The 56608-nt window shown below is 64.7% G+C and carries 56 protein-coding genes and 2 tRNA genes (1 of these 58 cut by a window edge); 29 read left to right on the top strand and 29 right to left on the bottom strand.

Going from position 1 to position 56608, the window contains the following annotated elements:
- From RBH22_RS13990 to RBH22_RS13950, 9 genes are all read right to left on the bottom strand, one after another.
- On the bottom strand, positions 1 to 119 hold the 5' portion of the coding sequence (locus RBH22_RS13990; protein WP_256546260.1) for an HAD-IA family hydrolase. It extends 529 nt beyond the left edge of the window; 119 of the gene's 648 nt are visible here — the first part of the coding sequence; it begins with the start codon at positions 117 to 119; its stop codon lies off the left edge, out of view.
- Between the two features lie 89 nt (positions 120 to 208).
- Positions 209 to 1084 carry a tRNA pseudouridine(38-40) synthase TruA gene (gene truA / locus RBH22_RS13985; RefSeq protein WP_306677928.1) on the bottom strand — a complete coding sequence of 292 codons (876 nt, stop codon included), beginning with the start codon at positions 1082 to 1084 and terminating at the stop codon, positions 209 to 211.
- A 13-nt stretch (positions 1085 to 1097) separates the two neighbouring features.
- Positions 1098 to 1634 carry a universal stress protein gene (locus tag RBH22_RS13980; RefSeq protein ID WP_306677882.1) on the bottom strand — a complete coding sequence of 179 codons (537 nt, stop codon included), beginning with the start codon at positions 1632 to 1634 and terminating at the stop codon, positions 1098 to 1100.
- A gap of 79 nt (positions 1635 to 1713) precedes the next feature.
- Positions 1714 to 3009, bottom strand: a complete 1296-nt coding sequence (gene hisS, locus RBH22_RS13975) for a histidine--tRNA ligase (RefSeq protein ID WP_256546258.1) — start codon at positions 3007 to 3009, stop codon at positions 1714 to 1716.
- A 76-nt stretch (positions 3010 to 3085) separates the two neighbouring features.
- Complete coding sequence (locus tag RBH22_RS13970) at positions 3086 to 3967, bottom strand: DMT family transporter (protein ID WP_306677881.1); 882 nt, start codon at positions 3965 to 3967, stop codon at positions 3086 to 3088.
- Between the two features lie 60 nt (positions 3968 to 4027).
- Complete coding sequence (locus tag RBH22_RS13965; protein ID WP_256290258.1) at positions 4028 to 4627, bottom strand: alpha hydrolase; 600 nt, start codon at positions 4625 to 4627, stop codon at positions 4028 to 4030.
- Positions 4628 to 4634: 7 nt separating this feature from the next.
- On the bottom strand, positions 4635 to 4997 hold the full coding sequence (locus tag RBH22_RS13960; protein ID WP_121569132.1) for a DNA-binding protein: 363 nt from the start codon (positions 4995 to 4997) through the stop codon (positions 4635 to 4637).
- A gap of 67 nt (positions 4998 to 5064) precedes the next feature.
- Positions 5065 to 5520: a 30S ribosomal protein S19e gene (locus RBH22_RS13955; protein WP_256290259.1), complete on the bottom strand. Its 456-nt coding sequence runs from the start codon at positions 5518 to 5520 to the stop codon at positions 5065 to 5067.
- A gap of 326 nt (positions 5521 to 5846) precedes the next feature.
- A complete protein-coding gene (locus tag RBH22_RS13950; RefSeq protein ID WP_256290324.1) occupies positions 5847 to 6893 on the bottom strand; it encodes a lysylphosphatidylglycerol synthase transmembrane domain-containing protein in 1047 nt (348 codons plus the stop codon).
- 141 nt (positions 6894 to 7034) lie between these two features.
- Here RBH22_RS13950 and thiL point away from each other — a divergent pair, with 141 nt between their 5' ends.
- On the top strand, positions 7035 to 7907 hold the full coding sequence (gene thiL / locus RBH22_RS13945) for a thiamine-phosphate kinase (RefSeq protein WP_306677880.1): 873 nt from the start codon (positions 7035 to 7037) through the stop codon (positions 7905 to 7907).
- Positions 7908 to 7962: 55 nt separating this feature from the next.
- On the opposite strand, the gene RBH22_RS13940 is transcribed toward thiL, so the two are convergent.
- The 3 genes from RBH22_RS13940 to RBH22_RS13930 form a co-directional block, all read right to left on the bottom strand.
- Positions 7963 to 9102: a site-2 protease family protein gene (locus RBH22_RS13940; RefSeq protein WP_256546253.1), complete on the bottom strand. Its 1140-nt coding sequence runs from the start codon at positions 9100 to 9102 to the stop codon at positions 7963 to 7965.
- Between the two features lie 179 nt (positions 9103 to 9281).
- Complete coding sequence (locus tag RBH22_RS13935) at positions 9282 to 9551, bottom strand: hypothetical protein (protein ID WP_121569137.1); 270 nt, start codon at positions 9549 to 9551, stop codon at positions 9282 to 9284.
- Positions 9552 to 9854: 303 nt separating this feature from the next.
- Entirely contained in the window at positions 9855 to 10676 is an 822-nt protein-coding gene (locus RBH22_RS13930; RefSeq protein ID WP_256546252.1) for a molybdopterin synthase, read from the bottom strand.
- A gap of 154 nt (positions 10677 to 10830) precedes the next feature.
- Between RBH22_RS13930 and pyrH the strand changes: the two genes are divergently transcribed.
- Both pyrH and lysS read left to right on the top strand, forming a co-directional pair.
- Entirely contained in the window at positions 10831 to 11550 is a 720-nt protein-coding gene (gene pyrH / locus RBH22_RS13925; protein WP_256290263.1) for a UMP kinase, read from the top strand.
- Between the two features lie 3 nt (positions 11551 to 11553).
- Complete coding sequence (lysS, locus tag RBH22_RS13920; protein WP_306677879.1) at positions 11554 to 13200, top strand: lysine--tRNA ligase; 1647 nt, start codon at positions 11554 to 11556, stop codon at positions 13198 to 13200.
- A 155-nt stretch (positions 13201 to 13355) separates the two neighbouring features.
- Here the strand turns inward: lysS and RBH22_RS13915 are convergent, their stop codons facing one another.
- Positions 13356 to 13895, bottom strand: coding sequence for a hypothetical protein (locus tag RBH22_RS13915; RefSeq protein WP_256546250.1), 540 nt, complete (start codon positions 13893 to 13895; stop codon positions 13356 to 13358).
- Between the two features lie 222 nt (positions 13896 to 14117).
- Between RBH22_RS13915 and RBH22_RS13910 the strand changes: the two genes are divergently transcribed.
- Together RBH22_RS13910 and RBH22_RS13905 are read left to right on the top strand one after the other, a co-directional pair.
- Positions 14118 to 15932 (top strand): site-2 protease family protein, encoded by a 1815-nt coding sequence (locus RBH22_RS13910; RefSeq protein WP_306677878.1) that lies wholly within the window; start codon positions 14118 to 14120, stop codon positions 15930 to 15932.
- A 101-nt stretch (positions 15933 to 16033) separates the two neighbouring features.
- A complete protein-coding gene (locus tag RBH22_RS13905; protein ID WP_306677877.1) occupies positions 16034 to 17575 on the top strand; it encodes a heme-binding protein in 1542 nt (513 codons plus the stop codon).
- A 360-nt stretch (positions 17576 to 17935) separates the two neighbouring features.
- Here RBH22_RS13905 and RBH22_RS13900 read toward each other — a convergent pair whose 3' ends face one another.
- The 6 genes from RBH22_RS13900 to RBH22_RS13875 form a co-directional block, all read right to left on the bottom strand.
- On the bottom strand, positions 17936 to 19018 hold the full coding sequence (locus tag RBH22_RS13900; protein WP_256546247.1) for an aldo/keto reductase: 1083 nt from the start codon (positions 19016 to 19018) through the stop codon (positions 17936 to 17938).
- Between the two features lie 53 nt (positions 19019 to 19071).
- Positions 19072 to 20463, bottom strand: a complete 1392-nt coding sequence (locus tag RBH22_RS13895; protein WP_256546246.1) for an FAD-binding oxidoreductase — start codon at positions 20461 to 20463, stop codon at positions 19072 to 19074.
- Positions 20464 to 20525: 62 nt separating this feature from the next.
- Positions 20526 to 22316: an oligoendopeptidase F gene (gene pepF, locus RBH22_RS13890; RefSeq protein ID WP_306677876.1), complete on the bottom strand. Its 1791-nt coding sequence runs from the start codon at positions 22314 to 22316 to the stop codon at positions 20526 to 20528.
- A gap of 90 nt (positions 22317 to 22406) precedes the next feature.
- Positions 22407 to 22835, bottom strand: coding sequence for a hypothetical protein (locus tag RBH22_RS13885; protein ID WP_256546244.1), 429 nt, complete (start codon positions 22833 to 22835; stop codon positions 22407 to 22409).
- 6 nt (positions 22836 to 22841) lie between these two features.
- A complete protein-coding gene (locus RBH22_RS13880) occupies positions 22842 to 23264 on the bottom strand; it encodes a 30S ribosomal protein S6e (protein ID WP_256546243.1) in 423 nt (140 codons plus the stop codon).
- Between the two features lie 114 nt (positions 23265 to 23378).
- Positions 23379 to 24488, bottom strand: a complete 1110-nt coding sequence (locus RBH22_RS13875) for an aminopeptidase (protein ID WP_306677875.1) — start codon at positions 24486 to 24488, stop codon at positions 23379 to 23381.
- A 61-nt stretch (positions 24489 to 24549) separates the two neighbouring features.
- On the opposite strand from RBH22_RS13875, the gene RBH22_RS13870 reads away from it, so the two are divergent.
- From RBH22_RS13870 to RBH22_RS13855, 4 genes are all read left to right on the top strand, one after another.
- Entirely contained in the window at positions 24550 to 25467 is a 918-nt protein-coding gene (locus tag RBH22_RS13870) for a hypothetical protein (protein ID WP_306677874.1), read from the top strand.
- 39 nt (positions 25468 to 25506) lie between these two features.
- Positions 25507 to 26406, top strand: coding sequence for a phosphogluconate dehydrogenase (NAD(+)-dependent, decarboxylating) (gnd, locus tag RBH22_RS13865; protein WP_306677873.1), 900 nt, complete (start codon positions 25507 to 25509; stop codon positions 26404 to 26406).
- Positions 26407 to 26507: 101 nt separating this feature from the next.
- The gene (locus RBH22_RS13860) at positions 26508 to 27095 is read left to right on the top strand and encodes a 2Fe-2S iron-sulfur cluster-binding protein (protein ID WP_306677872.1); all 588 of its coding nucleotides are present in this window, start codon (positions 26508 to 26510) and stop codon (positions 27093 to 27095) included.
- 76 nt (positions 27096 to 27171) lie between these two features.
- Positions 27172 to 27244, top strand: a tRNA-Arg gene (locus tag RBH22_RS13855).
- Positions 27245 to 27683: 439 nt separating this feature from the next.
- Here RBH22_RS13855 and RBH22_RS13850 read toward each other — a convergent pair.
- Together RBH22_RS13850 and RBH22_RS13845 are read right to left on the bottom strand one after the other, a co-directional pair.
- Positions 27684 to 27896: a hypothetical protein gene (locus RBH22_RS13850; protein WP_306677871.1), complete on the bottom strand. Its 213-nt coding sequence runs from the start codon at positions 27894 to 27896 to the stop codon at positions 27684 to 27686.
- Positions 27897 to 28026: 130 nt separating this feature from the next.
- Positions 28027 to 28356, bottom strand: a complete 330-nt coding sequence (locus RBH22_RS13845) for a hypothetical protein (protein WP_306677870.1) — start codon at positions 28354 to 28356, stop codon at positions 28027 to 28029.
- Positions 28357 to 29023: 667 nt separating this feature from the next.
- Between RBH22_RS13845 and RBH22_RS13840 the strand changes: the two genes are divergently transcribed.
- The 10 genes from RBH22_RS13840 (at position 29024) to phnE (RBH22_RS13795) (ending at position 39431) form a co-directional block, all read left to right on the top strand.
- Complete coding sequence (locus tag RBH22_RS13840) at positions 29024 to 29836, top strand: IclR family transcriptional regulator (protein WP_306677869.1); 813 nt, start codon at positions 29024 to 29026, stop codon at positions 29834 to 29836.
- Between the two features lie 246 nt (positions 29837 to 30082).
- Positions 30083 to 31498 carry an ABC transporter substrate-binding protein gene (locus RBH22_RS13835; RefSeq protein WP_256290294.1) on the top strand — a complete coding sequence of 472 codons (1416 nt, stop codon included), beginning with the start codon at positions 30083 to 30085 and terminating at the stop codon, positions 31496 to 31498.
- A 59-nt stretch (positions 31499 to 31557) separates the two neighbouring features.
- Positions 31558 to 32451 (top strand): sugar ABC transporter permease, encoded by an 894-nt coding sequence (locus tag RBH22_RS13830; RefSeq protein ID WP_256290295.1) that lies wholly within the window; start codon positions 31558 to 31560, stop codon positions 32449 to 32451.
- A gap of 52 nt (positions 32452 to 32503) precedes the next feature.
- Positions 32504 to 33379 carry an ABC transporter permease subunit gene (locus RBH22_RS13825; RefSeq protein ID WP_306677868.1) on the top strand — a complete coding sequence of 292 codons (876 nt, stop codon included), beginning with the start codon at positions 32504 to 32506 and terminating at the stop codon, positions 33377 to 33379.
- Positions 33380 to 33385: 6 nt separating this feature from the next.
- Positions 33386 to 34528: a sn-glycerol-3-phosphate ABC transporter ATP-binding protein UgpC gene (gene ugpC / locus RBH22_RS13820; protein ID WP_306677867.1), complete on the top strand. Its 1143-nt coding sequence runs from the start codon at positions 33386 to 33388 to the stop codon at positions 34526 to 34528.
- A 36-nt stretch (positions 34529 to 34564) separates the two neighbouring features.
- Positions 34565 to 35311, top strand: coding sequence for a glycerophosphodiester phosphodiesterase (locus RBH22_RS13815; RefSeq protein ID WP_306677866.1), 747 nt, complete (start codon positions 34565 to 34567; stop codon positions 35309 to 35311).
- A 431-nt stretch (positions 35312 to 35742) separates the two neighbouring features.
- Positions 35743 to 36945 carry a phosphate/phosphite/phosphonate ABC transporter substrate-binding protein gene (gene phnD / locus RBH22_RS13810; protein ID WP_306677865.1) on the top strand — a complete coding sequence of 401 codons (1203 nt, stop codon included), beginning with the start codon at positions 35743 to 35745 and terminating at the stop codon, positions 36943 to 36945.
- 59 nt (positions 36946 to 37004) lie between these two features.
- A complete protein-coding gene (gene phnC, locus RBH22_RS13805; RefSeq protein ID WP_306677864.1) occupies positions 37005 to 37832 on the top strand; it encodes a phosphonate ABC transporter ATP-binding protein in 828 nt (275 codons plus the stop codon).
- A gap of 1 nt (position 37833) precedes the next feature.
- Positions 37834 to 38643: a phosphonate ABC transporter, permease protein PhnE gene (gene phnE, locus RBH22_RS13800; RefSeq protein WP_121569163.1), complete on the top strand. Its 810-nt coding sequence runs from the start codon at positions 37834 to 37836 to the stop codon at positions 38641 to 38643.
- A complete protein-coding gene (gene phnE / locus RBH22_RS13795) occupies positions 38640 to 39431 on the top strand; it encodes a phosphonate ABC transporter, permease protein PhnE (RefSeq protein ID WP_306677863.1) in 792 nt (263 codons plus the stop codon). Before phnE (RBH22_RS13800) ends, phnE (RBH22_RS13795) begins: the two co-directional genes overlap by 4 nt.
- Before the next feature lie 96 nt (positions 39432 to 39527).
- Here the strand turns inward: phnE (RBH22_RS13795) and RBH22_RS13790 are convergent, their stop codons facing one another.
- Positions 39528 to 40793, bottom strand: a complete 1266-nt coding sequence (locus RBH22_RS13790) for an MgtC/SapB family protein (RefSeq protein WP_306677927.1) — start codon at positions 40791 to 40793, stop codon at positions 39528 to 39530.
- Positions 40794 to 41130: 337 nt separating this feature from the next.
- Between RBH22_RS13790 and RBH22_RS13785 the strand changes: the two genes are divergently transcribed.
- The 9 genes from RBH22_RS13785 to RBH22_RS13745 all read left to right on the top strand — a co-directional run bounded on the left by RBH22_RS13785 (position 41131) and on the right by RBH22_RS13745 (position 50673).
- Positions 41131 to 42306, top strand: coding sequence for an ABC transporter substrate-binding protein (locus RBH22_RS13785; protein WP_306677862.1), 1176 nt, complete (start codon positions 41131 to 41133; stop codon positions 42304 to 42306).
- A gap of 2 nt (positions 42307 to 42308) precedes the next feature.
- Positions 42309 to 43232: an NAD(P)/FAD-dependent oxidoreductase gene (locus RBH22_RS13780; protein ID WP_306677861.1), complete on the top strand. Its 924-nt coding sequence runs from the start codon at positions 42309 to 42311 to the stop codon at positions 43230 to 43232.
- A 71-nt stretch (positions 43233 to 43303) separates the two neighbouring features.
- Positions 43304 to 44359, top strand: a complete 1056-nt coding sequence (locus RBH22_RS13775; RefSeq protein WP_306677926.1) for an iron ABC transporter permease — start codon at positions 43304 to 43306, stop codon at positions 44357 to 44359.
- Entirely contained in the window at positions 44359 to 45258 is a 900-nt protein-coding gene (locus RBH22_RS13770; protein ID WP_306677860.1) for an ABC transporter ATP-binding protein, read from the top strand. Before RBH22_RS13775 ends, RBH22_RS13770 begins: the two co-directional genes overlap by 1 nt.
- 197 nt (positions 45259 to 45455) lie before the next feature.
- The gene (locus RBH22_RS13765) at positions 45456 to 45785 is read left to right on the top strand and encodes a hypothetical protein (protein WP_306677859.1); all 330 of its coding nucleotides are present in this window, start codon (positions 45456 to 45458) and stop codon (positions 45783 to 45785) included.
- Positions 45786 to 45883: 98 nt separating this feature from the next.
- Positions 45884 to 46114, top strand: a complete 231-nt coding sequence (locus RBH22_RS13760; protein WP_306677858.1) for a hypothetical protein — start codon at positions 45884 to 45886, stop codon at positions 46112 to 46114.
- Positions 46115 to 46593: 479 nt separating this feature from the next.
- The gene (gene nrdR, locus RBH22_RS13755) at positions 46594 to 47121 is read left to right on the top strand and encodes a transcriptional regulator NrdR (RefSeq protein WP_256546228.1); all 528 of its coding nucleotides are present in this window, start codon (positions 46594 to 46596) and stop codon (positions 47119 to 47121) included.
- 35 nt (positions 47122 to 47156) lie between these two features.
- Positions 47157 to 49670 (top strand): ribonucleoside-diphosphate reductase subunit alpha, encoded by a 2514-nt coding sequence (locus tag RBH22_RS13750; protein WP_306677857.1) that lies wholly within the window; start codon positions 47157 to 47159, stop codon positions 49668 to 49670.
- Positions 49671 to 49680: 10 nt separating this feature from the next.
- A complete protein-coding gene (locus RBH22_RS13745; protein WP_256290313.1) occupies positions 49681 to 50673 on the top strand; it encodes a ribonucleotide-diphosphate reductase subunit beta in 993 nt (330 codons plus the stop codon).
- Between the two features lie 27 nt (positions 50674 to 50700).
- On the opposite strand, the gene RBH22_RS13740 is transcribed toward RBH22_RS13745, so the two are convergent.
- Entirely contained in the window at positions 50701 to 51495 is a 795-nt protein-coding gene (locus RBH22_RS13740) for a hypothetical protein (RefSeq protein ID WP_306677856.1), read from the bottom strand.
- A 195-nt stretch (positions 51496 to 51690) separates the two neighbouring features.
- On the opposite strand from RBH22_RS13740, the gene RBH22_RS13735 reads away from it, so the two are divergent.
- A complete protein-coding gene (locus RBH22_RS13735) occupies positions 51691 to 52728 on the top strand; it encodes a zinc-dependent alcohol dehydrogenase family protein (protein ID WP_256290315.1) in 1038 nt (345 codons plus the stop codon).
- Between the two features lie 23 nt (positions 52729 to 52751).
- On the opposite strand, the gene RBH22_RS13730 is transcribed toward RBH22_RS13735, so the two are convergent.
- The 6 genes from RBH22_RS13730 to RBH22_RS13705 form a co-directional block, all read right to left on the bottom strand.
- Positions 52752 to 53366, bottom strand: a complete 615-nt coding sequence (locus RBH22_RS13730) for a VOC family protein (protein ID WP_256290316.1) — start codon at positions 53364 to 53366, stop codon at positions 52752 to 52754.
- 94 nt (positions 53367 to 53460) lie between these two features.
- Positions 53461 to 53622: an HVO_2142 family zinc finger protein gene (locus tag RBH22_RS13725; protein ID WP_256546224.1), complete on the bottom strand. Its 162-nt coding sequence runs from the start codon at positions 53620 to 53622 to the stop codon at positions 53461 to 53463.
- Positions 53623 to 53765: 143 nt separating this feature from the next.
- On the bottom strand, positions 53766 to 54614 hold the full coding sequence (locus RBH22_RS13720) for a hypothetical protein (protein ID WP_306677855.1): 849 nt from the start codon (positions 54612 to 54614) through the stop codon (positions 53766 to 53768).
- A gap of 116 nt (positions 54615 to 54730) precedes the next feature.
- Complete coding sequence (locus RBH22_RS13715) at positions 54731 to 55372, bottom strand: helix-turn-helix domain-containing protein (RefSeq protein WP_306677925.1); 642 nt, start codon at positions 55370 to 55372, stop codon at positions 54731 to 54733.
- A gap of 71 nt (positions 55373 to 55443) precedes the next feature.
- Positions 55444 to 56346 carry an alpha/beta hydrolase gene (locus tag RBH22_RS13710; RefSeq protein WP_306677854.1) on the bottom strand — a complete coding sequence of 301 codons (903 nt, stop codon included), beginning with the start codon at positions 56344 to 56346 and terminating at the stop codon, positions 55444 to 55446.
- 136 nt (positions 56347 to 56482) lie between these two features.
- A tRNA-Cys gene (locus tag RBH22_RS13705) sits at positions 56483 to 56558 on the bottom strand.
- Positions 56559 to 56608: the final 50 nt, after the last annotated feature.

Here is a 56608-nt window from a genome sequence, read left to right as displayed (position 1 = left end):
GTCGTGGGTTCGACGTCGAACTCGGCGAACGCCGCTCGGACTGCTGCCCGGTGCACGGCTGTCGGGGTCGGACGGGTCAGCACGCCGTCGTTGTCGAAGAGGATCGCGTCGTACGCCATACGTACCGTCCGAACCGGAGTCTTCAAACGCTTGCTATGAGTGCTCATTTCGACTCCCGAGCGCTATCGAGACGGCAAGAGTGGCAGCGCTATCTCGGGCCGTCGCGGCTACCGTCGATGCTGTCGGCGGTGCGGCCGGCGACGCTGTCGTCGAGGCTACCGTCGATGCTGTCGGCGATGCGACCGGCGACGCGGGCGCGAGCGAGACCGTCACGTCGGCGCGCCGCGAACACGTCGGCTGCACTCGCCGCGGCCTGCGGGTCGCGTTCGAAGTCGAGCGCGGGGTAGTCGACGCCCGCGAGCAGCAGCGGCTCGGGGGGTGCCGACGGAACTCCCTCGGGACCGTCGAGTGCGTCGGGGCCGAGGAGTCGTCGCACGTCGTCGAGACTCCGAGTCCCTGCGGCGACGCTCCGGACGACCGACGCCAGCCGGCGGACGAGTTCGCGCGGGAAGCCGCCGGCGCCGACGCGAAGCACCAGGAACTCGCCGTCGCGTTCGACGTGGATAGAGACGTCGCGGACGGTCCCCCGATCGTCGAGCGTGAGATTGTGGAAGTCGTGCTCGCCGTCGAGTTCCGCCGCAGCAGCCGTCGCGCGTTCGTCGTCGAGGTCGGGGGCGTAGAGGTCGTAGACGTACTCGCGGCGGGCGGCGTCGTGCGTCGCGTGAAAGTCCGCGGTTGCGTCCGCGGCCGCCCACGCTCGGACGCCGGCCGGTAGCGCGCTATTCAGCGCTCGCGGCGTACACCACGCGGGACACTCGAACGCGACGGTCTGCGCCAGCGCCGAGACACCGGCGTCCGTGCGGCCGGCCGCCGCGTAGTTCGTCGGTTTGTCCTGTGCGGTCCGATCGAACACGTTCAGGGAATCGAGCGCGTCGAAGATGGCGTCCTCGACCGTCGGAACCGAGGGCTGTCGCTGGAAACCGTGGAACGGACGACCGTCGTAGGCGACTCGGAAAGCACGCACGCGCTCTGCGCGCTCACTCATCCGCAGTGTCGAACTCGTTCGGCGCGTCGGCATCGTCCGCGGGAGTTTCGACGTCGTGACCGGCGGCATCGCGGTGGGCGGCGTCGGGGGCGTGATAGCTGCTGTCGTCGCCGCGAAGCACTAAGACGGGGATCGCCGCGAGTCTGAGCACGCGCTCGGTCGTACTCCCGAGGAGGTAGCGTTGGAGGCCGTGACGGCCGTGGCTGCCCATCACGACGAGGTCCGCGTCGACGGCGTCGATCTGATCGAGGATCGCCTGGTACGGTGAATCGCGGCGAACGACAGTCGCGACGTCGACGTCGGCCTCGCGAGCACGATCGGCGACGGCTTCGACGTGGCGTTCGGCCTCCGCTTCGTATCCGTCGAGCAACGCCTCGGTGTCGAGTCCGGCAGCCGAGAGGCGCGGGACGTCGACGACCGAGAGGACAGAGAGCGTCGCCTCGGTGTCCCGTGCCATCTCAATCGCACGGTCGGCCGCCGCGTCGCTCGGGGCACTCCCGTCGACGGGGACGAGGATCGTGTCGTACATACCACATAGACGCGCCAGGAGAGATAAAATTCCACCGCGTGAGCGGATCGCGTAGTCGAGAGGAAACGCGAAGTAGGTATCAGACGAGGTCGTCGTAGGTCGGCGACGCGCGGTCGCCGGGGAAAGAGTCGACTGGAGCGGTCGTCTGCTCGCCGGAGCCCATATCTTTCACCGTCACCTCGCCGTTCGCGAGGTCCTGTTCGCCGACGATAACGACCGTCTCGGCGTTGATTCCGTCGGCGTAGCCCATCTGCGCGCCGAAACTCCGATCGGAGACGTCGACTTCGACGACGTTGCCCGCCGCGCGGAGGTCGCGGGCGATCCGCGAAGCCACCTCGCGGGTGTCGCCGACGGTCAGGACGTAGTAGTCGGTCGCGAGCGCCTCGTCGGGCCAGACGCCGGCGCGCTGACAGAGCAGCGAGAGCGGGGCGAGTCCGGGGGCGACGCCGACCGCCGGGGTGGGCTGGCCGCCGAAGCTCTCGATGAGGTCGTCGTAGCGACCGCCGCCGAAGACGGATCGGGAAATCTCGCCCGTCGAGTCGAAGCATTCGAAGACGACGCCCGTGTAGTAATCGAGACCGCGGGCCGTCGTCAGCGACACCTCGCAGAACTCCCGCGCGCCGAAGTCCTCGGCGGCCGCGAGGACGTTCCGGAGGTTCTCGACGGCGGCTTCGACGTCGTCGCCGCCGAACGCCGCGATCTCGTCGAGGTCGCCCGTCGCGACCAGGTCGTCGAACTCCTCGGCCTGTTCGTAGGAGAGGCCGGCGTCCGAGAGCAGCCCGAGGTATTCGGTCTCCTCGACTTTCGCGCGCTTGTCGACCGCGCGGATCGCAGCGCGGGTGTCGACGTCGGCGTCGAACGTCTCGAGGAGGCCGCCGAGGATGTCGCGGTGGGAGACGCGGAACTCGAAGTCCTCGCCGGTCAGGCCGAGATCGGTGAGGGCGTCGGCGGCGAACGCTAAGACCTCCGCGTCAGCTTCGGGGGCCGAAGAGCCGAAGATATCGACGTTCGTCTGGTAGAACTCTCTGAACCGCCCCTGCTGGACCTGCTCGAAGCGCCAGAACGGCCGCGTCGAGTACCACTTGATCGGCTTCGAGAGTTCCTGTTGCTTGGCGACGACCATCCGCGCGACCGTCGGCGTCAGCTCCGGCGTCAGCGACACCCCGCGGCCGCCTTTGTCCTCGAAGGCGTACAGTTCCTCGACGATCTCCTCGCCGCTCTTGTCGACGTACATCTGCGTGCGTTCGAGCGCAGGCGTCGAGATCTCGCGGAAGCCGTACCGGGCGGCGGCGTCCTCGAGCGTGTCGACGACCTGCCGCCGGGCGGCCATCTCCTCGGGGTAGAAGTCCCGAAAGCCCTTGAGTCGGTCGTACATACCGCGGGTTTCGGCGGTGTCGCGCTTGAAACTGTTGAAGGCGCGCAGGGAGGCGCCGCCGCCCCACGCCGTCACGTCAGGCCGCGATGAGGCCGACGCCGACCACGGCGAGCGCGGCCGCGGCGAGTCGAGTCCGGAAGGCGTCCTCCCGGAGGAGAACGCCGCCGAGAAGCACCGCGACGACCGCCTGCGTGTTGATGATCGGCGACGCGATCGACGCCGGTACGGTCGAAAGCGCCAGCGACGTGATGTGCTCGCCGAGCGCGACGCCGCCACCCGCGAGCAGGAACTTCGGCAGCGCATCGCGGATCGGGACCCACTCGCGGACCGCAAGCGGGAGCACAGCCACGAGGACGCCGCCGAGCACCGTCGGGACCCACAGTTCCAGCGGCAGGGCGAGTTCCTGAAGCGCCACCCGCTTGCCGACGTCGCTGAGAGCGAAACAGGCCGCACTCAGGAGACCGAACTGGGCCGCCCGCGAGGAGGCCGCTTTCCGAATCGGGTCCAAGAGCGAGCCGGTGCGGTAGTTCGCCACGTACACCGCGAGCGTCGCGACGACGACGCCCGTGACCTGTAGCGGCGTGAGTCGCTGCTGGAGGAAGACCACCTCGATCGGCAGGACGAACACGGGGACGATCTTGCTAATCGGTGCGACGTAGGAGACCTCACCCGCATCGAGCGCCCGCAGGAAGATCAGAAAGGCCGCCGCGGTCGCGAGAATCGTCCCGAGGACGATCGCGCCCTCGTGAAAATTGAACGACGCGATCGAGGGCACAGTAGCGGGGTCGGTGCGGCGAACCGTGAGCGGGAGATACCACGCGACGGCCGCGGCGTTGATACCGACCGTCAGGACCGTGCCGGGGTACTCCCCGAAGTACTGCTTGAGGGCGAAGATGTACGTCCCCCAGACGAGGGCCGCAGCCAGGGAGTAGCCGATGCCGGGAGAGAGCGAGAACACGTCTCGACGTGGCCGTCATCGGGAGAAATGTGTTCGGATTCCGGCCGGGAGCGTCCCGGGCTACCCGTCCTCACGGAGTCCGCGGACGTACGACTGAGTGTGGTCGGGGAAGACCGAGTCGACGGCCGAGTGGCCGTGCTCGGCGGCGATCAGCGCCCGAAGTTCGGCTTCGTAATCGCCCTTCGGGATCGTTTCTGACGGCCCCGTCTCGACGGCCAGCGTCTCCTCGACCACGCGGTCGATAGCGCGCCGTCCCAGTCCGGAGAGCGGCGAGAGGTAGTCGACCCCGTGTCGGTCTTCGAGGCTCTGCGCCTGCGCGCGCGAGATCGTCGGAACGCGGTCGTCGCGACGCGTCCCGTCGGCGACGGCGTCGACGTCGAGTTCGGCGACCCGTTCGAGAGCGTGCTCGTGCACCCGCTGGATACCGTTCCGCGGGTAGCCGTCCTCGAGCATCTGCGCCGTCGCTTCCTCGGCGACCGACCGATCCAGGTCGACGACCTCGAAGGGATAGCCGAGCCGGTCGGCGGCGGCTTCGGCGTGTTCCCAGTCGTCGGTAGCGCCGAAACAGCCGGTGACGAGCGTCACGTCGTAAAAGGAATCGAGAAACAGCGCGGCGAGCGTGGAGTCTTTCCCGCCGCTGTAGAGGAGCGCGAGGTCCACGAGTCCGCTACCGCCGGCGGATGTCGAAGCTCTTCGATTCGGGCTGGAGTTCCCGGAGCAGGTCTCGCATCTGATCCTCGTCGATGCGGTCCTGAATGCGGCCGCTCTGTGCGAGCGCGACGATCTGTTTCTTCACCGACTCGGCGAAGTCGGGTTTCGACATCTCGACGGCGTTCAGACGCTGTCGCGCCCCGTCGGTGAGATACTGCTTCAGCATCGCCTCCTGCTGGGCCTCGGCCCGTTCGCGCGCGGCGTCCTGTGCGGCCTCGTTGGCCTGCCCGCCCTGCTGGCCCTCAGCCTGGTCGCGGAGCTCCTGCATCTTCTTTTCGCGCAGTTCCTCCAGTCGGTCGTCGTCGGGGTTTCCACTCATCGCCTTACGATTCCGTCGCGGCGCTAAAAACGGTTACGTCGTTCGGCCTCGACAGTCGTGGGCGAAATTACGCGTAGCGTTCGAGTTCCGGGCGGTCGAGCTCTTCGAGCACGTCGGAGGCGGCGTTGTCGAGGAAGCTCTGACCCTCGCTGGTGATGCGGCGGCCCTGGCCCTTCGCGGTCTCGACGAGGTCCTCGTCTTCGAGCTGCTGGAGGATTTTCCGGATGATCTTCTTGCTGCCGTTGCCAGAGCTGTTGCCGGAGACGCGGTAGCGGTTCGAGCCGCGCTTGCGGCCGCCGTACTCCGTCGCGAGGCGGTCGACGCCGATCGGACCCTCTTTGGCGACCTTGCGGAGGAGCGACGCGGCGCGGACGTGCCAGAAGTCGTCCTGCTGCGGCGGGAGCTCGCGGGTCTGGCCGGTCTTGGCGTACTCGATCCAGTCAGGCTCCTCGATTCGATCCGAGAGGCGGTCGGCGACGTCCTCGATGAGGGCGTCGGCCGGAACGTCGTAGACACTTACCATAGGGATCAATTCCCGACGGCGTCGTTTAAAGCCATCGTATCGGGTCTACAGCCCGTGAGACGGAACCTCACTGCTGTGAGCCCGCAGACTGTCGGACACGTGTCCGTGGAGTCGTCGTCGCTCCGAGTCGCGGAATCTCTCGAAGCAGTCGCGTCTGTCAGTCTCGTACTGTCGGACAGAAGTCCGTGAATCGTGTTGGCCCCTGCGGGGTGCCGATACGCTTCACATCGTTCTGTCCGACAGTATCATAGGGATTATCGTAACTGTTCGGAGATTCTCGCCGTATCGTCCGGCGAGACATCTATGGAGACGTACGATAATCCCTATCAGCTATCGGCTCCGATGCCGATTCCGCTCCCGATCCAGGCCACGACGACGCCGCCGAGTACGGTCGGGATCCAGTAGACGGCCCCGCGGAAGATGACGACGGCCGCGACCGCGATCGGTTCGGTCACCTGCGGAAGCGGCGCGGCGAGCAGCAGCACTACGAGCACGGTCTCGATGCCGCCAGCACCGCCGGGTAGCGGCGTCACGCCCGCGATTGCCGCGATCGGGACGACGATGAGCGCGATCGAGAGGCGGACGTCGACGCCGATCGCGCCGAACGCCAGCCAGAGGGCGACCATCTGACAGAGCCAGCCAGTCGCCGACGCACCGAGCGCCAGCGCGAGTCCGCGAGGGTTGGAGGCGACGCGCTCGATCGCTCGGAAGAAGCCGTTGATGCGGCGTTCGATGCCCTCGGGCGTCGGCACGGGAACGCGCGGAATCCAGTCTGCGATCGACCGGATGACTGGTGTCAGCGCGTCGACGACGCGGGATTCGAGGCGGTAGCGACGCTTCCAGCCGACGTAGACGAGCGTGGGCACCGCCAGCGCGAGCACGACGACCGCCCCGAACGCCAAGAGGAGGTTCTCGTTGGAACCGAGTGCGACCTCCGTGGCGAAGTAGCCCGCCCCGACGAGCGCGATGGTGATCGACGGGACGAAGTTGAGCGTGTCGACGCTGGCGATGGCGGCGAGGCTCCGTTCGTACTCCGCGTCGGCCGCCTGCGAGATGAGATACGCCGTCACGGGTTCGCCGCCGGCCTGGCCGAACGGCGTGACGTTGTTAGAGAAGGTCGCGCCTGCGAAGACGAGAAACGACGTGAAATACGACAGATCGACGCCGAGGACGTCGAGGACGGTGTTCAGCGCGAGGCTCCAGGCACCGAGCCACGCGAAGATGGCGAGAACGACCAGCGCGACGTAGCCGAGATCGGCCATCCCCAGCGTATTGAGCAGGTCGTCGACGCCGGCGAAGTAAAACAGGAGTGCGAAAACGCCCACGGTTGCGAGGAAGCCGAGAATCGTGGCTCGAACGTTCTCGCGGGCCATACGTTGCTCGTCGGTGCTTCCGGGCATCAAGCCATCGAAACACCCGACGGTGTGGGAATCGTTCACGGACGTGGGTGCCGGGGACACTCGCCACCGACAGCGTGACGTCGGGTTTTTGCCCACCCGGGGCGGACGCCCCCTATGGACGAACGTTCGGCGCTCCGGCGGCTCGCGGCTTCGCTCCCGGCCGCTGGCGACGACGCCGCCGTCGTCGACGGACTCGTCGTGACGACGGATATGCTCCACGAGTCGACGGACTTCCCGGCCGGGACGACCCGCTACACGGCGGGCTGGCGCGCGGTCGGCGCGTCGCTCTCGGACGTGGCCGCGATGGGCGCGTCCGCGACCGCCGCGGTCGCCGCCTACGCCGCGCCGACGCTCGACGAAGCGGAACTCGACGCGTTTCTCGACGGTGCAGTGGACGTCTGTGAGGCCGTCGACGCCGAATACGTCGGCGGCGACCTCGACACCACGAGCGAGTTTACGGTCGCGACGACGGCGCTCGGCGAGACGGACGCTCCGGTACTGCGCTCCGGTGCGGCTCCCGGCGAGGTCGTCTGTGTGACTGGCGCGCTCGGACGGACCGCCGCTGCCCTCCGGGCGTTCGCCGCCGGCGACACTGAACGCGGGAACGAGCTGTTTCAGTTCACACCCCGCGTCGCGGCCGGCGTCGCGCTCGCTCCCCACGTGACGGCGATGATGGACTCCTCGGACGGCCTCGCCCGCTCGCTACACCAACTCGCGGAGGCCTCGGGGGTCGGATTCGAGGTCTCCTCGGAGGAGGTGCCCGTCCACGACGCGGTCGAGGAGTACGCCGTGGACGCGGCTGATAGATGGGATATGACGACGACCGTGGGCGAGGATTTCGAACTCGTCTGTACGTTGCCGTCCGAAGCCGTCGACGCTGCGAAGGCAGGATCGCCCGTACCCCTCACCGTCGTCGGCGACGTCACCGAGGACGGGGTCCTCGTCGACGGCGAACTGCTGGCCGATGAGGGCTACACCCACGGGTGAACGCGTCGGGTTCTCGGCGGAGCCCCGATTCTCGCTCGATCAGACCACGATAAGATCAGACTGCCATCACTTCGATCGGCACGAGGAGGAAACAGAGCGCGCCGAGCGCGAAGGTGGCGATTCCGACGAGCACCCGCGGCGTATCGAGCGGTGAGTCGTCGATCGGATCCGCCGGTCCTTTGAACGCGATCACGGCCGAGAGCAGTCCCCAGAACGCCCACAGTCCGACCGATTCGTTCAGCGCGTAGCCGAGTCCGTAGTGGAGGTACGCGGCGAGCCCGAACAGGACGGCGGGAACGAGCGCTGCGACGCGCTCTTGGGACTCACCGAGCATCGCGCGCAGGACGTGCCCCCCGTCGAGTTGCCCGACCGGAAGTAGATTCAGGACGGTGAAGAACATCCCGACCCAGCCGCCGATGATGACGGGGTTGACCGCGACTGTCGGGTCGGCGTACTCGGTCGGTTCGCCGAGGAGCCCCGCGAGGAGGTTCAAAAGCGGCGGATTGTTGAACACGATGACCTGCCCGCTCCCCTGGAGCGCCCACGGCGGCACCTCGACCGGCGGGAGTGTGAGGCCGACCGCAGTGACGACGATCGTCGCCGCCAGGCCGGCTAGCGGCCCCGCGACGCCGATGTCGAACAGCGTCTTCCGGTCCGGCATCTGCCCGCGCATTCGGATGACTGCGCCGAGCGTCCCGAACGGGAAAATGAAGGGAATCACGTAGGGGAGCGACACGTCGACGCCGTGGTACCGTCCCAGGGCGTAGTGACCGAGTTCGTGGGTCGCGAGCACTCCGAGGACGGCCGCCGTGAAGGGCCAGGCTCGGAGCACGAGGAGCGGATTCGCGAGCACGTCCGAGAGCGGGATGTAGTACCACGTCAGCGCGCCCACCAGAAGCGTCGAAACGATCGTCGCGAGGAAGAGCCCGAGATTCTTCCACGGCACGCCGTCGACGCCGTTCGTCACGGGGCGTGCGACGACGACGTCTTGGCGGTTGTCCCGCGTCGTCGACACCTGTACCTCGTAGCCCGCCTCGCGGAACGGCTCCCACACCTCACGGACCAGCATCTGCTCTGGGACCAGCGACTGGCCGTAAAAGAGCACGCGGTCCCCGTCGCGTCGGGTCTCGTGGAGATGAAACACCGACTGGAGGTCGTCGACCGGCGGCTCCGCCGCCGAATCGGGGGAATCCATCACGACGTGATATGGCGTACAGTCGGATAAACTCCCCGACGGAAGAGAGTCGTGCGCAGAGCGTCGAGACTGCTCGGTGGTCGACGAATGGGGGAAAATGGGGGACGTTTGTCGGGCGGTCTACAGCGTGGCACCACGGAACCTGCGGTCGGACGGGCTCGTGGGAGCGCGATCCGAGGTTACGCCGCGTCCTGTGCGGGTTCGATACGCCACGTGGTCGCGCTCGTGTACGACCACTTTTCGACGGTGAGCTCCGAGGCGGAGTCTTTGAGTTTCACCATCAGCGCGCCGATCTCCTTGGGAGAGAGACCGACTTCGTCGGCGATGAACTTCGATTTGAAGTACATCTCCCCGTCCTGCGCCTTGTCCAGCAGGAAGGACTTCAGGCGCTCTTCTTTGGACAGGTCTTCGCCGGTGGCGTCAGTGGAGGGTGTCGCGGTTGCGCTCATTGAGTGTCACCTCACTCACCCCTTGTCGTCAGGGGAGTATATAAAGGGAGGAACGTTGGTGGAAATTCGGCTCGATTCACCGGTAAATCGTCGTCAGACGGTTGTTTTAAGACGTATTCAGTATCTTTTAGACCTTTTAAAAATTTCTCTGTGTGTTTATTTCAAGATTGTTTATTTGGAAGAAGTTGTAGTCAGAGACCGTCGTTTGACCCCGGTATGGGAGGTGTACGCCGGCAAAAAGGTCCGGTTAGTACGAAAGAGCCGCGCCCGCGACGCGTCGGATGAGTCAGTAATGCGAACGTATCAGGGCCGATCGTGGACCCAGAAGTCCTCCTCGACGGTCGTTTCGCGCTTGAAGATCGGAACTTCGTCTTTGAGACGGTTGATCCCGTCGGAAACTGTCTCGAAGGCCTCCTCGCGGTGTCCGGCGAGGACGACGACGAAGACGATGTCTTCGCCTGTTTCGAGCGCCCCCGTCCGGTGGAAGAGGACGACCTCCTCGACGCCCTCGCGCTCCATCAGTTCCGACTCGATCGTTCGCATCCGCTCTTCGGCGACGCCCTCGTACTTCTCGAAAGTGAGTCGGAGCGTCTCCGGGTCGTCCTCGCCGTCCTTGGCGCGGACCCGACCCGTGAACGTCGCGATGGCCCCCGCACGGCCGGCCCGCGGCGACGCCTTCACCTGTTCGACCAGCGTGTCCAGCGTCACGTGGGGTTCGGCGTCCGCGAGCGCATCGAGGACAGCCTCGACGTCGACGTCGTCGACGGTTTCGGCTTCGATGGCGACGTTTTCTGCTTCCTCGCCACCGAGCGCAACGGTCGGGAACGTCGTGTCGGGAGCACCCGTGAGGAGAGCGTGGTCGTACTGTGGCGCGAGATCGTCGAGCACGTCTTCGAGGCTCCGCCCCTCGCCCGCAGCGGCCCAGACGCCGTCGCCACTGATTTCGTACGCCGCATCCGTCCCGTCCGGGCGCCCTTGAAAGCTCGAGCGGACCGACATATCCGCCTGTGACTGCCCGAATTCGCCCGGCTGCTGCTCGACGAGGGCGACGCGGCCGTCCAGATGCGGTGCAACGCGTTCACAGAGAGCGAGCGCGCCGGGTCCAACGACTCCGAGTACCTGCATACTCCGAATTCGGGGCGGGAAGCGGCTTTATCCTGTCGGCTACGGTGCTGCACGCAGCGGGGCGACCCACAGCAGATGTTACTCGCTCGTGGCGCTGCGGCCCCGCGTACGCGGTTGACAACCCTTAAGCCCGGTTCGCGGCAACGTCGGTGCAATGAGAGTCGTCGTCTCCATCGGTGGGAGCGTGCTCGCTCCGGACCTCGACGCCAGGCGCGTCGAGGGCCACGCAGCGGTCGTCGAGACACTCGCGGAGGAAGGCTGTGAGATCGGCGCCGTCGTCGGCGGCGGCGGCGTCGCGCGCGATTACATCGGCGCGGCCCGCGAGCTGGGAGCCAACGAGGTCCAGTTGGACCAGATCGGCATCGACGTGACCCGAATCAACGCTCGATTGCTCATCGCCGCACTCGGTCCCAGCGTCGACCCGAAAGTCGCCCACGACTACGAGGACGCCGGCGACGCGATCCGGCGCGGCGACGTCTCGGTGATGGGCGGCGTGATGCCCGGGCAGACGACCGACGCTGTCGCGGCGGCCCTCGCCGAGTACGTCGGAGCCGACCTGCTCGTCTACGCGACCAGCGTCGACGGCGTCTACAGCGCCGACCCGAGCACCGACGACGACGCCGAGAAGTACGAACAGTTGACTGGTGGGGAACTGGTCGACGTGATCGCCCCGATGAGTCGCGACGCCGGCGCGTCGGCCCCGGTCGATCTGCTGGCCGCGAAGCTCATCGAGCGCGCGGAGATGCGGACGATCGTGCTCGACGGAACCGACCCCAGTCGGATCGAGGACGCCGTCCTCCGCGGCGAGCACACCGGTACCGACATCGTCCCGACAGGCGTCGACGGCGAACCGAGCTACTGGACGCAGCGATAACCGATGAGCGAAGACAGAGAGACGCAAGACGCAGACGACGCGAGTGCGGAGCCGAAGCGCGCGTTCTGGGCCGACGAGGTCGCAGACGAGATCGAGGCACGCGATCCCGAGGACCCGATCGTGATCAAAGGCGGCGTCTCCCCCTCCGGCGTCGCCCACCTCGGGAACTTCAACGAGATTATGCGTGGCTACTTCGTCGCTGCGGTGCTCCGCGAGCGCGGTCACGAGGTCCGGCAGGTCTTCACCAGCGACGACCGCGACCCGCTCCGGAAACTCCCCCGAAAGCTCGCCGATACGGACGGGAACATCGTCGGTCTCGGCGACGTCGACGCCGGGGCACTCGGCCGGAACCTCGGGCGGCCGTACACGGACATCCCGGACCCGTTCGGGGAGTCTGAATCCTACGCCGCTCACTTCGCGGCGCTCCTGAAAGCCGACGCCGACCGCCTCGGTGTGCCGGTCGAGATGCTCTCGAACACCGAACTCTACGAAGACGGCACCTTCGACGAGGTCGTCGAGCACGTCCTCGAACACGCCGACACGGCGCGGGAGGTGCTCTCGGAGTACCAGGCGAAGGTCGACGCCGACTACGTTCCGTTCAACCCCATCTGCGAGGGGTGCGGGAAAATCACCGAGAGGGTCACGTCGATCAACCTCGAGGCCGGCACTGTCGACTACGTCTGTACCGATATGACCGTCGGCGACGAGACCATCGAAGGCTGCGGCCACGAGGGCACGGCAACGTTCCGGGAAGGGAAACTCCCCTGGCGCTTCGAGTGGCCCGGACAGTGGCAGGTGCTCGGCGTCGACTTCGAGCCGTTCGGCAAGGACCACGCCGAGGGATCGTGGCCGTCCGGTGAGGACATCGCCCGCAACGTCCTCGGCATCGAGCCACCCGTGCCGATGGTCTACGAGTGGTTCACGCTCAACGGCGAGGCGCTGTCGTCCTCGCAGGGCAACATCGTGACCGTCCCGGAGATGCTCGACCTCCTCGAACCCGAGGTACTCCGGTACTTCTTCGCGCTCAATCCCCGGAAGGCCCGGGACCTCGACATCTCCCGACTGGACCAACTCGTCGACGACTTCGACCGCTTCGAGCGGGCGTACTTCGGCGACGTCGACGACGAGACGCTGACCGCGTTCGCCGAGCGCGCGTACCCCTTCGTCGTCGACGAGGTGCGCGAGGACCGCGTGCGGCTTCCCTACACGTTCGCGGCCGTCCTCGGGATGACCGACGACCGCGACCTCCGGATCGAGATGGCCCGCAACGAGGGGTACTTCGACGACGACACGCCCGAGTGGGCGATCGAGGAGGCACTCGAACGCGTCGACAGAGCCCGGGCGTGGGCCGAACGCCTGGACAACGAGTACAACTACCGGATCCAGGAAGACCTCCCGGAGGTCGACGTCGACGACGCGGTCGCGACCGCACTCGACGAGCTCGCGGAGTTCGTCGCGGCGGGGCACGACGGCGAGGAGATCCAAGGGGAGATGTACGAGACGGCGCGCCGGCACGACATCGAGGTCGGCGACTTCTTCGAGGCGGGCTATCTGCTGTTCTTCGATCAGCCGCAGGGGCCGCGCCTCGGAGAGTTCCTCGGCGAACTCGACACCGAGTTCGTCGTCGCGCGGTTGCGGCGCGAGTCGTAGCGGTACAGCGCGGTGCAGTGCGGCGCGGCGCGGAGACGAGCGACCGAACCGCGAGGCGAGCGCAGCGAGCCGAGCGGGTTTTTTGGTCCACCTTTTTTCACCGGGGCCTCGCGCCGCCGAAGGCATCGCGAGGCCCCGGTGAAAAAAGGTGGGTGTTAATTCTCCTCGATCGCGTCGACCACGACCATCCCGACCACGAGCAGCCGGGGGTCGACCTCGTCGCCGTGGAGTTCGATCGAGTACTTATCGCGGAGCGAGAAGTGCTCGTGGGCCTCGCCGACGACGCGCCCGTCCGGCGTGACGACCTCGTAGGAGAACGGAATCAGCGTCGTGAGGAGGCGGCGGGCGATCGCCAGCGGGACGTTGTCCTCGCGGATACTCGCGACGACGGTCCCGTCGGGGGCGAGCAGCGAGTACTCGTGTTTGAAAAACGAGATCGCCTCGCGTTTGACCGCGCCGACGCGCTCGCCCGACTGGGAGTCGACGATGTCGTAGGCGGCCGCGATGTCGAGGATGCTGCTGGCTTTGACTCGAAAGCGCTCGGCACCCGTCTCGGGATCGGTGAAGCGAAAGTCCTCCTTGAGCCGGAACTTCTTCTGGGCTGATTCGAGGATCGGCGTGTCGTCCTCGTAGACGCGATACTTGTTTCCGATGGCGATCTTCTGGCGGACCTCATAAGAGCGGCTGTCGAACATTTACCGTGGATTGCGCGGCATCGGCAAAAGGGGTTCGCACGGGGAGAATCACAGACCAGAGGCTGCGTTTGCGACCGACTCTCGGTCGCAAAGCGTAGACCGCGAGTCTCGCGGTAGTTTTTGAACCAGCGTTTTGCAAGGAGGGTGCGCCTTCGGGACACTCGACGCAGTAAAAAGGTAGAGAGGGAACATCTTTCTGCGCGCGACCCTTGCGTTCCGACGATGAACACGCTTCTGTGGGTGCTCGTCGGGCTCGCCGCGTACTCGGCAGCCGCGCTTTTCCTCTCGCAGCGCGGACTCTTGCCCTCCTCCGTTCGAATCCAGGGACCGTTCACGACCGTCCACACGAAACGCGGCCGGGACTTCATCGACTGGATCGCGACGCCGAAGCGGTTCTGGCGCGCGTGGACCAATCTCGGCGTCGGCGCGACCCTCGTCGTGATGGCGGGGATGTTCTTCTTCCTGCTCGTGCAGGGGATCGCGATCGCGCGCAACCCGCCGCCGCCGTCCTCGGTGAATCAGCCACAGAACTTCCTCGTGATCCCCGGCGTCAACGACTTCCTACCGCTCTCTGTCGCCCCCGAGATCGTCTTCGGCCTGCTGGTCGGCCTCGTGGTGCACGAGGGAGGCCACGGCATCCTCTGTCGCGTCGAGGACATCGACATCGAGTCGATGGGCGTCTTCCTCTTCACCATCATTCCGCTGGGGGCGTTCGTCGAACCCAACGAGGAGAGCCAGCGAAACGCCAGCCGCGGCGGTCGGACCCGGATGTTCGCCGCGGGCGTGACGAACAACTTCTTCGTCACGTTCGTCGCGTTCGTCCTCCTCTTCGGCCCGATCATCGGGAGCATCGGCGTCGCGCCGGGGATGGCCGTTCAGGGCGCCTACGACGGCTCGCCCGCGTCGACCGCGGGGATCGCACAGGGCGATCGGATCACTGCCGTCGGTGGCGTCCCCGTGAGCAACGAGAGCTCACTCGATACGGCTCTGCTCGGCACCGACCAGCGAACAGTGACAGTCGAACTCGACAGCGGCGAGAGCGCGGCTGATCGGGAGGTGCGAACCGTCGACGTCCAGCGGTCGCTCGTCGTCGCGGGGTCGGTGGCTGGAAACCCGGCGAACCTCAGTATCGAGGGCGAACCGATCGCCGTCACCCAGGTGAACGGCTCGGCGGTCTACACGCGGACGGGCTTCGCCGAAGCCGTCGGTGAGAGTCGCTTCGCAGAGCTCACGACCGACCGCGGAACTGTCACGATCCCGGTCGGCGCGTACCTCACGCGAGTCGCTCAGGACGGACCGCTCGCACAGTCCGGCGCGCCGACCGATCCGGGCGTGATCGTGATGGCGATCGACGGCGAGCGCGTCGTCTCCTCGACGGAACTCACCCGCGCGCTCGACGCGACCGAGCCGGGCCAGACGGTCGCTGTCGAACTCTACCACGACGGGACGGTCGAGACCTACGAGGTGACGCTCGGCGAGAACCCCCGGGACGGCACCGGCTTCCTCGGCGTCAACATCTTCCCGGGGACGAGCGGGCTGCTAATAACTGACTTCGGCGTGCAGTCGTACCCGGCAGGGACGTACGTGGAACTCCTCGGCGGCGACGGCGGTCCCGACGCGACCGGGCTCACTGGCCCCGTCGCGGACTCGCCGCTCGCGACCGTCTACGTCGCGCTCGTGCTCCCCCTCGCGTCACTCGTGCTGGGAATCCCGAACTTCCCCGGCTTCACCGGAGCCGTGTTCAACTTCTACGCCATCACCGGACCGCTCGGCTTCCTCGGGACGGGCGTGTTCCTCCTCGCGAACGTCGCCTTCTGGATGGCGTGGATCAACCTCCAGCTCGGGCTGTTCAACTGCATCCCCGGCTACCCGCTCGACGGCGGGCGAATCCTCCGAGCGAGCGTCGAGGCGGTCGTCTCGCGACTGCCGATCTCGGACCGTGATCGGGTCGTGACAACCATCACGACCGGCATCGGACTGACGATGTTGGCGTCGCTGTTGCTGCTCGTGTTCGGCCCGACCGTCCTCGGCGGGTAAGGCAAATTTCGGCTGCGACCCCGCGGCCACGCCGCAGATCGATTCCCGTCGGCCGAGAACGACTCGCAACGCCCATACGGGTGGCGTGCTAACCCCGGCGTATGCCAGAGGCCCCACCGACAGACGAGGGCTGGTTCGTGCTGCACGACTTCCGCACCATCGACTGGGACGCGTGGCGCGACGCGCCCGAGCGCGAGCGAGAGCGCGCAGTCGAGGAGGGGACGGCGTACCTCGACCGTCACGAGGACGTCGCCGACATCGACGCCGACGAGGGGGCGTCGGCCGTCTTCTCCGTCCTCGGACACAAGGCCGACCTGCTCGTCGTCCACTTCCGGCCCACGCTCGACGACCTCTCGCGGGCCGAGCGTCAGTTCGAACAGACCGCACTCGCGGAGTTCACCGAACAGCCGACCTCCTACGTCTCTGTCGTCGAAATCTCGGGGTACACCGCACCCGAGTACTTCGAGGACCCAGAATCCGTCGACCAGGGAATCCGGACGTATATGGAAGACAAACTGACGCCGGAGATCCCCGACGACGAGTACGTCGCGTTCTACCCGATGTCGAAGCGGCGCGGAGAGGAGCACAACTGGTACGACCTCTCGATGGAGGACCGAGCGGAGATGATGGCGACGCACGCCGAGACCGGCAAGGAGTACGCCGGCAAAATAAAGCAGGTCATCGCCTCCTCGGTCGGCTTCGACGACTACGAGTGGGGCGTCACTCTCTTTGCCGGTGATCCGACCGACATCAAAGACATCGTCTACGATATGCGCTTCGACGAAGTCTCCTCGAAGTACGGGGAATTCGGCCAGTTCTACGTCGGCCGCCGCTTCCCGCCCGCAGACCTCGGCGCGTATCTCGACGGCGCGGCCGTCCCGACGAGCGAACACGAAGACGAGGGGCACGCCCACGGCGAGGGCGGCCACGGACACGCTCACGGCGAAGGTCACGAACACGGCCACGGCGAATCTGCCCACGGTGACGGGCACGGACACGGCGGCGAAGACGGCGACGGCCACCACGGCGGCGCTCACGCGACCGACTCCGAGAGCGACGACAGCGACATCCGCGCGGAACTCGCCGATCTGGACATCTACGCCGGTCAGCCGCACGGCGAAGACGTCTACGCGACGGTTCTCTACTCCGAGGCCGACACCGACGAACTGTTCGACGAAGTCGAGGGCCTGCGGGGGAACTTCGAGCACTACGGCACGCACGTCAAGACTGCGGTCTACGAGGCCCGCGGGCGCGACCGCAGCGCCGTCGTGAGCATCTGGGACACCCAATCTGCTGCCGAGACGGCCGCGGGCTTCCTCTCGGAACTCCCCGAGATCGTCTCCCGCGCCGGCGAGGAGTCCGGCTTCGGAACGATGGGGATGTTCTACACGGTCAAGCCCGAGCATCAGGAAGACTTCGTCGACACGTTCGACACCGTCGGAGAACTCCTCGAAGAGATGGAGGGTCACCAGGACACCGACCTGATGGTGAACGTCGAAGACGAGAACGATATGTTCATCTCCAGCCAGTGGGACGCCCGCGAGGACGCGATGGCGTTCTTCCGCTCCGACGAGTTCAGCGAGACGGTCCAGTGGGGTCGCGACATCCTCGCTGACCGGCCGCGACACGTCTTCTTGGCGTAACAGAACGTTCCGACCACTCACAGAGGGTCGCTTCCACTCCACGCCTTCCTGCGACTGCAGCGTATGACACACCGCAGTCATCCGGTTTCGAAGCGAAACGAGGGGGTTCGATTTTATTTCGCCCGCTCGTCGACGACAGACGGTCGCGAGCGGTGAATCCGGCGAGACGGTCAGTCAGCGCCGCCGCCGGTATCCGAGGACGCCGACGGCGCCCGTCAGGAGCGTCAGGGTATCCCACGGCGACGGGTCGACGTCGCGTTCGCGCGCATCACGCCGGACCCAGAGGGTCAATACGACGTGTGCGACCGCGGTCAGCACGAAAAACGCTGTTTTTCGATCGGTCACGGCGAGAGGTGAGGATCAGTCCGAGGACGCGGAGTTTCGCGGTCCGCTCGTCGCGCGCTTGTCGATCCCGGCGGCACGGATGTCCTCGCCGCCGACCGACGAGCGGAGTTCGTCCATCCCGTCGTCGCGGTCGACGCCGAAGTTGTCCGCATAGAGGTCGGCGACGCGCGCCATCTCCTCGTCGGAGAGTTTCGGCACCTCGGAGGCGGCGGCCCACTCGGTGATGTCTTCTTTCGTGTGGAACGTCGGCGTCACCGACGCGACCTCGTCGTAGGTGAGGAGGTAGGCGATGGCGGCCTGTCCCATCGTGCGCTCGCCGTCGCGTTCGAGGAAGCGCAGCGCGTCGACTTTCTCCCAGCCCGTCTCGTACCACGCGTCGGGGCGGAAGCCGCGGTGGTCGTCGAGGTCGTGACCGGTCTCGGGCGTCACCTGCTCGTTCAGGAGGCCCGAGGAGTGCGGCACGCGCGGGATGAGGCTGGTCGAGGAGCCGGTCTTCTCGATCGTGTCGAGGAAGTGGTTGCCGACCTCCTGCTCGAAGAGGTTCCAGACGAGTTGCAGGGAGTCGAACTCCTCTTCGATCGCCATATCGCCCTCGGCGAGCCAGCCGATCGAGGGGCCGAGCGCCCAGCCGATCGAGCGGACGAGCCCCTCTTCGCGGAGTTCATCGAGCGCTTCGAGAACGTCGGCGTCGACTTCCTCGACGTTCGCGTTGTGGAGCTGGAGAACGTCGACGTACTCCATATCGAGCCGATCGAGGCTCTTTTCGGTCGCCGAGCGGACCCACTCGCCGGACATCTCCTTCGGGAGTTCGCCGTGTCCAGCCTGGGGGTTGTTGTAGAAGTCGTAGCCGACTTTCGTGGCGACGGTGACCTCCTCGCGGTAGTCGGCGAGCGCCTCGCCGAGGACTTCTTCGCTTTCGCCGTGACCGTACACGTCGCCGGTGTCGAAGTACGTGATGCCCTCGTCGATGGCGTGGTGGATCATCTCGATCGCGTCCGATCGCGTCCGGTCGCCCCACCAGTCGGTGCCGACGACCCACGCGCCGAAGCCGACTTCGCTCACTTCGACGTCGGAATCGCCCAGTGTCCGATGGTTCATATCCCACGGTTAGGGGTCGATTCACTTATACTGTCTGCTACCGCGCTACAGAGTCACTCGCGCTCGTATCGGAAGACACCCGCAGGGTCGTATCGCTCGCGCACCCGGCGGAGTCGGTCTGCGTGCGTCGCGTACACGTCGTCGGCGTCGGGGGCGCTCCCGCCGGCGAAGTTCGGGAGCGTGCCCGGCGTGGAGTCGAGAGCGCGGAACTCTCGACAGGTCTCGCGCACCCACTGGACGTTCTCCGGCGTCGCCATCGGGTCGTCCCAGGCGGCTTCGACGTTCACGACGACCGCCGCGTCTCGGCCGACCACCGGACTCGTCTCGTCGGAGACGCGTTCGACCGCGCCGTGCATCGGCCAGACGACAACCGTCGAGAGTTCCGAGGGGGCGCTCGTCGCCGTGTCGGCGAGGAGATCGATCGCGTCGTCGCCGAGTTCCGGGAGCGGCACCGACTTCCAGAAGTAGTGACGGCCGTCGGGGAAGTCGTGGTCCATCATCGTCTGGAGGTCGGTGTACGCCATCGTGTCGGTCGACGCCGCGAAGGCGTCCGCCCGGTCGATGAACGGTGCACATTCGTCGCGCCCGGCCACAGGATCGCCCGCGTAGACCCCCGAGAGAACGAAAGCGAACTCGCCGTGCCGGTCGGCCGGAAACTCCGCCGTCGCCGGGACAGCAGCGAAGTACGGCGAGACACAGGACTCGTCGGGTGCGTCGCCTTGGTACTCGCGGTACGCTCGGAGCGCGTCGGGGGCGGCATCGATCGGCAGCCACGACTCGAAGTAGAGCACGTCGTGATCCAGCGGGTGGAGGTCGAACTCGAACGCGGTGACGATGCCGACGGTGCCACCGCCGCGGGCCGCCCAGAACAAGTCTGTGCGTTGGTCCGGACCCGCCGTTACGCGCTCGCCCTCGCCGGTGACGACGTCGATCGACCGGAGGTTGTCGGCCGTGAAACCGTGTTTCGGCGAGAGATAGCCCGTTCCGCCGCCGAGCGTGAGGCCGGCGACGCCAGTGTCCGAGAAGACCCCGCCGGGCGTCGCGAGGCCGAACGACTGAGTCGCGCGGTCGACTGTGCCCCAGGTCGCTCCCGGGCCGACGCGTGCCGTCCGGTCGTCGGGATCGACGCGCACCCACTCCATTCGGGAGCAGTCGACGACGAGCGCTCCGGACGCGACCGACGCACCCGAGACGCTGTGGCCGCCGCTTCGGACCGTGAGGTCGACGTCGTGCTCGCGAGCGAACGCGACGCTCGCTCGCACGTCGGCAGTGCTCTCGCAGTACGCGATGGCCGCGGGGTATTCGTTCACCATCCCGTTCCAGACGCGGCGCGCCGCCGCGTAGGAATCGTCCGTCGGCGTGACGAGCGACCCGTCGAGTCCCGACGAAAACTGATCGAACGGGAGCGAGGCGGCGATCGCTCGCGCCTCTCGATTCGCGTCCATATCGGGTCGAAGACGTGGTGTGGCTTACCGCTTGGGGCTGACGCCGCCTCCGAAACCGCGGCTTAGAGCAGGTCGGCCATCTGATCGAGGTAGTCGTCGTACACCGAGAGCGCGGATTCGATCGGTTCCGGCGAGGTCATATCGACCCCGGCGGTGTCGAGGACGTCCATCGGGTATTCGGCGCCGCCGAGCGCTAGCGCCTCGCGGTACGCCGCGGCGGCGTCCTCGCCCTCTTCGAGGATGCGCTCGACGATCGCGACGGCGGCCGAGATGCCGGTCGCGTACTGGTAGACGTAGTAGTTGTAGTAGAAGTGCGGAATGCGCATCCACTCGCGGGCGATCCGGTCGTCGAGTTCGGCCGGTTCGTAGAACTCCGCTTTGAGGTCGCGGTACGTCTCGTCGAAGCGGTCGGGCGTGAGCGCGCCCTCGGCCTCGGCGACCTCGTGGATCTGGAGTTCGAAATCTGCGAACATCGTCTGGCGGTACAGCGTCGAGCGGAAGCGTTCGAGGTACTCGTCGAGGACGTGCATCCGGAGTTCGTCGTCGTCGACAGTCTCGAGGAGGTGCTGCGTCAGAAGCGTCTCGTTGACCGTCGAGGCGACCTCCGCGACGAAGATCGTGTAGTCGGCGTACTGCCAAGGTTGCTGGTCTTTCGCGAGTTCGGAGTGCAGTGAGTGGCCGAGTTCGTGTGCCAGCGTGAACATCGAGGCGATGTCGTCCTGGTAGTTCATCAGGATGAACGGCTGGGTGTCGTAGGTGCCGGCCGAGAAGGCGCCCGAGCGCTTGCCGCGGTTCTCGTAGACGTCGACCCAGCGCGACTCCAGGCCTTCTTCGACCCGTTCTTGATACTCCTCGCCGAGCGGTTCGAGCGCGTCGACGATGTACTCGGTCGCCTGCTCGTAGGGAATCTCGGGCCCTTCGTCACCCGTCATCGACATATACAGGTCCCACATCCGGAGGTCGTCGACGCCCAGCGCCTCGCGCTTCAGTTCGCCGTGGCGGTGGAGACTGTCGAGGTTCTCCCGGACGGTCTCGACGAGGTTGTCGTACACCTCGACCGGGACGTTGGGGCCGTCGAGCGCGGCCTCGCGCGCGGTCTCGTAGTTGCGTGCGCGGGCGTACTTCACGTCTTTCTTGACGCTGTTCTTCAGCGAGGTGCCGACGGCGTTGCGGACGTCGGCCCACTCGTCGTAGAACTGTTCGTAGACCTCCCGGCGGAACGCACGGTCGGGGTGTTTCTGGAGTTTCGTGAAGTTCCCCTGCGTGATCTCGACGTCCTCGCCGTCGGGGCGCTCGACGGTCGGGAACGTCATATCGGCGTTCGAGAGCATCCCGTAGATGTCCGAGGAGGCGCCCGCGACTTCGCCCAGCTCGGCGAGCAGCTCTTCGACCTCCGCCGACCGGGTGTGCGGCTTCATTCGCAGGACGTCGTCGAAGTAATGCTCGTACTCCGCGAGCTCGGGCTCGGCGTCGACGAAGGACTCGACGTCGCTCTCGTCGAGTTCCTGTAGTTCGGGTTCGAGGAAACTCGTCGCCGACTGCGCCGACGACGAGAGGGACTCCGCTTTCGCCTGGAGCGCCTGGTACTCCTGATTTCGGGTGTCTTCGGCGCTCCGGAGGCTCGCGTAGCTGCTCACTTTCGAGACCTCTCGGAGGATCTCCTCGCGGAGTTCCAGCAGTTCGAGCAGCGTTTCGGGACTCTCTGTCGCGCGGCCCTCGTACGCCCGGAGGTCGTCGACGCGGTCGCTGACGGACTCGTAGGCGGCCTGCCAGGCCTCGTCGTCCTCGTAGATGCTCGCGAGGTCCCACTTGTCCTCGGTGTCGATTTCGCTCCGTTCGGGAACCTGACTCATACCTGGAGAAACAGCGGAGTGGTGGTAAGGCTTACTCACGCGGGGAAATTGGGGGACAGAGAAGAAGCGAGACGAGAGAACCCGAACGCGTTACTCGCGGAGCGAAGAGGCGATGTCCTGAAGCGACTCGTTCGGGCGCGCAGGGACGTCGTAGACGAGTCGGTCACCGGGTTCGCGGAGCCCATAGCAGAATCCCGGATCGAGTTCGTCGAGTTCGACCGCGTCGTCGGGGTCGCGGTCGTGTTCGTCACACCACTCGACGAGTCGGTTCTCGCCCTCGCGTGGCTCGCGGACCAGCCGTTCGTTGTCGTAGGACCCGCGAACGAGCAGCCCGGTCGAGTCAGAAACGACCCGCGCGTACGTCGTGATACCGTCGAGTAGCAGTCGGACGACGTCGCCCTCCTCGGCGGCGACGCCGTCGGGGAGGCGAAGACAGGGGCGTCTGGTGCCGCCGCTGCGGGCGAGCGTCGCGTGAAGGCTCGTCACCGAGGGGTGGTCGCTCGGGACGCGCTCGGACACGGTCGCTTACTCTTCGTCGGCTTCGTCGTCGGCTTCGTCGCCGGCTTCTTCGTCTTCCTCGTCGCCGCCGAGGACGTCTTCGATTGCGCCGTCGACGACGGAGGCGTTGACCTGCGCCGTCTCTTCGGAGACCTGCCGACCGCGGACGGTGATGCGCTTGCGCTCGCCGTCGCGGGAGGGCTTGTAACCGACGCCGCCCTCCAGGAGCAGTTCCTTCAGGTTCGATCCGGCGACGTTTTCGCGCATCGGGCGGCCAGCCTCGTCGGAGCCACCGGTGAGTTCGAGGGTGAGTCCGTCGAGACCGACGGCACCGCCGTCGACCTCGTCGCCGAGTTCGCGACCGAGGAATCGGTTCGCGTCCTGTCCGTCGACCTCGAACTGCTGGGTGTGTCCGGTCTCGTCGGAGACGACGACCTTGAATTCAGCCATAGGGGAGACGAGACGGCCGCCGATAAAAAGTACGTCGAAAGCGACTCTCGGGCGAACGCCGTACGGGGCGGCTCACGCCCCTGTGCTGGTCGGTGTTCTGTCGGCGCTGACAGTCTACGTCTCGGAGTCGGTCTCGAAGCCGTCCTCCCAGTAGAATCGCCCGTTCCGCTGGATCACGTCGCCGTCGACCTCCAGCCGGGAGTTTTCGCTAACGTCGGTGATGAGGTCGGTATGGATGGCCGAGTCGTTGCCGGATTCGCCCGCGGGCACGCAGGCGTCGTACGCGCGCCCGAGCGCGAGGTGGACGGTATCGCCCATCTTCTCGTCGAAGAGGATGTTGTCGGTGACGCGGTCGATGCCGCGGTTCATCCCGATGCCGAGTTCGCCGAGTCGACGCGCACCGGCGTCGGTATCGATGAGGTCGGCGAGAGTGTCTTCTCCAGCGGCGGCGGTGAAGTCGACGACCTCGCCGTCTTCGAATCGGAGCCAGACGTCGCGGACGCGTGCCCCGGAGATGGTCATCGGGACGTCGAATCGAACCTCGCCTTCGGTGTCGTAGGGAGCCGTGAAGACCTCTCCGGAGGGGAGATTGTGCGAGTCGTAAGCGACAGAGGCCGCAGAGTTCACCGCGTTCCGACCCTCGATCGACATCGTCAGGTCGGTGTCGCCGGACACCAGCCGCACTTCGCTGCCGGCGTCGAGAACGTCCTTCACGCGGCTCATCTCCTCGGCCAGGGACTCCCAATCGCGGAGGATCGCCTCGTAGACGAAGTCCTGGTAGGCCTCATACGACATCCCGGCCTGCTGGGCGAGCGAGCGGGTCGGGTGGACCGTCGAGACCCAGTCGGTCGCGAGGCGGGCCTCCCGAACTCGCTGGTTCGCGCGGGCGGCAGCCTGTCGGGTCTCGCCGTCGACGTCGGCCGTCGCGAACGTGTTGCGACCGCCGCCGAGAGCGAGGACCGAGTCGGCGTTCTCGTAGAGTGCGAGTTCGTGTGCCGGCGCTTCGTCGAAGTCTCCCGCGTGCGCGCGGAGGTACGCGCGAGAAACCTCTTCTGACGCGTACGTGGTGACGACGTTCGCGCCGCGTTCACCGAGCACCTCGGCGACGGCAACTGCGAGGTCGTGTGCGCCCTCGGCGACGCTGACGACGACGTCGTCTCCCTCTTCGATCCGAGCGCTCCAGTCGACAAGGATCTCCGCGTGTTCGCGGATGCGTTCGTCCATACTCGGTCCTCGCGCGGCGCGGTGAAAAACGCTTATCGCCCGGCGGGGGGGAACCTCGGGCGTGACCACTATCGCACTTGCCACCTGCGAGGAACTTCCGTCGCTCGTCGACGACGACGCCTCCTTCGTTTCTGCCCTCCGCGACCGCGACGTGACCGTCGAGCCGGTCGTCTGGTCCGACGACTCGGTCACGTGGGATCGGTTCGACGCCGTGCTCGTCCGATCGATCTGGGACTACTACCGCCACCCCGAGGAATTCGCGGCGTGGATCGACCGCCTGAAAGCGGCCTCGTGTCCGGTGTGGAATCACCCCGAGACGCTGCGGTGGAATCAGCACAAATTCTACCTCCGCGACCTCGAAGAACGCGGCGTCTCGACGCTCCCGACGGAGTACGTCGAACGCGGTCGCGACGTCGAACTATCGACCATCGTCGACGACCGCGAATGGGACGAGGTGGTCGTCAAGCCCGCCATCAGTGCGGGCGCATTCGAGACGAGACGGATCGCCCGTGCGGACGCTGCAGACGAGCAAGTCTGGTTCGACGACCTACTGGCGGAGCGAGATGTTCTCGTCCAGCAGTTCGCCGGCGGGATCACGGCAGGCGAGTGGTCGCTGGTGTTTTTCGACGGTGCATTCAGCCACGCCGTCGTCAAACGTCCGAAGGCGGGCGACTTCCGCGTACAGGAGGACCACGGCGGCAGCGTCGCGATCGAGAGACCGAGCGATTCGCTCCGCGCGCAGGCCAACGACGTCGTCGATGCAGTGACGGCAGAGATGGACGGCGAGCGCCCCCTGTACGCCCGCGTCGACGGCATCGAACGCGGAGAGTCGGGTCGTCTGGATCAGACCGAGCCCGGCGCTGGCGTCGGCACCGACTTTCATCTTCTCGAAGTCGAACTGATCGAACCGGAACTGTTCTTCCGCGTCGACGGCGACGCCGGCCCGCGGCTCGCTGAGGCGCTCGACGAACGGCTCTAAACCACAATCACTACCACCTCCGGCGGCGGAATCGGTCGTATGCAACTGGGCGTTATCGGACTCGGCCGGATGGGACAGATCGTCGTCGACCGCGTGCTAGACGCGGGCCACGACGTGGTGGCGTTCGACCTCGATGCGGAGGCAGTCGCGACCGCCGCCGACGCGGGGGCGACGCCCGCGGAGGACCTCGACGACCTCACCGACCGACTCGGCGCAGAGAAACGGATCTGGCTGATGGTGCCGGCGGGCGAGGCCGTCGACGCGACGCTCGAAGAACTCGAACCGCACCTCGGCGCAGACGACGTCGTCGTCGACGGCGGCAACTCACACTTCGAGGCGTCCGTCCGCAGAGGGGAATCGACCGACGCGGCGTACCTCGACTGTGGGACCTCCGGCGGTCCGGCGGGAGCCGAACTCGGCTTCTCGCTGATGGTCGGCGGCCCCGAGTGGGCCTACGAGGCAATGACGCCCGTCTTCGACGCCGTCGCGACCGGTCCCGACGGCCACGACCGGATGGGGCCGAGTGGGTCGGGCCACTACGTGAAGATGGTCCACAACGGCGTCGAGTACGCACTGATGCAGACGTACGGCGAAGGCTTCGAGTTGCTCGCGAACGGTCGCTACGACCTCGATCTGGAGTCGGTCGCGCGCACTTGGAACAACGGCGCGGTCATCCGCTCGTGGCTGCTCGAACTCTGCGAGGAGGCGTTCCGCGGGGAGGGCAGCGACCTGGGCGACGTTGCTGACCACGTCGCCGGCGGTTCGACCGGGACGTGGACGGTTCAAGAAGCGCTCGAACAGGAGATCCCGGTGCCGCTCATCTACCAGGCGCTCGCAGAGCGGTTCGGTAGTCGCGCGGACGACGGCCGGTTCGCCCGGCGACTCGCCAATCGGCTGCGGTACGGGTTCGGCCGCCACGAAGTGAAGCGGCGCGACTAGCACGACGGAGGTGAACTCCCTGTTCGTCGGGTTCGTTCGTCGCTGACGACCGCGGCGCGGCAATCACAATTTCCTTAACCCCCGACTCCGTAGCCGGCGATATGGTCGAAATCAACCTCGTGGGGCTGGGCACCGGGGTGGCCCTGGCGCTCCTCGCGGTGGCGCTGCACTACGCTCGCGGCACCGGATGGACGCCCACCGCGGACATCACCCAGGAGGTGCTCGAACAGCGGGCGAGCACCGTTTCGGAGACGGACTTCCCCGAACCGATGAACCGGTCCATCGGCGGCGGTGCCGCCCCCGCAGGGGCTGTCACCGGCGGCGAGGAAGGGGCCGAACTCGAAGAGAGCGGGGAAGCCGAGGAATCGAGTCCTGCCAACATTCCCGAAGACGAAATCGAGTACTTCGACGTCGAGTACGTCAAGCAGGGCGAGACCATCGAGGTCGCGAACAACGAGACAGTTCTCGAGGCCGGCGAAGACGAAGGCTGGGATATGCCGTACGCCTGCCGTCAGGGTCAGTGTGTCTCCTGTGCCGGCCAGATTACCTCCGGCGGCAACTCCGAGGACTACGTCGTCCACGACAACCAACAGATGCTCGACGACGCCGAGCTCGACGAGGGGTACACACTCACGTGCGTCGCGTACCCGCGCGCCGAGTTCTCGATCGAGACTGGCGAAGCTCCCTGAGACGGCCGCGCTTTTGATTCGACGTCACAGACCTGTTCACAACGGTTAAACCACCGGCCAGTCTATCCAATTTCGAGGGCCCGTAGCTCAGTGGACAGAGTCCCTGGTTCCGGACCAGGATGTCGCGGGTTCAAATCCCGTCGGGTCCGTTCGCTTCGCTCACTCCCCCGACGTAGTCACGTTCGCTGACGCTCACGTGACTCCCGTCGGGTCCGTTTTGTGGAGTTTACGTGTGAACGAGATCTGTCTCGCCTCGCACTGAATCCCTGTCGAGCCTGTTCTGTGAAATTTACGTATGAACGGGGCGTATTGAACTGTCGTCGAGTCCGCGATTGCCCGCTCGACGTTCTCCATCATACTTCAGCCGATCGTGACCGGCAGCCACACCCGTTGCCGCCACTAACGTCCCGTTTGCGCTCAGTATCTCCCCGTCGACGGAGTGCGGTCATTTATGCGACAGCAAATCGCCTGCCTACGCGTGAGTCAGGGAGAGAAGATCTTGCCGCGCGAACCTTCTTGCGAGGACCCAATAAAACACTAGTAGAGTTTAAATTGAGAAGGTGTGGAGTCTATCGTGAGTCAGACGAGTCACTCGACGTAACCCAACTCTCGAAGCCGCTCTTCGAGGTCGTCGTCGAGGTCGACATCGGACAAGGTATCGCTGATTCGCTCGTTCCGCACGCGAACCACGTCGAGGAGCTGCAAGGCCGTCCGGAGTTTGAAGTGAACGTCTGCGCCGTCCGTGTCTTCGATCACGCTCTCCAGGAGCGAAGCGAGGGCATCCGAAGTGTTCTGAGGCATAGAAGAGGCTTGTCGCAGTCGAGCAAAAATCGTCGGGTCCGTACAAATATAGTAGCATTTGAGAGTGAGTATACAGCCGATCGCACGCGTCGTGTGAGCGCGTGAAACCAGGAAACGCTGCGGGGGACGGTTACGGCTCCGTCTCGTCGGGGATTTTCCACGTGTTTCCGTCGAGTTCCAGCAGCCCGTAGTGCTTGAGCACTTGCAGAAGATCGACGAGCGACTCGGCGTCGTAATCGGCCGTCATCTCTGCAGGGAGTTCCGCGGCGATCGTACTCCGCGTCCCGGCCTGCATCCGCTCGACCGTTTCGAGGACCTGTTTGACGTCTCCGAGAAGAGGTTCGATGGAATCATCTGAGTCAGTTTTAGATCCTAATTTCTCCATAACGTCTTCGTACGGTCCAGATAGTTCCATAGAGACGTTGATTACATCGTCATTCACAGATTCTGAGTCTTCCATACGACAAAGTGAGAACAGAATGTACAAATTTGCTTCTATCTGGATTGTAGCAGAGCCATCAACCTCCGAGAAGGCGAGAATTTTCGGCCCACAGCAGTTCGGTAGCCGACTTGATGCGCGCCTAGCAGTTGCGGATCACACGTTCGATACGAGAGAACTATAACATACGTACGTATGTTAGGGGTTCGTTCGGAATAGAGACAGTAGAGTAGCGTTCGCAACTGATAGGGATTATCGTAACTGTTCGGAGATTCTCGCCGCACCGTCCGGCGGGAGATCTACGAGGACTTACGAGAGTCCCTATGAGTACCCAGCAGATCGCACGACAGTGTGTAATCGGTGAGTGAAGACTCGCAAATGCTACTATAGTCCGCCGAACCGTCGAATCACATCTCGATGTTGAAGCGCGCGAGGACGAGTCGACGGGTCGGGCTGGAGTCGCCGTAGAACGAGGTTTCGTTTGTTCGAACAACGCTCGTTTAGAAGGTATCTATACAAGTACAGATATTACATATATTATAGCGTATAGATTGTGGATAACTAAATTGAGTCCGTATAGCGGAACAGGGTCGAGCGTAAAACGCATTTAGACGGCGTCTGACGAGCGACAGCAGACTAATGTTCGTCCTGACCGAACTTTTATATTTACATCCGTTGACTAAACAGTATGAACGACGACGCGCGCCCGACCGTTCAGACGACGCAGACGTCGATCGAGATTCTCGATGTAGTCAGACGACGGGACAGCGCGCGGCTAACGGAGATTGCCGACGCGGTGGGGCTCGCGAAGAGCACGGCTTACAAGCACCTCGTGACTCTCGAACAGAACGGATTCCTCAGACGGGACGGCAACGCCTATCGGATCGGACTGGGGCTCCTCACCTACGGCGAGCACGTCAGGCATCACTGGCCGGGCTTCGAGGAAGCGACAGAAGCAGTAACGGAGCTAACCGAGCGAACCCAAGAAGAGGTCGACTTCGTCGTCGAGGACGGTGGTCGTGTGACCACCCTCGTCGAGTCGTATCACCCCTGGGTAAAGTACGACGATTCGGTCGATACCGACTCGTCAGCATCCTACCGAGCTCGGGTCGGCGACAGTTACGGGATGCACTCGACGGCCGCCGGGCTCGCGATTCTCGCCGAGTATTCGGAAGAACGGGTCGAGCGGATCCTCGATCGACGGGGGCTCCCGAGACGAACCGAACACACCATCACTGATCGAGCGACGCTGTTCGAGGCGCTCGAACGGATCCGTGAGGACGGATACGCCGTCAACGATCAGGGATACACCGAGGGGATGCGAAGCCTCGGAAAGGCGGTTTGCGGCCCCGACGGGACTGTCGCCGGCGCGCTCAGCGTCGCCGGACCGACGTACCGCATCGACGGCGCCGTCTTGGAAGAGCACCTCCCGAGAGCCCTCGAAGAGACGGTCCGCTCGCTCGAAGCAGCGCTCGCAGAGCGGTCGCGTCCGCCCCGGTAATCCAGCCGACTACCCGGAACCCGAAGCCGTCCAGCAGCTATTGTTTGGTACTGTGCTCTATATTCGCACGGATTGGGGGCGAGTACGCGGAAGATGGTAATAAATCAATGGTAGAATGGGTTGTTTTTCATAGAGAATCACGGTTGACTGCGGGTCCCTCCCGGCGTAACTGTGGGAAACAGAGTGATATATATAGAACATACCAAAGAATTATGTGGGTAAAATGTAATTTCCATCCGAGTGCAAATGAAGCCAATCAAATCCAGACGGACGTTTCTCAAAGGAGCAGGTGCGGCGACAGTTGCGGGACTCGCGGGCTGTTCCAGTCAGGGCGGCAACGGTGGGGGAGAAGAAACCACCGAGAGCGGCGGTTCAGGCGGCGGCGACTCGACCGGCACGACGGTGGGGTCCAGTGGTGACCAGTCGGTCACGATTCAGTTCTGGCACGCGATGGGCGGCGACCTCGCGCAGCGCATCGACGACATCGTGAATAGTTTCGAAGAGCAGAGCGACGGGATCACCGTCGAAACGACCTCGCGCAACAGTTACCGCGACAACCTCAACGCCACGACGTCGGCAGTGAGTTCCGGGAATCCGCCGGCGCTCTCCCAGATCTTCGAGATCGGGACCCAGTTGGCTATCGACAGCCAGGCGTTCGTGCCCGTCGAAGACATCATTCCGAGCGACCGAATCAACTTCGACAACTTCCTCGATCCGGTGCTGGACTTCTATCGCGTCGACGGAAAGCTGAACTCGATGCCGTTCAACTCCAGCAACGCGATTATGATGTACAACCGGGATGCCTTCGAGGAGGCCGGACTGGATCCGGACTCCCCGCCCACGACGTATCAGGGCATCACGGACGCCGCAAACACGCTCACCAGCGAGGGCGTCGTCGACCAGGGGATGACGTTCCCGAACCACTCGTGGTTCGTCGAGTCCTGGTTCGCACAGCAGAACACGACAGTCGTGAACAACGAGAACGGACGGAACGGGCGCGCCACGGAGTCGAACCTCGACAGCGAGGCCGCACAGAACATCTTCGAGTGGTGGACGGACCTCTACGAACAGGATCAGTACCTGAATCCCGGCATCGAAGCGTGGGGCGAAGCACAGCAGGCGTTCCTGACGCAGAAAACCGGGATGATCATCTACTCGACGTCGAGCATCGCGCCGATGAAGCAGGGCGCCGCCGACAACGGCTTCGAACTCGACACCGCGTACCTGCCCGCGCCCGGTGGCGACCGGACGGGGATTCCGATCGGCGGGGCGTCGCTGTGGGTCCCGCAGGGCCTCTCGGACGCGCAGCAGCAGGCCGCCGCGGAGTTGCTCCTGTTCATGACGCAACCGGAGCAGCAGGCGCAGTGGCACACGGGGACCGGTTACTTCCCGGTTCGTGAGGAGTCGATCACGCAGCTCGAAGACGAGGGCTTCTACGAGGAGAACCCGGCGTTCAGAACCGCGATCGACCAGCTCAACGAGACCGAGAGCACGCCCGCGACGAGCGGGGCGCTGATGGGTCCGTTCCCGGAAGTCCGTACCATCATCGAGGAAGGGTACGTCAGTATGATTCAGGGCAACACGAACGTCAGCGACGGGCTCTCACAGATGAAAAGCGACGTCGACGAGACCCTGCAGAGCTACAACGACCGCGTTGCATAATCGAGTCGTTCGAACGAACGCCCGCATAAGTTCATAATCACCCCCTTCGCATCGAGACTATGTCAGAATTCACGGAACCGTACGAATCGAAGTGGCAGGCGTTTCTGCTGCTCTTACCGACGTTCATCGTCCTAATCGCGTTTCTCTACTATCCCGGGTTGGAGACCTTCCGACTGAGCCTCTCACAGACGATTCTGCTGGGGAGTCAGAAGGTCTTCGTCGGGCTGGAGAACTACGTCACGCTCGCAACGTCTTCAGAGTACCATTCGAGTTTCGCGATCTCCGTCGCGTTCGCGGCTGTCGTCGTCATCGGGACGCTCGCCGTCTCGCTTTTCGTCTCGTATCTCTTGTTCGAGGTCGACGTCGGCTCGTCGACGTACCTGATCGCGGCCATCTGGCCCTACGCCCTCCCGACAGCCGTCGCCGCGTCGGTGCTCCTGTTCCTGCTTCACCCCTCGCTGGGAATCATCACCTACTACCTGGAACAACTCACCGGGACCTCACTCGACTGGTTCACGAACGGGCCGCAGGCGTTCGCCGTCGTCGCCGTCGTCGCCATCTGGAAGCAGTTGGGGTACAACATCATCTTCATGGTCGCAGCCCTCAACAACATCCCCGAGACGCTGACCGAATCGGCCGAGATCGACGGCGTCGGTCACCTGAAGATGTTGTACCGGGTCTACATCCCGCTGATGTCGCCGACGCTCGTCTTCTTGGTCGTGATGGACACGATCTACGCGTTCTTCTCGACGTTCCCGCTCGTCGATCTGATGACCAGCGGTGGTCCGAGCGGCGCGACGAATCTGCTGATCTTCAAACTCTACCGCGACGCGTTCGAGTTCAGCAGCCTCGGGCTGGCGTCGGCCGAGTCGGTCGTCCTGTTCGCCATCGTGGCGATACTGATGTACGTCCAACTGCGTCTCTCCGAGAGCTACGCGCACTACGGAGGATAATATGCGAGGCAAAGATCCAATACCCACTGTCGAGATGCGGGAGGTACAATAGATGGCGACACAGACAGGTCCGTCTTCGAAGTCCGTCCTCGGACGCCTGCTACCGGAGGGTGTCGAGACCGAACAGGTGATCGTCCACGGCGGACTGCTCCTATCGATTTTCCTGATGGGACTGCCACTGCTCTTGGCGCTCGTTATGAGCACGCAGAACACGACGGAGGTCTACCAGATCACTAATATCGGCGTGGGGAGCGAAGGGCTCTCGAACTACCAGACCGCGCTGAATCAGTACGGCTTCGGCGAGTATATGATCAACTCGGTCGTGATGTCGGTGATCATCGTCGTCGGCAAGGTGACGCTGTCGCTGTTCGCCGCGCTGGCGCTCGTCTACTACCGGTTCCCCTACGAGCGCGCGGTGTTTATGTTCATTCTGCTCACGCTCTTGCTGCCGGTCCCGGTCCGCATCGTGCCGCTTTTCGACCTGATGGCACGGCTGGGGTGGGGGAACACGCTGATGGCCATCACCGGCCCGTACATCGCGAGTGCGACGGCCGTCTTCCTGTTCAGACAGCACTTCATGTCGATCCCCGCCTCGCTGGTCGAGAACGCACACCTCGACGGCGTCGGTCCGCTGCGGTTCCTCTGGGAGGTGTTGATCCCGATGTCCAAGGGTATGATTGCGGGTGTCTCGGTGATCACGTTCATCTACGCGTGGAATCAGTACCTTTGGCCGCTCATCATCATCAACGACCAGAGTAAGCAGGTCGTGCAGGTCGGGTTGCGCTTCCTGCAGGCGGCGTCGCAGTCGGGGCTCACCCGGTGGGGACTCATCATGGCCGGCGCCGTGCTAGCGCTGCTTCCGCCGCTGGCCGTGCTCATCGTGTTGCACCGACCGCTGCTCAAGACGCTGGCAATCCAACAGAAGTGATTCACAATGTCTGATATAACTATCACCGGACTCACGAAACGGTTCGACGACGTAACGGCAGTCGACGACATCGACCTCGAAGTCGAGAACGGGGAGTTCCTCGTGCTCGTCGGCCCATCGGGCTGTGGGAAGTCGACGACGCTGCGAATGATCGCCGGACTGGAGGACATCACGAGCGGCGACCTCCACATCGGCGACCGGCGGGTCAACGATCTGGAGCCGAAAGAGCGCAGCATCGCGATGGTGTTCCAGAACTACGCGCTGTATCCGCACATGACGGGCGCGGAGAATATGAAGTTCGGAATGAAGTCCGTCAGCAACTACACCAGCGCGGAGATCGACGAGCGCGTCCGCGAAGCCGCCGAGATTCTCGACATCGAGGAACTGCTCGACCGGCGGCCCAGCGAACTGTCCGGCGGCGAACGCCAGCGCGTCGCAATCGGCCGCGCGCTCGTCCGCGAACCCGACGTGTTCCTGCTGGACGAACCGCTGAGCAACCTCGACGCGAAGCTCCGGGTGCAGATGCGGGCCGAACTCCTGCAACTGCACCGGGAACTCGACGCGACGACGCTGTACGTGACGCACGACCAGACCGAGGCGATGACGCTCGGCGATCGGGTCGCGGTCCTCAACGACGGCGAGATCGAACAGGTCGATCCCCCGCAGTTGCTCTACGACTACCCGGCGACGCGGTTCGTCGCGGAGTTCATCGGCAGCCCGGCGATGAACATCCTGCCCGTCGAACTCGTTTCAGACGGCTCCGACATCAGTGTGCGCCACGAGCAGTTCGAGCTTCCGCTCCCGAACGCCGACTCGTTCACGGCCCAGCCGAAATCGGCGTTCTTCGGGATACGGCCAGAGGACATCTCGCTCGCGAGGAACGTCGCCGGCGACGTCCCGACGTTCGAGGCGGAAGTCACCGTCACCGAACCGCTCGGAGAGTCGCTGCTCATCCACTGTCGGGTCGGCGACGACGAGATCCACGTGAAGGCTGCCGCGCGGAGTTCGATCGACCCAGGCGACAGACTCGAACTCGGCGTCGACGAAGAGCGCCTGCACGTGTTCGACGGGACGGGCGAGGCCATCTATCACTCCTCCCCGCGCGGGCACGCCTCGTCCGACGCGGTACCCACCCAGCCAGAGCCGTGAGCGGGGCGAAACCGCGTCGGCAGGGGCGGCGGTAGCGTGCGGCCGATCGCGCATCGCGGCTGTCTGACGCAGTACCCCGAGAACACGCTCCGGGCGTTCCGGCGCTCGGCGTCGGTCGTCGATATGATCGAAACCGACGTCCAACGGTGTGGGTCCGGCGAACTCGTGATCTTCCACGACGAGACGCTCGACCGGGTGACCGACGCCACCGGCGAGGTCGCATCGACGCCGCTGGCGGACCTCAAAGAAGTGTCAATCCTCGGCAGCGGCGAGTCGATCCCGACGTTGACGGAGGCGTTCGAGGCTGTACCCACAGACGTCGGGCTGAATCTGGAGCTGAAAGAGAAGGGGGTCGCCAACGAGACTGTCGAGGTCGCGAGTCGCTACGACCACGAAGTGATCGTCTCCTCGTTCCGACCGGCAGCGGTCGCCGCCGCTCGCGACGCCGGGGCAGCGTCGCTCGCGCTCTTGCTCTACGAGGACGAGGAAGCCGCCGCCGACTTCGATACGGACGCAGCGCTCGATGCGGCTGCCGAACTCGACTGTGACTACGTCCACCCGCACGTTGGACTCTGTCTCGAGACCGACGTCGTCGGCGACGCGCACGCTCGCGGCTTCGGCGTCAATGCCTGGACGGCCGCGGACGAAGCGGACCTCCGCGAACTTCGAGCGCGCGGGGTCGACGGCGTCGTGATCGACGATTGCGAACTCGCCGCCGTCTGCCGCGACGGAGAGACGGACTCCGAAAAAGAGAGTGAGAGTGATTCTCGGAAGTCCGTATAGATGCCCGCCAACGGTGTGGCGAGCGTCGATGAACAGGTACGACGATCACTACGAGTTGCACGGCAGGGGCACCGAGTAACTCGGGGCCCCGAACGACGCATCGAATCCGGATGTCGACCGGCGCGCCGCACAGAACGGTACCGTGACTGTTCACGGACGAGGCGCAGGCGACTCACGGAGACAGTGGTGCAAAACAGCATCCAAAGTAACGTGATGATTCGCTGTTAATTCTACAGCTGAATAGCGTCTAGAAACAGTTAGAACCACTCAGAATTGGTTTTAGACAAATATGCTATCCGATAGTCAACCGTGTATAAGTCACATAAATGTACTCTATAAGCCATACAAAATTTAACATATGTGTATTTAGAACCAATATAGATATATAATCCTGCAAAAGCATAAATAACAAAACGATCAATTATGATATTATGCGCCGGATAGACCGAAGGAAGTTCGTCAGCGGGATCAGTGCGGCTGCACTCGCGAGCGTCGCAGGATGCAGCGGCGGCAGTAGTGGTACTGAGACGCAAACGCAAACCGAAAGCGGAGAGAGTACGACCACGACCGCGGGTGGCAGTGATGAGACCACCACCAGCGGTGAGGAAGGCCTCGATCCGACAGATCCGTCGACGTTCCCCGAGTTCGACCCCACAGACCCGCAGTTCCCGCAGTTGACGAGTACGCTGCTCGAGGCGGGGTACGAGACCGGGTCGATGACGGACCTCGAACGGATGCGAGAGAACCCGCGCGAGGAACCGCGTTACGGCGAACCGGTTCCATCGACACCCGAGGACGAGAGCGAGTGGCTCGACCCCGACACGCTGCAGTTCTCGCTTGTCCCCACCGAAGACCCGACGGTGTACGAGAACACGCTGGAACCGCTCCTCAACAACATCGAAGAGGAGACCGGAAAGACCGTCGAGTACGCGACGCTCGACTCCTACGCGGCGCAGGTCGAGTCGATGCGATCGGAGCGGCTCCACCTCGCAGGATTCTCGACAGGGACAGTTCCGTTCGCCGTCAACATTGCAGGCGCGGTCCCGTTCTCGGTCCAGATCGACGGCAGCGGCGAGGGCGGCTCGTTCGGCTATCGGCTCTGGCTCATCACCCAACTGGACAACGGAGAGATCGTCGAACTCGAAGACCTGGAAGGAAAGACGATCGCACACGCCGACCCATCCTCGAACTCGGGGAACCTGGCCCCGCGGGCACTATTCGCCAATCAGGGCGTCGTGCCCGGCGAGGACTACGAGGTGGCATACTCCGGCGGCCACCAACAGAGTTCGCTCGGCGTCGCGAACGGAGATTACCCCGCCGCCCCGGTCTGTTCGACCTGTTATGGCCGCGTCGCGGCCGACGATCAGCTCGATCCGAGCGCGATCAAGTGCATCTGGGCGTCGGAACCGTTCCCGACGACTGCCTTCTCGTACGTCCACACGCTCCACCCCGACATCCAGGAGGGCGTTCGTGCGGCGTTCCTCGAGTACGACTACGAAGACACCACCATCGCCGAGGAGTTCGAGGGGCGTGGCACGTGGGTCGAGATCGATTACGCGACGGTCTGGGACATCATCCTCCAGATCCAGGAATCGCTCGAAGTCGAGTACGAGACGGGCAACATCGGCGAGTAGTCGATCCCCCGTCGTTCCGCTCTTCGCACCGTTGTGAGACTCACGATAATACACCAGATATGCTCTCAGTAACCGATCTACAGAAGACGTACTCCTCCGGCGACGAGGCGCTCAAAGGCGTCTCACTCGAAGTAACGGGCAACGAGACAGTCGCAGTCATCGGACCGAGCGGCGCCGGAAAGAGTACGTTCATCCGCTGTATCAACCGCCTCACCGAACCCTCGGGAGGCAGTGTCGAACTCGATGGACTGGAGGTGACAGATCTCTCCGGGAAGAAACTCCGCAACGCGCGGCGCGATATGGGGATGATCTTCCAGGAGTTCAATCTCGTCGAGCGGCTGACCGTGATGGAGAACGTGCTTTCGGGCCGCCTCGGCTACGTCAGTACGTGGGAGGCGTTTCGGCGAAAGTTCGGCGGCGACGACGTCGGGCGAGCCTACGAGGTCTTAGACCGAGTCGGTCTCGAAGGGCACGAAGACGACCGCGCCGACGAACTGTCCGGTGGACAACGGCAGCGCGTCGGCATCGCGCGAGCGATCCTGCAGCGCCCGAAGATCCTGCTCGTCGACGAGCCCACGAGCAGTCTCGACCCCGAAACCTCGCGCGCCGTGATGGAACTCCTCACCGAAATCGCCGCCGACGACGACATCCCGGTATTGATAAACATTCACGAGGTCAATCTGGCCGAAGAGTACGCCGATCGGATCGTCGGGCTCCGTAACGGGCAGAAAGTCTTCGAGGGCACGCCCGAAGGTCTCGACGAGACGGCTCGCGGGCAGATCTACCGCGGTGAGGAGATCCCCGAGGAGACGGACCCCAAACGATCGTCCGCCGAAGAAACGGCAGAGGACGCAGCCACACAAGAGGGCGCGCTGCGCCGGGGATAAAATGGCGACAGAACAATCTGACACGCGGTCGTGGCAGCGCCCGACGGCGTTCTACAACCGGTACGTAAAGTGGGCCGTGTACGTCGTCATCGGCGCGTTTCTGCTGTGGAGCGCCTGGAATATGCGGATCTCTCCCGCCCGGGCCGCACAGGGGTGGACCGCCGCCGCCGAACTCCTCGGCGGGATGTTCCCACCGGAGTTCACGCCGTTCAAGACCGACCTCCTGATCCAGGGACTGATCGAAAGCCTCGCGATGTCGGTCGTCGCGACGATCATCGGCGTCATCCTCTCGATCCCGGTCGCGTTTATGGCGGCCGAGAACATCGCACCCCAGCCGGTGTACTGGGTCGGTCGCGGGATCATCACCGTCTCACGAGCGTTCCACGAACTTATCATCGCGATCATCGCCGTCAAGGCGGTCGGGATCGGCGCACTCGCAGGCGTGATCGCGCTCTCGTACAAGACGGTCGGGTTCTTCGCGAAGTTGCTCGCCGAAGACATCGAAGACATCGACGCGGGACAGATGGAGGCTGTCGAAGCGACCGGCGCGAACCAGACGCAAACGATGCTGTTCGGCGTCGTTCCGCAGGTGATGCCGCGCGTCGTCGGCCTGACGATCTACCGCTGGGACATCAACATCCGTCACAGTACGATCGTGGGAATCGTCGGGGCCGGCGGCATCGGCTCAACGCTCCTCAACTCGTTCGACAAGTACGACTACGACTTTTTCCTGACCATCGTGCTCGCGATCATCGCGATCGTCATGGTCGGTGAGTTCGTCAGCACCTACATCAGGGGGCGGATACAATGACGGACTATCAGACCTGGGAGCGACGCACGCCGCGCCAGCGGTTGGTACGATACGTCCTGATACTGGTCACACTCGTCGCAGCGGCCATCTCCTGGCGACTCTTACAGATAAATTATAATTACGTCGGCAGTGCCCCCGTGGAGTTTATGGACCTCGTGAATCGGATGTATCCGCCGGACGTCGGGTACACGACCGACATCCTCGGCCCCCTCATCGAGACAGTCCACATCGCGATTCTCGGGACCGGACTGGCGTTACTGATGGCGATTCCAGTCGCGTTACTGGGTGCGGAAAACACGACGCCGAACAGACCCGGATTCGCTCTCGGGAAGTTCATCATCTCTGCGTCCCGGTCGGTGAACGTGATCATCTGGGCGCTGGTCTTCGTGATCATCTTCGGATCCGGCGCGCTCGCTGGAACGTTGGCTATCGCAGTGCGGTCGATCGGCTTCTGTTCGAAACTCCTCGCCGAGGCGATCGAGGAGATCGACGCCGGCCAGGTCGAGGCGATCACGGCCACAGGCGCGAACTCGATCGAGGCGGCGATATACGGCATCGCACCGCAGATCAAGCCGGCGTTCATCGGCGTCGCCACCTACCGCTGGGACATCAACGTCCGCGCCTCGACGATCATCGGGTTCGTTGGGGCCGGAGGAATCGGGGTCGAACTCAACACGTCGATCAACTTCTTCCGCTGGCAAGGCGTGCTGACGATCCTGCTTGCGATCCTGGGGATCGTCATCTTCAGCGAAGTCACGTCGGCGTATCTGCGCCGTAAAGTTCGCTAACTCGACATCTCGCGTTTTCGAATCGGGGTCGGAACAGCGAGCCGCTGGAACCCTGAGGTGGTGACCTGCCGTGGGCCAACTGATCCGAGCCACCGCTCACAGGAAGTGGACCGCGAGGACGCCAACCAATCCGAGCATCGAGAGGTAGGCCGATCGGAGGGTGACAGGGCGGAACAGTTTCCGATTGATGCCGACGGCGAGCCACACTTTCACGAGGATGCTCGCCAGCGTCCCGGCCAAGACGCCCTGCGCAGCGACGCTCGGCGAGATCTGTCCCGTGCTCGTGAGCGAAACCGCGGTCGTCGTCGTTGTCCCACTCGAAAGCAGTCCGCTGAGGAAACTCGTGACGAGGAAGCCCGCGGTGCCGAACATCTGCTGTGCGCCCGCGGTAGCCACGAGCACGATCAAGAACAGCACGCCGAAGGTCAGCGCGTTCGCGCTGCTGAACGGCGAATCGAGATCAAGATCCATCTCGCCGCGCCAGTTCCGTTCGTAGCCGGTCAGGAGGACGCCGCCGACGGCGATGAGTCCGAGCGGGAGGCCGACGCTGAACGCCGATTGGGGGACGAACGCGACGACGATGATGAGGTTTCGGATCGCCATCGCGGCGTCGGCGACGAGAATCGTCGCCACCGCTAAGTCGAGGACGCCGAGGTTGGCCTTCGCCCGGTTCGCGATCTCACCGATGACCGCCGTCGAGTTGACGAGGCCGCCGAAAAAGCCCGTGATGAGCATTCCACGGCCGCCGTAGCGTTGCATAATCGCGTAGTTCGCGAACCCGATGGCGCTGACGGCGATGACGAGCATCCAGATGAGTTGCGGATCGATGGCGTTCCACGGCCCGTAGGTCCCCGAAGGGAGCAGCGGGTAGACGACGAACGCGATGATCGCGAACTCGGCCGCCCCGCGGACCTCCTGGTGTGAGAGTTGTTTCGCGAACTGATGGAGTTCCCGGCGCAACACCAGGAGGAACGACGACGTGATCGCGATGACGACGCCCACGAGGACGTAGTCGCTCCCGACGAGGACGCCGACGACGTACGCGACGAGCAGCGACGTCGACGTCGTCAACGCGAGACCGCTTTCCTCGTCTGGGGATCCCTCACGGACGTCGGTCAGCACGCCGCGGAGCCCGAGAAGCATCCCCTGTGTGAGGACCAACAGTCCGCCGAGCGCCAGGAGGACAGTCTGCCCGATAGTCGCGGCCGCGACGCCGACGAGACTGGTCAGAGTGAACGTGCGGATGCCAGCGGACTTGTTCGACCACTCGCGCTCCAAGCCGAGCAGCATACCGAGCGCTCCCGCGACGAAGAGATTGAAGACGTTCGCGTCGATCGGGACGGTCTCGGGGCCAAACTGCATCGTCGTCACCTACTGCCCGGACGAGCCCGGGCGAATTGAACATATGAGTATATACGACTATGTTCTCTATTTAGGATATATAGACAGCCAGATATAATTCTTTCGTGCGTCCTGAGGGAGCCAGATGATAAATGTTATTTTTGTTTATAGTGAGATACTGCTCGAAAATGATCTCTCCTCTTTTGCTATATCAGACCATATAAAAGAAATAACTCTGACTAAGGCAGTATTTAATAAATCTATAGTTGTTTCTGGTATGCTGTCGGCGGCAGAGGCCTCTTTTTAGGTCTGCCAAAAGTTCGAAAGTGGTTTTACAGATTAGGGTGGCCTAAAAGGTATGGCGAGAAACACGGACGGGAACGCAACGCGACGAGACTATCTTCGGTACGGTGCTGGCGTCGTTACCGCAGGTCTCCTCGCAGGGTGCAGCGGCGGGTCGGGATCAGACACGACCGACACGGCGACACCAGAGACGGCGGCCGCAGACACCGAATCCGCCACGGCGACGCCCGAGGGAAGCGAATCCTACAGCGTCGAGATCGTGCCCGTCGGTGAGGTCACGTTCGAGTCGGTTCCCGAGACGTGGGTCGCGAACAACGGTAGCTGGGCCGATATGGGGATCGCGCTGGGGCTCGAAGCACCGAAGGGCGTCTGGCTCCCGAGTCGCTATCACACCCAGTACTACGACGAGATCCCGGGCGTGAGCGTCGACAAAGACGGAATCACGAAACTGTGGGGTGACGGCGGCGTCGGCAAAGAGCAGTTTCACGCGCTGGACGCGGACGTCCACGTCTTCGACCCGAACTTCCTCCTGAACCGCGGAACGTGGGAGCAGACCGACGTCGACGAACTGCGGAATCAGGTCGGGCCGATCTTCGGCAACAGCATCTTCTCGCGGAACTACACCTGGCACGACGACTACCGGTACTACACCCTGTACGAGGCCTTCGAGAAACTCGCGCAGGTGTTCCAGCGGACGGACCGCTACGAGGCGTTCGAACAGATCCACGAGGACTTCCAGGCGAACCTTGCGCCGGTCGTCCCCGGTCGCAGCGAGCGCCCGTCGGCTGCCGTCGTCTGGGGCGGCGGCGACCAGCCCGAGAAGTTCTACCCGTACGTCATCGACGAGGGCACGAGCTTCAAACACCTCAACGACCTGAAAGTGAAAGACGCGCTCGCGAACACCGAGGTCAAGGACTTCCACAGCAGCCGCGGATCCATCGACTTCGAGACGCTGCTGGAGGTCGACCCCGAGGTGCTTCTGGTCCGCGGACAGGAGGCGAAGACCGCGACGGAGTTTCAGGATACTGTGGTCGCGTTTATGGAGAATCACAACATCGCGAGCGAACTCACCGCCGTCTCGAACGGCGACGTGTACCGCGCGGGGCCGCTCTATCAGGGGCCGATCACGAACCTCCTCGTGACCGAGCGGCTCGCGGGCACACTCTACGACGTCGACGAAGAGTTGTTCGATAAACAGCGCGTCGCTGACGTCGTTCACGGGGACTTCTGAGTATGGAGAACGACGGCGATGGGCTCGCCACCGACCCCGACGTCGTCATCGTGGGTGGCGGTCCCGCCGGCTGTTCGGCGGGCGTGTTCCTCGCCCGGTACGGGCTGGACGCGGTCATCTTCGATCGCGGGCCCGCGTCGCTGCGACGGTGTGCGTATCTGGAGAACTACCTCGGGTTCCCGGCGGGGATCGACATCGAGACGATGTACGACCTGATGCACGACCACGCCGCGACGGCCGGGTGTGAGATCGTCTCGGACACGGTCGAAGCAGTGGCTCGGAGCGGCGACGGCGAGTTCGTCGTGCGGACCCAAGACGACCGCACCGTCACGACCGAGCGTGTCGTAGCCGCGGCGCGGTACGACGCCGATTTCCTCCGCTCGCTCGGCAGCGACGAGATGTTCGCGGTCCACGAGCACGAGGGCGAGCGGCGCGAACACTTCGATCGGGACTACCCGGACCCGGACGGGACGACGCCGATCGACGGCCTGTACGTGGCCTCGCCGGCGGGCGACGCCGAAGCACAGGCGATTATGTCCGCCGGTCGCGGCGCGCGCGGCGCGCGGACGCTTCTTGCCGACGTGCGGCGCGAGCGGGGGTTCCCGGAGGCGATCGCACCGCACTGGGACTGGCGCCGGAAGGAAGCGACGCTGACCGGCGAGTGGACCGACCGCGATCGGTGGGACGCGTGGTTCGACGAGCAGGTCGACGGCGACGACGACGTGGCCGAAGGGCAGCTTCTCGAACTCCGAGAGCAGGAGATCGACCGCCGAGTCGCGACGTACGTCTCCGAATCGGAGATCGAGCGGCGGACCGAGCGCGGACACAAGCGGCTGCTCGAACACGTCGACGACGAGTACATCCTCGAAGCCGCCCGCGAGATCGAGGGACGCGCGAAAGCGTCGGGCGGGGGTAGCGGCCAGTGAGTAACAGCGCGGTTCCCGGGGCGGAATCTACGAGTCGGGTACAGCAGTGGCTCGCCGGCGTCGACGGCGCGCTGCTCAGTCTCTGTCTCGGGAGCGTGCTGGTCGTCGTCGCCGGCGGCCTCGTGCAGGTGAGCTTCGGGACCTACTCGATGACCGTCGTGGAGGCGTGGCAGGCCGTCGTGAATCCGAACGTACTACTCAATCTGCAGGCGTGGGAGGCGTTCGTCTTCGGTGCGGACCTCCCGGAGATGAATCAGCGGAGCCTCATCGTCTGGAACATCCGACTGCCGCGCGTGTTCGTCGCGATGCTCGTCGGGATGAACCTCGCCGTCTCGGGGGCGATCTTTCAGGCCGTGACGCGGAACGAACTGGCGAGTCCGTTCATCCTCGGGGTCTCCTCGGGCGCGGGGCTCTTGATCCTCCTCACGCTGGTCGTGTTCTCCGGGCTGTCCGCGTTCCTGCCGCTCGTGGCCGCGCTCGGCGGCGCGATTGCGTTTCTCATCGTCTACGCGATCGCCTGGAAGAATGGGACCTCGCCCGTCCGCTTGGTCCTCGCAGGCGTGATCGTCGGGACCATCTTCCAGTCGCTCCAGACGGGACTGTTCTTCTTCGCCGGCGACATCGGGGTCGTCCAGTCAGCCATCGCCTGGACGACGGGGTCGCTGACCGGCACAGACTGGGAGCAGGTGCGGATGGCGCTCCCGTGGACGGCGCTCGCGATGCTGCTGTCGCTCGTCAGTTCCCGGCAGTTGAACGTCCTCTTGCTCGGCGAGAGCACCGCCCGAGCGCTCGGAATGTCGGTCGAGCGCGTCCGGTTCGCGCTCTCTGGGATCGCCGTCTTCGCGGCGGCCGCGAGCATCGCCGTCGCGGGGATCGTCGGCTTCGTCGGGCTGATCGTCCCGCATCTGGTTCGCAACATCGTCGGCAGCGAGTACAAGAAACTGGTCGTCGGCTGTCTCTTCGCCGGCCCGGCGCTGATGGTCGCCGCCGACGTCGGCGCGCGACTCGGGCTGCAGGTACTCGTCGGCGCGTCGACGCAGATCCCGGTCGGCATCGTCACGGGACTGATCGGCGGGCCGTACTTCCTCTATCTGATGCGGAAACAGGACGCGTTAGGTGAGATCTGATGTCCGAGCACGAACGCTTCGAGCGCGAATCGAACGGCAGATCGAACGGCGAATCGAACGCGGGCGGCACCGCGACGGACGCAGATGCATCGGCGGCTCACGGTTCGGCGGTCGAGCTTCGGGGCGAAGACCTCGAAATCGGCTATCCGTCGACCGACGAGCCGGTCGTCGAGTGCGAGACCGTCCTGTTACCAGCGGGCGAGGTAACGGCGCTCGTCGGGCCGAACGGGAGCGGCAAGAGCACGCTCCTGAAGTCGATGGCGAACCAGCTCGCGCCCGACTGCGGGCAGGTCAGACTCGACGGCGAACAGGTGCAGTCGCTCGAATCGAAGGAACTCGCGCGTCGCCTCGGCCTCCTCTCCCAAGAGAACGAGTCGCCCGCGAGCCTCACCGTGGAAGACCTGATCTACCACGGGCGGTACCCACACCGCGGGTTCTTCGAGTCTGTCGGCGACGAGGACCAGGCAGCCGTCGAGCGCGCGATCGACCTGGCGGGTGTCGAAGACCTTCGCGAGAAAGAGATGAAGAACCTCAGCGGCGGCCAGAAACAGCTGGCGTGGATCGCGATGGTCCTCGCCCAGGAGACGGACGTGCTCCTCTTGGACGAGCCGACGACGTATCTCGATTTACACCACCAACTGCGGGTGATGGAAGTCGTCCGCACGCTCAACCGCGAGCAGGGCGTGACCGTCGGCATCGTCCTCCACGACATCGGGCAGGCCGCGCGCTTCGCCGACAACCTCGTCGCGATGAAAGACGGCGAGCCCTACGACTGGGGGCCGCCGCGCGACGTCGTGACCGAAGAACTCCTCTCTGAGGTGTTCCACGTCGACGCCAGCGTCGACAGCGAGAGTCCGACTGGACCGCACATCGCTCCCCACCGCGCGCTCGACGACTGAGAATAGGCTTGGACGAAAAATATGGCTCGACGAAGACGCGGCCCCCTGTCGGCGAGCACACCGATACTCACCGCAGGGCACGAAGGGAGTAGTGGACTGCAGACGAGCACTGAGGGCACCGAGGCGGAAACGGAGAGCGCGGATAAGACGCCGATCCCGATGAGGTCACCGACGAACCGACACGCACACGCCAGAGGATGACAGAACCGTCGCTCACGGCGCTCCGCGCGCGGACCGAAGCACTCGCGAGCGACAGCGGGCGCTACGTAGTCGTCTGCGGGCGGACGGGCGAGCAGCCGATACCCGTCGCCGGTGATCGCTTCGTGACCCGAGAGGTGGCCGAACGCGCCGTCCGGGCGGCCAAGCAGTACCGGCGAACGCTCCGTCGCTACGACGACCGCCTCCCCTACTACGACCTGATCGCCGTGGAGGACGCTGCGTCTGATACTGTCGGACAGAAGTTCGTGAACTATGTTGGCACCCACGGGGTGCCGATAATTTTCACATCGTTCTGTCCGACAGTATGAGACAGCGACCACAGAGCGGGTCGTCGGACCGACCACGTAGCGGTGTCGTGACGGGCAGACCCGCGCCGTTAAGTACGTTCCCGCGGTTACAGACCACAATGGCCGAGAAGCGCGCGACGGTCACGTGCCCCGAGTGCGACCTGACAGAGACCTTCGACAAACTCGCGACGGCGCGGGGGTTCATCGAAACCCACCGTACCGAGACCGGCCACGACGCGACGTGGGAACTGCACCGCCTCGCGCCGGGCGTCGAGCGCGCGGGCGAGGAGGCGGGCGTCTGCGGGCGTCCCGCGTGCACGACCGAGGACTCGCCGCTGTATCAGGGCTAGCGGCCTGCTCGCCGGTCAGGCTGACGCGAATCTCCGACGCTCGATTTCTCCGCGGTCGTCGAACGGTTCGCGCTGCGTCCGAGAGTGTCGCCTGCCGTCGGCAGCGTGCCCTCATCAGCACGTAGTCATAGGGCCTATCGTAAGCCCTCATAGATTTCTCGCCGGACGGGACGGCGAGAATCTCCGAACAGTTACGATAATCCCTATCAGCTACAGTATCATTTGCAAGTCTTCACGCACCCGATCGTTCGACAGCGTCTGATCTAGTTCGCAATCAGTTGCAAATGCTACGATAGGAATTTCCGCACCGCCGGCGAACGCGATCCGGCCCACCGGGATCGAATACAACTAAATTTGTTCTATGGCAACTACGTTGGGAAACGTTTATGCAGGGGTCGTCGAATACGACATAGTGCGGCCGAGATAGCTGACCCACAATATATGGGATTAACCGCCTGGAGGGACGACGAGTGACAACTATGGAGTGCCCGGACTGCGGTCACGACCGGACGAGCGTGGTGGACACGAGAAGCGGCGCGGACGGGACGACCGTGCGGCGTCGCCGCGAGTGCAGTCGGTGTTCCTTCCGGTTCACCACCTACGAGCGCCCCGAGTGGGAGACGCTCCAGGTGAAAAAGCGGGACGGCTCGATCGAGCCGTTCGACCGCGAGAAGATCAGAGGCGGCATCGAGCGCGCCGTCGAGAAGCGCCCCGTCACAGACGACGAAGTCGACCGACTCGTCGCGGAGATTCACGCGGACATCCGGGATCGAGGGACGCGCATCGTCTCCTCGAAACTCGTCGGCGAGTTGGTCTCCGAGAAGCTTCGGGAGGTCGACTCCGTCGCGTACGTCCGATTCGTCTCGGTGTACAAGGCGTTCTCCGACCCCGAGGAGTTCGTCCGCGAGCTCGATCGAATCATAGACGAGGAACTCGACGGCGAGGAAGTGATCACAGACGATGCGGATTCGGGTCCGGATTCGCCACCCGACTCGGAGGCGGACTGAGGCCCGAGCGATACGCAACTCAGGAGTTAGATAAGATGGCTAGCGCAACAGCGACACAGGACGCAGCGATACGAGAACTACTCGACCGAGCGCGACGCGGACAGACCGACGTCGTCGACGACGACACCGCCGCCGACCTCGTGCGGGAAGCCGAACGCGACCTCTACGAGGGCGCCTCTCGAGACGAGGTCTACGAGGCGCTCATCAACGTGACGACCGCCCGGATCGAGCGCGACCCCGCGTACAAGCGCATCGGGGCCGTGCTCCACCTCGATCGGTACTTCGACGAGGTGACCGGACAGGAGCCGATCGACCTCCTCGGAACGGAGAGCGAGGAAACCACAGACGACGCGGGCACGAGCGACCGTGACGGCGCGGCCGACTACGACGCACTGTACCGGGACACGTTCGTCGCGAACGTCGAGCGCGGCGTCGAGGAAGACCTGCTGGACGAGCGGATGACCGACGGTCGGTTCGATCTGGACGAACTGGCGGACGCGCTCGTGCTCGACCGCGACGAGAAGTTCGAGTACCTCGCGGCGTCGACGCTGACCCAGCGGTACTTCATCCGGATCGAGCAGGACGGCGAACCGCTCGAACTGCCGCAGGCGTTCTGGATGCGCATCGCGATGGGCCTCGCGCTCGAAGAAGACGACCCCCAGGAGCGCGCGCTGGAGTTCTACGACGTCCTCTCGCGGCTGCTCTTTACGCCCTCGACGCCGACGCTGTTCCACAGCGGCACGACGCACCCACAGCTCTCCTCGTGTTACCTCACGACGGTCGAAGACGACCTCGAACACATCTTCGACTCCTACAAGCACCACGCACAGCTCTCGAAGTGGAGCGGCGGGCTCGGCAACGACTGGACGAACCTCCGTGCGGGGGGCGCTCTCATCGAGAGCACTGGCGTCGAATCCACCGGAACGGTGCCGTTCCTGAAGATCAGCAACGACGTCACGGCGGCGATCAACCGCTCGGGCAAGCGCCGCGGGGCCGCCTGCGCGTATCTGGAATCGTGGCACCTCGACTTCCCGGAGTTCCTCGACCTGCGGCGGAACACCGGCGACGAGCGCCGGCGGACCCACGACATGAACACCGCGGCGTGGGTGCCGGACCTGTTTATGAAGCGTGTCGAGGCCGACGAGGAGTGGACGCTCTTCTCGCCCGACGAGGTTCCCGACCTCCACAGTACGTACGGCGAGGAGTTCGAGGAACTGTACCGCGAGTACGAGGCGAAGGCCGAAGCCGGCGAACTCCGGCAGTACGAGCGCGTCGACGCCGCCGAACTCTGGCGGACGATGCTCACGCGGCTCTTCGAGACGGGCCACCCCTGGATCACGTTCAAGGATCCGAGCAACGTCCGCTCGCCGCAGGACCACGTCGGCACCGTCCACTCCTCGAACCTCTGTACGGAGATCACGCTCAACACCAGCGCCGACGAGCACGCGGTCTGTAACCTCGGAAGCGTCAACCTCTCGAATCACATTTCCGGAGACGGACTCGACCGCGACGCCCTCGCGGAGACGATCGAGACCGCGATGCGGATGCTCGACAACGTCGTCGACCTCTGTTTCTACCCGACCGACGAGGCCGAATACTCCAATATGCGCCACCGACCCATCGGCCTCGGCGTGATGGGCTTCCACGACGCGCTGATGCAGGTGGGCGTCCCGATGGGATCGGAAGATGCGATCGAGAAGTCGAACCGCTGGCAGGAGTTCGTCTCCTATCACGCGCTCCTGAACAGTTCGCGCCTGGCCAAAGAGCGCGGCACCTACGAGACCTACGAGGGGAGCAAGTGGGACCGCGGCATTCTCCCGCACGATACCGTCGACCTGCTGGAAGAAGAACGCGGCCGCGAGATCCCGACCGATCGCTCGGAGACCCTCGATTGGGACCGCGTGCGCGACCACATCGGCGAGCACGGGATGCGCAACTCGAACACGATGGCGGTCGCGCCGACGGCGACGGTCTCGACGATCAACGGGACGACCCCGTCGATCGAGCCGATCTACTCGAATCTGTACGTGAAGTCGAATATGAGCGGTGACTTCACGATCATCAACGACCAGCTCGTCGCGGATCTGAAAGCGCGGGGCCTCTGGGACTCGGAGATGCTCGATCGGCTCAAGTTCCACGACGGCTCGATCCAGGAGATCGACGAAATCCCCGAGGACCTGCAAGAGCTCTACCGCGGGGCGTTCGAGATCGACCCGCGACACCAACTCCAGTTGACCGCCCACCGCGGGCAGTGGATCGACCAGTCAGTCTCACACAACGTCTTCTTCCCCAGCACCGACGGCTCGCTGCTCGACGACGTCTACAAGACGGCGTGGCGGCTCGGCGTGAAGACGACCTACTACCTCCGGACGCTCGGCGCGTCCCAGATCGAGAAGTCGACGCTCGATATGGCCGAGTACGGCCGGACGCAGCGCCGAGACGTCGGGTCCGCCGGCGACGAAGATAGAGACGGATCCGCGGACGACGATCAGAACGGCGACAGCGACCTCGCACGTGTCGAGGATCCGACCTGCGAGGCCTGTCAGTGAGGTGACGAAGATGCCACTACTCAATCACGACGCGGAACACGACCCGAACAAGATCCTGCCGATCGACTACGACTGGGCGCGCGAGTACTACCGCGACGGCGTCGCCAACAACTGGGTCCCCGAGGAGATTCCGATGCAGGACGACATCTCCCAGTGGAACGGCGACGAACTCACCGACTCGGAGCGACAACTCGTCGAGTGGAACCTCGGGTTCTTCTCGACGGCGGAGTCGCTGACGGCGAACAACATCGTCCTCGCGATCTACGAGTACGTCACGGCGCCGGAGTGTCGGCAGTACCTCCTTCGACAGGCCTACGAGGAGGCGATCCACACGGATACCTTCATCTACTGCTGTGACTCGCTCGGCTTCGACCCCGAGTACCTCTACGGGATGTACGATCGCATCCCAACGATCAGCCAGAAAGACGAGTTCGTCGTCGAACTCACGCAGAACCTCGACGATCCGGAGTTCAGCCTCGACGAGACCGAGGACGTGCGCGATCTCCTCCGGGACCTCGTCGGCTTCTACGTCGTGATGGAGGGCGTGTTCTTCTATGCCGGCTTCGCGATGATGCTCGCGCTGAAGCGCCGGAACCGGATGGTCGGCATCGGCCAGCAGTTCGAGTACATTATGCGCGACGAGTCGCTGCACGTGGGCTTCGGCGTCGATCTGATCAACCAGATCCGCAGGGAACATCCCGACGCCTGGACCGAGGAGTTCGGCGCGGAGGTGCGCGACCTGATCGAGACGGCCGTCGACCTCGAACAGGAGTACGCGCGCGAGGCGTGTCCCGAGGACGTCCTCGGGATGGGCCCAGAGCAGTTCTCCGAGTACGTCGAACACGTCGCGGACCGCCGGCTCGGCCAGTTGGACCTCGAAGAGAGCTACGGGACGGACAACCCCTTCCCGTGGATGAGCGAAGCCGTCGACCTGAACAAAGAGAAGAACTTCTTCGAGACGCAGGTCACCGAGTACCAGAGCGGCGGGTCCCTCGACTGGTAGGACACCACTGGCGCGCGCAGGGCGACGTCACCTGTCACCGAGCGCGTCGTCGAGTTCGTCACGTCGCCGCCGACACTCCCGGACGCCACGGAGCAGCGCATCGAGGGCGGGGTAGGTAACCTCCCGCTCGCCGAACAGGTATTCGACGACCGTGTCGTGACCGATCCCGGCTTTCACCTCGGTCGCGGTCACGCTCTCCAGCGTGGACTGTCGCTCGCGGATCGCGGCGTCGAGGTCGTCTTCGAGGGAGGCGGCGCGCTCGCGACGCGTCCACAGATCCGCGTCCTCCGACAGGATCCGAACCGATGCGTCGACGGCCGGCAACGACTGTTCGACGTGTTTCAACGTCTCGATGGCGCTGTCGAGCGAGTCGAGTTCGATCGCCAGCGCGCGGCACATCACCCGACTCTCCGCGAGGCGCTGTTCGACGTGTTCGAGGATGGCTCGCTGGAGCGGTTGGGTGAACCGATTGCCGCCGCCCGTAGACGCGAGCGCGACGGCGACTTCCGTGCTCAACTCGGCGGCCAGCACCGCGCGGACCGTCGCCGATTCGTCGTCGACGTGCGGGACGACGTACTCCTCGAACGCGGCGCGGACGCGACGGCACCGATCGTCGGTCGTCGCCGCCGCGCCCGTCGTCCATCCGGGAGACGGCGATCCGAGACGCTCGGCGGTGCCACCGGCGCTCACGGGCTCGGTCTCGGCGACCGTCGCGCGGAACTGCTCGAAGCCGCGTCGCTGGCGCTGCGTCTCGCGCCGTTCGTCGCGGACGGCGCGACGGGCCGCGGTCAGATCGCGAATGGCGGCGTCGACGTCGGGCACGCTCGGTCACCTCCCCGCTTCCGATTCCAGTCCCGAATCGCCGGAGCCGCGAGGCCGACCGGAGCTCGAATGCTGTGGTAGTCGATCGCTACGCATATTTTAGGTATACCTAAACAATCGTCATAACCGTTACGGAGCGCCGACCGAATCCGCCGCGAACCCCGGCTTTTTCCTCGCGCCGGACGCAGAGCCGGTATGCGCGCAGCAGTGTATCACGGCCCCCGCGACGTCCGAGTCGAGGACGTACCCGAACCGGAACTGAGCGCTCCCACGGACGCGATCGTCCGCGTGACACACACCGCCGTCTGCGGCTCGGACCTCTGGTTCTATCGCGGCGAGAGCGACCGCGACCTGGGATCGAAGATCGGCCACGAGCCGATGGGAATCGTCGAAGCCGTCGGCGAGGAGGTCCGCTCGGTCGAACCGGGCGACCGCGTGTTCGCCCCGTTCAAGATCAGCTGTGGCTCCTGTGAGTTCTGCCGGAAGGGGCTCCACACCTCTTGCGTGAACGGCGACGGCTGGGGCGGCGACAACGGCGGCGCACAGGGTGAGAAGATCCGCTGTCCGCAGGCCGACGGCACACTCGTCCGCGTGCCGGACCGCTACGCCGACGACGAGGACGCGCTCCGGTCGCTGCTTCCGCTCACTGACGTGATGGGCACCGGCCACCACGCTGCGGTGAGCGCCGGCGTCGAGGCGGGCGAGACCGCCGTGGTCGTCGGCGACGGGGCCGTCGGGCTCTGCGGCGTCCTCGCGGCCCGCCGGCTCGGGGCGGAGCGCATCGTCGCCGTCGGCCATCACGAGGACCGATTGGAACTGGCCGAATCGTTCGGCGCGACCGACCTCGTCGCCGAGCGGGGCGATGAGGCGGTCGAGCGCGTCCGCGAGTTGACCGGCGGCGGCGCAAATCACGTGCTGGAGTGTGTTGGCGCGGCCTCGTCGATGGAGATGGCGGCAGAAGTCTGTCGCCCGGGCGGCACGATCGGCTACGTCGGCGTCCCGCACGGACTCGACGGCGGCCTCGATCTGTTCTCGTTCTTCGGGGACAACATCTCGCTCCGCGGCGGGATGGCTCCCGTTCGCGCGTACGCCGACGAACTGATGGCCGACGTCCTGCAGGGGACGCTCGACCCCGCGCCGGTGTTCACGAAGACGGTCGACCTCGAAAACATCGCCGAGGGCTACAGGGCGATGGACGAACGCGAAGCGATCAAAGTCCTCGTCGAGGTCTGAAACGAAGAACGCGGCGCGTCAGTTCACTCGACGCCGCCAACGCCCGAGGAGGCGTCGGGGAGGTCGTACGGAGTCGCGTCGAGGCCGAGTGCTTCGAGTGCGGCCGCGAGGTGTTCGTCCTGGGCGTACTCCGCGCCGTCCTCGACGCGCAGTTCCTGGGCCTTCGCGAGCACCTCGCCGCGGCGGTCCTCGGGGATGTCGTATTTGTCCGTCGAGAGTTCGATGACGAGACCGTTGTTGTCGTGGGTGTACAGCGAGAAGAAGATCCCCCGGTCGAAGACGTTGTAGCCGCGGCCGTCGTCCTCGAGTGCGGCCGCGACGTCCTCGAAGTCCTCGGGGGCGATGCTGAAACAGAGGTGGTGGACGGACCCGGTGCCGCCGCGCTGCGGGCCGCGGTTCGAATCCCGATCGCCGACGAACACCGTCAAAATGCGGCCGTCGCCGGTGTCGAAGAACAGGTGCGTCTGCGAGGGGTCGTCGAGGTTCGGCTGGCGGAGAACGAGCGGCATCCCGAGGAGGTCGCGATAGAACGCGAGCGTGTCTTCTTCGTTGCTCCCCCAGATGGTGATGTGGTCGGTCCCGGTCGTCTGAATCGGGCTGTCCGGCCGGTCCGCGGTGACGGGCGTTTCGTCGCTCATACCGGAGGTAGCATCGCGACCAGCATAAGTATCGGAGTGACACCGGTGTCACCACTGCGTCGTCCACGAAGCGCCCGAATCACGTCCGGCAGAATCAGCGATCGACGTCTGTCCCGACGAACGTGTCCCGGCGATAGCGACACTGCTCACAGAAGAACTGGGCGTAGCCCGCCGGCTGTACCCCGCTGAACGACATCTCGTCGCCACAGTCAGGGCACCACTCGGAGCCGATGCCGGACGGTCGCTGAATCGACATAGTACTGCGAAATGGGGGCTGCTACATTATCCTGTCGATCTTTCATTATAGATAGCCGACAGGCCGATCGATGGCGTCGGTGCACGCGGCAGACGTGCCAGTGCTCGGTGCGGGCGAACGGAAAAAGAAGCGGTCGAGTGCGGTTAGTACCGCGAGGGGAGGTACGCGAAGCCGACGAGGAAGATCACCGTCAGGAACGAGGCGATGCTGACGCCCCACAGGCCGTTTTTGTGGAGCGTGTGCTGGTCGATTTCGGCGTTCTGCTGCCGGAAGCTCTCGAAGTCCTGAGTGAGCTGAAGCGTCGATTCGTCGGCGAAGTGTGCGAGGTACGTCTCGCCGCCAAGCGTGACGTTCGAGTTGTCGCTGACGCCGATCGTGTTCGTCCGCGGGCCCGTCCACGCGAGCGTGACTTCGCTCGTGGTCACCGCGTCGATGGTGCTGGCGTTGCCCTCGTACTGAACGGTGTCGCCTTCGGCGTACGTCCGCGTTTCGGGCTCGGGGAAGTACTCGCTCGCGGGGACGAGTTCGGAGCCGTCGATGACGACGTACTGCGTGCCGTTCTGCGTCACCATCTCCTCACTCGCTGCGGGGTCCTCTTGGAGGATCGCGGTCTCGTTGATGTCCTCGCGCAGGGTGAACGTCGTGGGATCGTCGCCGCTACCGACGAGCACGCGCCACTCGTTCCCGTCGAATGACTGCGTGGAGTTGTTCTCCCACGCGGCGGTGTAGCGCGCGGATTCGTTCGTATACTGGAGTTCACCCTCGACGACGGTGGTCGCGATTCCGCCGTGACCGCCGCCCTGCTCGGTGGTCGTGATCGTTGAGACGGTATAGGTCTGTTCGCCGACCTGGAACTGATCGCCCTGAGCGAGTTCGTACTCCGGATTCTCGAACTCGACGTGTGGCGTCTGTGCGGTCGCGATGAGCGAATACGAGGCCGCACCGATGACGATGAAGAGTGCGACGTAAATCGCCGCGGCACGTCGTTGCATATCTCCGGATTTGGTCACGTGGCGTATAACGGTTACCGTTTTCCGGAAGGCGTTTCCGGGGGGCGTGCGCCGACCACGACGTCGACGGGGGCATCAGATCAGACAACGACCGCTCATCACTGCCGCTCGGTGTGCTGTTTCACGACCGCTGCCTCCGCTTTGCGTAACAGTTCTCCGGCCGTGCTCGACGAACAGTCGAGGGCGTCTGCGACGTCTGCCACGGATCCCTCCCGAGGTACCTCATAATAGCCGACGTCGACGGCTGCTGCGAGTGCGGCCCGCTGTCTGTCGGTGAGGCCCGATGGCGCTGCGCGCCGCTCGAACTCGTGGACGCGCTCGATAGAGAGCGTACCGAGCGCGGAGAGTCGCTCGTGGAACGTACTGAGTGCCGTCGGCTCGCCGACGGCCTCGAACCGAACCGCGCCCGTGTCGAGGAAGACGACCGGCGGAAGGAATATCACGCGCGCGTCCACGATCGTCTCCAAAATGGCCGCCGAAAACTCGTAGTCGTCCTGTTGGAGGAACGCGTACGTGCCGTCAGCTCCTTCGACGAAGTGACTCGCGAGGAGCGAGTCGATCGCCTCGGTGGCCGCCGCCGCAGCGTCGCGGTCGACGTCGAGCCAACAGAGGCTCGTCGCGTCCGCAGTCGGGCTCCACATCAGCAGCTCGGTCCGCGTGAGGGGCGTCTCTGCGACGACCTGTCGCTGGAGCGGGTGGACGAATTCGGGGTACCGGACGGCAAACTGGACGCGTTTCATCTCGCCGTTGGGCCACGTCGTGCTGCGGGACGTATCAATCACGGCGGTTCGCGGCGGGGGGCGCCCAGCCATCACGTCTCGGAGCGATGCGCCGCGAGAGCTTCTGGAACCGCCCGAAGCAACGTGCCGAGGTGGTCTTTACCCTCCAGGACGTGGATGTGAGCCGTCGAAAGTGTGGTTTCGAGGCGTCGAGCATCCGTGATCGGAACGTTCGTGTCGCGGTCGCCGTGCCAGAGATGCACCGGGACGTCGATATCCTCGAATCGGATCTCCCACTCGGTCGAGACGTTCTGAAAATCGGTTACGGCTCCGCACCGACTGTGAGCGAACGCTTCGAGAAAGTCGGCTTGCACGACCGTGGCGACCTCTTGCGGTATCGAGCCGGTGGCCTCCCCCGCAGTGTACTGATCGACGACAAACGCAGGATCGCGGCGGTGGGCCAGCCACGCGTGCCCGCGAAACAGCACCCCGAGGAGCGTCGGCGTCGTCGACGCCAGCCCCCCCAGGAGACGCTGTGTTAGTGGCACCGTCTCGCTGAGATGCGGCGGCGTCGCTCCGGCGACGAGATCGACGCGACTGACCCGGTCCGGTCGAGCGGCCGCAGTCGCGAGTGCATACGGACTCCCGCCCGAAAACGCGACGATCGAAGCCGATCCGGCGTCGGCGTCGTCGAGGATGGCACTGACATATGTTTCGGCGTCGGTAATCGACTGGTCCGGCCACGGCGTCGAGCGGCCGTATCCCGGTCGATCCGGGGCGAGCAATCGAACCCCGTGCTCCTGTGCGTCGGCGTCGAACAGCCGTCCCAACAAACGCGAACCGGGAGTTCCGTGCAAAAATACGACTGGTCGGCCGTCCGGGTCGCCGTACTCGCTGTAGGCGACCTGCTTGTCTGCGGCTATCGATACCGTTCGTGTGCGACCGTTCGTGGCCTCGGAACGACGTCGCGGCCGATTAGAGGTGGATGTCGCCATTGGGTGTCGATAGTCGTCTCCGCACCGAGAGGTTGGTGCCGGATCCATCCGGTGGTTTATGTATTTTTGGAGGGGCGCTCGACAACGCTGCCGCTCGTGATACTGAACGCGGTGAGAGGGTGCCCGCAAAATGCCAAGCCAAGGGCCGGATTTGAACCGGCGATGATCCGCTCTGCAGGCGGACGCGTTCGGCCAGACTCTGCCACCTTGGCGCACCTATCTCTATTCCGTTTCTGCGTTTAAGCCTAGCGGTCCGCTATCG

Origin of the sequence: Halobellus sp. H-GB7 (assembly GCF_030848585.1) — an archaeon.
Taxonomy (GTDB): domain Archaea; phylum Halobacteriota; class Halobacteria; order Halobacteriales; family Haloferacaceae; genus Haloquadratum; species Haloquadratum inordinatus.
The sequence above is the reverse complement of the archived record's forward strand: the minus strand, read 5'-3'. Positions and strand labels throughout refer to the sequence as shown.

Bases quoted from the DNA above. Each gene is read 5' to 3' on its own strand.
- RBH22_RS13980 (WP_306677882.1), bottom strand. From the start codon at position 1,634: ATGTACGACACGATCCTCGTCCCCGTCGACGGGAGTGCCCCGAGCGAC.
- hisS (WP_256546258.1), bottom strand. From the start codon at position 3,009: ATGTACGACCGACTCAAGGGCTTTCGGGACTTCTACCCCGAGGAGATG.
- RBH22_RS13960 (WP_121569132.1), bottom strand. From the start codon at position 4,997: ATGAGTGGAAACCCCGACGACGACCGACTGGAGGAACTGCGCGAAAAG.
- RBH22_RS13955 (WP_256290259.1), bottom strand. From the start codon at position 5,520: ATGGTAAGTGTCTACGACGTTCCGGCCGACGCCCTCATCGAGGACGTC.
- RBH22_RS13950 (WP_256290324.1), bottom strand. From the start codon at position 6,893: ATGGCCCGCGAGAACGTTCGAGCCACGATTCTCGGCTTCCTCGCAACC.
- thiL (WP_306677880.1), top strand. From the start codon at position 7,035: ATGGACGAACGTTCGGCGCTCCGGCGGCTCGCGGCTTCGCTCCCGGCC.
- RBH22_RS13940 (WP_256546253.1), bottom strand. From the start codon at position 9,102: ATGGATTCCCCCGATTCGGCGGCGGAGCCGCCGGTCGACGACCTCCAG.
- RBH22_RS13935 (WP_121569137.1), bottom strand. From the start codon at position 9,551: ATGAGCGCAACCGCGACACCCTCCACTGACGCCACCGGCGAAGACCTG.
- RBH22_RS13930 (WP_256546252.1), bottom strand. From the start codon at position 10,676: ATGCAGGTACTCGGAGTCGTTGGACCCGGCGCGCTCGCTCTCTGTGAA.
- pyrH (WP_256290263.1), top strand. From the start codon at position 10,831: ATGAGAGTCGTCGTCTCCATCGGTGGGAGCGTGCTCGCTCCGGACCTC.
- lysS (WP_306677879.1), top strand. From the start codon at position 11,554: ATGAGCGAAGACAGAGAGACGCAAGACGCAGACGACGCGAGTGCGGAG.
- RBH22_RS13915 (WP_256546250.1), bottom strand. From the start codon at position 13,895: ATGTTCGACAGCCGCTCTTATGAGGTCCGCCAGAAGATCGCCATCGGA.
- RBH22_RS13910 (WP_306677878.1), top strand. From the start codon at position 14,118: ATGAACACGCTTCTGTGGGTGCTCGTCGGGCTCGCCGCGTACTCGGCA.
- RBH22_RS13905 (WP_306677877.1), top strand. From the start codon at position 16,034: ATGCCAGAGGCCCCACCGACAGACGAGGGCTGGTTCGTGCTGCACGAC.
- RBH22_RS13900 (WP_256546247.1), bottom strand. From the start codon at position 19,018: ATGAACCATCGGACACTGGGCGATTCCGACGTCGAAGTGAGCGAAGTC.
- RBH22_RS13895 (WP_256546246.1), bottom strand. From the start codon at position 20,463: ATGGACGCGAATCGAGAGGCGCGAGCGATCGCCGCCTCGCTCCCGTTC.
- pepF (WP_306677876.1), bottom strand. From the start codon at position 22,316: ATGAGTCAGGTTCCCGAACGGAGCGAAATCGACACCGAGGACAAGTGG.
- RBH22_RS13880 (WP_256546243.1), bottom strand. From the start codon at position 23,264: ATGGCTGAATTCAAGGTCGTCGTCTCCGACGAGACCGGACACACCCAG.
- RBH22_RS13875 (WP_306677875.1), bottom strand. From the start codon at position 24,488: ATGGACGAACGCATCCGCGAACACGCGGAGATCCTTGTCGACTGGAGC.
- gnd (WP_306677873.1), top strand. From the start codon at position 25,507: ATGCAACTGGGCGTTATCGGACTCGGCCGGATGGGACAGATCGTCGTC.
- RBH22_RS13860 (WP_306677872.1), top strand. From the start codon at position 26,508: ATGGTCGAAATCAACCTCGTGGGGCTGGGCACCGGGGTGGCCCTGGCG.
- RBH22_RS13850 (WP_306677871.1), bottom strand. From the start codon at position 27,896: ATGCCTCAGAACACTTCGGATGCCCTCGCTTCGCTCCTGGAGAGCGTG.
- RBH22_RS13845 (WP_306677870.1), bottom strand. From the start codon at position 28,356: ATGGAAGACTCAGAATCTGTGAATGACGATGTAATCAACGTCTCTATG.
- RBH22_RS13840 (WP_306677869.1), top strand. From the start codon at position 29,024: ATGAACGACGACGCGCGCCCGACCGTTCAGACGACGCAGACGTCGATC.
- RBH22_RS13835 (WP_256290294.1), top strand. From the start codon at position 30,083: ATGAAGCCAATCAAATCCAGACGGACGTTTCTCAAAGGAGCAGGTGCG.
- RBH22_RS13830 (WP_256290295.1), top strand. From the start codon at position 31,558: ATGTCAGAATTCACGGAACCGTACGAATCGAAGTGGCAGGCGTTTCTG.
- RBH22_RS13825 (WP_306677868.1), top strand. From the start codon at position 32,504: ATGGCGACACAGACAGGTCCGTCTTCGAAGTCCGTCCTCGGACGCCTG.
- ugpC (WP_306677867.1), top strand. From the start codon at position 33,386: ATGTCTGATATAACTATCACCGGACTCACGAAACGGTTCGACGACGTA.
- phnD (WP_306677865.1), top strand. From the start codon at position 35,743: ATGCGCCGGATAGACCGAAGGAAGTTCGTCAGCGGGATCAGTGCGGCT.
- phnC (WP_306677864.1), top strand. From the start codon at position 37,005: ATGCTCTCAGTAACCGATCTACAGAAGACGTACTCCTCCGGCGACGAG.
- phnE (WP_121569163.1), top strand. From the start codon at position 37,834: ATGGCGACAGAACAATCTGACACGCGGTCGTGGCAGCGCCCGACGGCG.
- phnE (WP_306677863.1), top strand. From the start codon at position 38,640: ATGACGGACTATCAGACCTGGGAGCGACGCACGCCGCGCCAGCGGTTG.
- RBH22_RS13790 (WP_306677927.1), bottom strand. From the start codon at position 40,793: ATGCAGTTTGGCCCCGAGACCGTCCCGATCGACGCGAACGTCTTCAAT.
- RBH22_RS13785 (WP_306677862.1), top strand. From the start codon at position 41,131: ATGGCGAGAAACACGGACGGGAACGCAACGCGACGAGACTATCTTCGG.
- RBH22_RS13780 (WP_306677861.1), top strand. From the start codon at position 42,309: ATGGAGAACGACGGCGATGGGCTCGCCACCGACCCCGACGTCGTCATC.
- RBH22_RS13770 (WP_306677860.1), top strand. From the start codon at position 44,359: ATGTCCGAGCACGAACGCTTCGAGCGCGAATCGAACGGCAGATCGAAC.
- RBH22_RS13765 (WP_306677859.1), top strand. From the start codon at position 45,456: ATGACAGAACCGTCGCTCACGGCGCTCCGCGCGCGGACCGAAGCACTC.
- RBH22_RS13760 (WP_306677858.1), top strand. From the start codon at position 45,884: ATGGCCGAGAAGCGCGCGACGGTCACGTGCCCCGAGTGCGACCTGACA.
- nrdR (WP_256546228.1), top strand. From the start codon at position 46,594: ATGGAGTGCCCGGACTGCGGTCACGACCGGACGAGCGTGGTGGACACG.
- RBH22_RS13750 (WP_306677857.1), top strand. From the start codon at position 47,157: ATGGCTAGCGCAACAGCGACACAGGACGCAGCGATACGAGAACTACTC.
- RBH22_RS13745 (WP_256290313.1), top strand. From the start codon at position 49,681: ATGCCACTACTCAATCACGACGCGGAACACGACCCGAACAAGATCCTG.
- RBH22_RS13735 (WP_256290315.1), top strand. From the start codon at position 51,691: ATGCGCGCAGCAGTGTATCACGGCCCCCGCGACGTCCGAGTCGAGGAC.
- RBH22_RS13730 (WP_256290316.1), bottom strand. From the start codon at position 53,366: ATGAGCGACGAAACGCCCGTCACCGCGGACCGGCCGGACAGCCCGATT.
- RBH22_RS13725 (WP_256546224.1), bottom strand. From the start codon at position 53,622: ATGTCGATTCAGCGACCGTCCGGCATCGGCTCCGAGTGGTGCCCTGAC.
- RBH22_RS13720 (WP_306677855.1), bottom strand. From the start codon at position 54,614: ATGCAACGACGTGCCGCGGCGATTTACGTCGCACTCTTCATCGTCATC.
- RBH22_RS13715 (WP_306677925.1), bottom strand. From the start codon at position 55,372: ATGAAACGCGTCCAGTTTGCCGTCCGGTACCCCGAATTCGTCCACCCG.
- RBH22_RS13710 (WP_306677854.1), bottom strand. From the start codon at position 56,346: ATGGCGACATCCACCTCTAATCGGCCGCGACGTCGTTCCGAGGCCACG.